57 protein-coding genes and 2 pseudogenes (1 of these 59 cut by a window edge) are annotated in these 57,671 nt (G+C 33.5%); 46 read left to right on the top strand and 13 right to left on the bottom strand.

What is annotated here, in order from left to right:
- Positions 1–1,563, bottom strand: partial view of a ferrous iron transport protein B gene (feoB, locus tag MN581_RS09040; protein ID WP_241699628.1) — the 5' portion only. Its footprint begins 351 nt before the window's first position; 1,563 of the gene's 1,914 nt are visible here — the first part of the coding sequence; the start codon lies at positions 1,561–1,563; its stop codon lies beyond the left edge, outside the window.
- Positions 1,553–1,789 carry a FeoA family protein gene (locus MN581_RS09035; RefSeq protein WP_241699627.1) on the bottom strand — a complete coding sequence of 79 codons (237 nt, stop codon included), beginning with the start codon at positions 1,787–1,789 and terminating at the stop codon, positions 1,553–1,555. Before MN581_RS09035 ends, feoB begins: the two co-directional genes overlap by 11 nt.
- Before the next feature lie 162 nt (positions 1,790–1,951).
- Between MN581_RS09035 and MN581_RS09030 the strand changes: the two genes are divergently transcribed.
- Positions 1,952–3,127, top strand: a complete 1,176-nt coding sequence (locus tag MN581_RS09030) for a MalY/PatB family protein (RefSeq protein WP_117973993.1) — start codon at positions 1,952–1,954, stop codon at positions 3,125–3,127.
- A 100-nt stretch (positions 3,128–3,227) separates the two neighbouring features.
- Complete coding sequence (locus MN581_RS09025) at positions 3,228–4,175, top strand: LCP family protein (protein ID WP_241699626.1); 948 nt, start codon at positions 3,228–3,230, stop codon at positions 4,173–4,175.
- A 47-nt stretch (positions 4,176–4,222) separates the two neighbouring features.
- On the opposite strand, the gene MN581_RS09020 is transcribed toward MN581_RS09025, so the two are convergent.
- The gene (locus tag MN581_RS09020) at positions 4,223–5,557 is read right to left on the bottom strand and encodes a C1 family peptidase (protein ID WP_277756572.1); all 1,335 of its coding nucleotides are present in this window, start codon (positions 5,555–5,557) and stop codon (positions 4,223–4,225) included.
- 150 nt (positions 5,558–5,707) lie between these two features.
- Here MN581_RS09020 and uvrB point away from each other — a divergent pair, with 150 nt between their 5' ends.
- From uvrB to MN581_RS08935, 17 genes and pseudogenes are all read left to right on the top strand, one after another.
- On the top strand, positions 5,708–7,708 hold the full coding sequence (uvrB, locus tag MN581_RS09015) for an excinuclease ABC subunit UvrB (RefSeq protein ID WP_117973999.1): 2,001 nt from the start codon (positions 5,708–5,710) through the stop codon (positions 7,706–7,708).
- A gap of 12 nt (positions 7,709–7,720) precedes the next feature.
- Entirely contained in the window at positions 7,721–10,543 is a 2,823-nt protein-coding gene (uvrA, locus tag MN581_RS09010; protein ID WP_241699625.1) for an excinuclease ABC subunit UvrA, read from the top strand.
- Between the two features lie 227 nt (positions 10,544–10,770).
- On the top strand, positions 10,771–11,631 hold the full coding sequence (locus MN581_RS09005) for a phosphate ABC transporter substrate-binding protein PstS family protein (RefSeq protein ID WP_304466101.1): 861 nt from the start codon (positions 10,771–10,773) through the stop codon (positions 11,629–11,631).
- Between the two features lie 29 nt (positions 11,632–11,660).
- Positions 11,661–12,581: a phosphate ABC transporter permease subunit PstC gene (gene pstC / locus MN581_RS09000; RefSeq protein WP_117974003.1), complete on the top strand. Its 921-nt coding sequence runs from the start codon at positions 11,661–11,663 to the stop codon at positions 12,579–12,581.
- Entirely contained in the window at positions 12,581–13,465 is an 885-nt protein-coding gene (gene pstA / locus MN581_RS08995) for a phosphate ABC transporter permease PstA (protein WP_117974005.1), read from the top strand. Before pstC ends, pstA begins: the two co-directional genes overlap by 1 nt.
- Positions 13,466–13,478: 13 nt before the next feature.
- Positions 13,479–14,288: a phosphate ABC transporter ATP-binding protein PstB gene (gene pstB / locus MN581_RS08990; RefSeq protein WP_117974007.1), complete on the top strand. Its 810-nt coding sequence runs from the start codon at positions 13,479–13,481 to the stop codon at positions 14,286–14,288.
- An 11-nt stretch (positions 14,289–14,299) separates the two neighbouring features.
- Positions 14,300–15,052 carry a phosphate ABC transporter ATP-binding protein PstB gene (gene pstB, locus MN581_RS08985; RefSeq protein WP_117974009.1) on the top strand — a complete coding sequence of 251 codons (753 nt, stop codon included), beginning with the start codon at positions 14,300–14,302 and terminating at the stop codon, positions 15,050–15,052.
- A gap of 37 nt (positions 15,053–15,089) precedes the next feature.
- Positions 15,090–15,767 (top strand): phosphate signaling complex protein PhoU, encoded by a 678-nt coding sequence (phoU, locus tag MN581_RS08980; RefSeq protein WP_117974011.1) that lies wholly within the window; start codon positions 15,090–15,092, stop codon positions 15,765–15,767.
- 191 nt (positions 15,768–15,958) lie between these two features.
- Positions 15,959–16,517 (top strand): annotated as a pseudogene (locus MN581_RS08975) (argininosuccinate synthase domain-containing protein); the annotation flags it as partial.
- A gap of 17 nt (positions 16,518–16,534) precedes the next feature.
- Positions 16,535–16,948 (top strand): annotated as a pseudogene (locus MN581_RS08970) (argininosuccinate lyase); the annotation flags it as partial.
- Positions 16,949–17,084: 136 nt separating this feature from the next.
- The gene (locus MN581_RS08965; RefSeq protein ID WP_158559467.1) at positions 17,085–18,389 is read left to right on the top strand and encodes a peptidoglycan DD-metalloendopeptidase family protein; all 1,305 of its coding nucleotides are present in this window, start codon (positions 17,085–17,087) and stop codon (positions 18,387–18,389) included.
- A gap of 185 nt (positions 18,390–18,574) precedes the next feature.
- Positions 18,575–20,074: a daptomycin-sensing surface protein LiaX gene (gene liaX / locus MN581_RS08960; protein ID WP_117974015.1), complete on the top strand. Its 1,500-nt coding sequence runs from the start codon at positions 18,575–18,577 to the stop codon at positions 20,072–20,074.
- 18 nt (positions 20,075–20,092) lie between these two features.
- A complete protein-coding gene (locus MN581_RS08955; RefSeq protein WP_117974017.1) occupies positions 20,093–20,413 on the top strand; it encodes a PspC domain-containing protein in 321 nt (106 codons plus the stop codon).
- The gene (locus MN581_RS08950) at positions 20,413–20,766 is read left to right on the top strand and encodes a phage holin family protein (RefSeq protein ID WP_117974019.1); all 354 of its coding nucleotides are present in this window, start codon (positions 20,413–20,415) and stop codon (positions 20,764–20,766) included. The genes MN581_RS08955 and MN581_RS08950 overlap by 1 nt, the downstream gene beginning before the upstream one ends.
- A gap of 560 nt (positions 20,767–21,326) precedes the next feature.
- Positions 21,327–22,061 (top strand): potassium channel family protein, encoded by a 735-nt coding sequence (locus MN581_RS08945; RefSeq protein ID WP_158559468.1) that lies wholly within the window; start codon positions 21,327–21,329, stop codon positions 22,059–22,061.
- A gap of 819 nt (positions 22,062–22,880) precedes the next feature.
- Entirely contained in the window at positions 22,881–23,156 is a 276-nt protein-coding gene (gene rpsP, locus MN581_RS08940; RefSeq protein WP_117974025.1) for a 30S ribosomal protein S16, read from the top strand.
- A gap of 13 nt (positions 23,157–23,169) precedes the next feature.
- A complete protein-coding gene (locus MN581_RS08935; RefSeq protein WP_117974027.1) occupies positions 23,170–23,418 on the top strand; it encodes a KH domain-containing protein in 249 nt (82 codons plus the stop codon).
- Between the two features lie 39 nt (positions 23,419–23,457).
- On the opposite strand, the gene MN581_RS08930 is transcribed toward MN581_RS08935, so the two are convergent.
- Positions 23,458–24,315, bottom strand: coding sequence for a YitT family protein (locus tag MN581_RS08930; RefSeq protein ID WP_233519213.1), 858 nt, complete (start codon positions 24,313–24,315; stop codon positions 23,458–23,460).
- 175 nt (positions 24,316–24,490) lie between these two features.
- Between MN581_RS08930 and ppdK the strand changes: the two genes are divergently transcribed.
- The 3 genes from ppdK to MN581_RS08915 are packed head-to-tail and all read left to right on the top strand — an operon-like array spanning position 24,491 to position 28,590.
- Entirely contained in the window at positions 24,491–27,127 is a 2,637-nt protein-coding gene (ppdK, locus tag MN581_RS08925) for a pyruvate, phosphate dikinase (protein WP_117974029.1), read from the top strand.
- Positions 27,128–27,140: 13 nt separating this feature from the next.
- Positions 27,141–27,773 carry a helix-turn-helix transcriptional regulator gene (locus tag MN581_RS08920; RefSeq protein ID WP_079345118.1) on the top strand — a complete coding sequence of 211 codons (633 nt, stop codon included), beginning with the start codon at positions 27,141–27,143 and terminating at the stop codon, positions 27,771–27,773.
- Complete coding sequence (locus MN581_RS08915) at positions 27,760–28,590, top strand: pyruvate, water dikinase regulatory protein (protein WP_117974031.1); 831 nt, start codon at positions 27,760–27,762, stop codon at positions 28,588–28,590. The genes MN581_RS08920 and MN581_RS08915 overlap by 14 nt, the downstream gene beginning before the upstream one ends.
- A 35-nt stretch (positions 28,591–28,625) precedes the next feature.
- Here MN581_RS08915 and MN581_RS08910 read toward each other — a convergent pair whose 3' ends face one another.
- Together MN581_RS08910 and MN581_RS08905 are read right to left on the bottom strand one after the other, a co-directional pair.
- Positions 28,626–29,315, bottom strand: coding sequence for an alpha/beta hydrolase (locus tag MN581_RS08910; protein ID WP_117974034.1), 690 nt, complete (start codon positions 29,313–29,315; stop codon positions 28,626–28,628).
- Between the two features lie 22 nt (positions 29,316–29,337).
- Positions 29,338–30,150 (bottom strand): NUDIX domain-containing protein, encoded by an 813-nt coding sequence (locus MN581_RS08905; RefSeq protein ID WP_117974035.1) that lies wholly within the window; start codon positions 30,148–30,150, stop codon positions 29,338–29,340.
- Positions 30,151–30,334: 184 nt separating this feature from the next.
- Here MN581_RS08905 and MN581_RS08900 point away from each other — a divergent pair, with 184 nt between their 5' ends.
- The 9 genes from MN581_RS08900 (at position 30,335) to folP (ending at position 35,742) form a co-directional block, all read left to right on the top strand.
- Positions 30,335–30,646, top strand: coding sequence for a rhodanese-like domain-containing protein (locus MN581_RS08900; protein WP_117974037.1), 312 nt, complete (start codon positions 30,335–30,337; stop codon positions 30,644–30,646).
- Between the two features lies 1 nt (position 30,647).
- Positions 30,648–32,288, top strand: a complete 1,641-nt coding sequence (locus MN581_RS08895; protein WP_241699624.1) for an FAD-dependent oxidoreductase — start codon at positions 30,648–30,650, stop codon at positions 32,286–32,288.
- Between the two features lie 19 nt (positions 32,289–32,307).
- Positions 32,308–32,568: a metal-sensitive transcriptional regulator gene (locus tag MN581_RS08890; protein WP_071456657.1), complete on the top strand. Its 261-nt coding sequence runs from the start codon at positions 32,308–32,310 to the stop codon at positions 32,566–32,568.
- Between the two features lie 84 nt (positions 32,569–32,652).
- The gene (locus MN581_RS08885; RefSeq protein ID WP_147340788.1) at positions 32,653–32,844 is read left to right on the top strand and encodes a hypothetical protein; all 192 of its coding nucleotides are present in this window, start codon (positions 32,653–32,655) and stop codon (positions 32,842–32,844) included.
- Between the two features lie 133 nt (positions 32,845–32,977).
- On the top strand, positions 32,978–33,340 hold the full coding sequence (folB, locus tag MN581_RS08880; protein ID WP_117974041.1) for a dihydroneopterin aldolase: 363 nt from the start codon (positions 32,978–32,980) through the stop codon (positions 33,338–33,340).
- 1 nt (position 33,341) lies between these two features.
- Positions 33,342–33,830 (top strand): 2-amino-4-hydroxy-6-hydroxymethyldihydropteridine diphosphokinase, encoded by a 489-nt coding sequence (folK, locus tag MN581_RS08875; protein WP_117974043.1) that lies wholly within the window; start codon positions 33,342–33,344, stop codon positions 33,828–33,830.
- 1 nt (position 33,831) lies between these two features.
- A complete protein-coding gene (folE, locus tag MN581_RS08870; protein WP_117974091.1) occupies positions 33,832–34,395 on the top strand; it encodes a GTP cyclohydrolase I FolE in 564 nt (187 codons plus the stop codon).
- A 2-nt stretch (positions 34,396–34,397) separates the two neighbouring features.
- Positions 34,398–34,964 (top strand): non-canonical purine NTP pyrophosphatase, encoded by a 567-nt coding sequence (locus tag MN581_RS08865; protein WP_117974045.1) that lies wholly within the window; start codon positions 34,398–34,400, stop codon positions 34,962–34,964.
- 1 nt (position 34,965) lies between these two features.
- Positions 34,966–35,742, top strand: a complete 777-nt coding sequence (folP, locus tag MN581_RS08860) for a dihydropteroate synthase (protein WP_233519214.1) — start codon at positions 34,966–34,968, stop codon at positions 35,740–35,742.
- A 39-nt stretch (positions 35,743–35,781) separates the two neighbouring features.
- On the opposite strand, the gene MN581_RS08855 is transcribed toward folP, so the two are convergent.
- Together MN581_RS08855 and MN581_RS08850 are read right to left on the bottom strand one after the other, a co-directional pair.
- Entirely contained in the window at positions 35,782–36,789 is a 1,008-nt protein-coding gene (locus tag MN581_RS08855) for a WYL domain-containing protein (RefSeq protein ID WP_117974047.1), read from the bottom strand.
- 13 nt (positions 36,790–36,802) lie between these two features.
- Entirely contained in the window at positions 36,803–37,375 is a 573-nt protein-coding gene (locus MN581_RS08850) for a hypothetical protein (protein WP_117974049.1), read from the bottom strand.
- A gap of 395 nt (positions 37,376–37,770) precedes the next feature.
- Here MN581_RS08850 and MN581_RS08845 point away from each other — a divergent pair, with 395 nt between their 5' ends.
- Entirely contained in the window at positions 37,771–38,796 is a 1,026-nt protein-coding gene (locus MN581_RS08845; protein WP_117974051.1) for an aminotransferase class I/II-fold pyridoxal phosphate-dependent enzyme, read from the top strand.
- Positions 38,797–38,967: 171 nt separating this feature from the next.
- Here MN581_RS08845 and MN581_RS08840 read toward each other — a convergent pair whose 3' ends face one another.
- Positions 38,968–39,228 carry an AraC family transcriptional regulator gene (locus MN581_RS08840; RefSeq protein WP_117974053.1) on the bottom strand — a complete coding sequence of 87 codons (261 nt, stop codon included), beginning with the start codon at positions 39,226–39,228 and terminating at the stop codon, positions 38,968–38,970.
- 354 nt (positions 39,229–39,582) lie between these two features.
- Positions 39,583–39,780: a hypothetical protein gene (locus tag MN581_RS08835; RefSeq protein ID WP_117974055.1), complete on the bottom strand. Its 198-nt coding sequence runs from the start codon at positions 39,778–39,780 to the stop codon at positions 39,583–39,585.
- A 101-nt stretch (positions 39,781–39,881) separates the two neighbouring features.
- Between MN581_RS08835 and MN581_RS08830 the strand changes: the two genes are divergently transcribed.
- From MN581_RS08830 to MN581_RS08795, 9 genes are all read left to right on the top strand, one after another.
- Positions 39,882–40,874, top strand: coding sequence for a LacI family DNA-binding transcriptional regulator (locus MN581_RS08830; protein ID WP_241699623.1), 993 nt, complete (start codon positions 39,882–39,884; stop codon positions 40,872–40,874).
- A gap of 93 nt (positions 40,875–40,967) precedes the next feature.
- Positions 40,968–41,882, top strand: coding sequence for a ribokinase (gene rbsK / locus MN581_RS08825; RefSeq protein ID WP_241699622.1), 915 nt, complete (start codon positions 40,968–40,970; stop codon positions 41,880–41,882).
- The gene (rbsD, locus tag MN581_RS08820; protein WP_117974061.1) at positions 41,882–42,277 is read left to right on the top strand and encodes a D-ribose pyranase; all 396 of its coding nucleotides are present in this window, start codon (positions 41,882–41,884) and stop codon (positions 42,275–42,277) included. Before rbsK ends, rbsD begins: the two co-directional genes overlap by 1 nt.
- Before the next feature lie 31 nt (positions 42,278–42,308).
- Positions 42,309–43,187 carry a GRP family sugar transporter gene (locus MN581_RS08815; protein WP_241699621.1) on the top strand — a complete coding sequence of 293 codons (879 nt, stop codon included), beginning with the start codon at positions 42,309–42,311 and terminating at the stop codon, positions 43,185–43,187.
- A 132-nt stretch (positions 43,188–43,319) separates the two neighbouring features.
- On the top strand, positions 43,320–43,592 hold the full coding sequence (locus MN581_RS10130) for a VanZ family protein (RefSeq protein WP_277756570.1): 273 nt from the start codon (positions 43,320–43,322) through the stop codon (positions 43,590–43,592).
- A complete protein-coding gene (locus MN581_RS10125) occupies positions 43,592–43,777 on the top strand; it encodes a VanZ family protein (RefSeq protein WP_277756569.1) in 186 nt (61 codons plus the stop codon). The genes MN581_RS10130 and MN581_RS10125 overlap by 1 nt, the downstream gene beginning before the upstream one ends.
- Positions 43,778–43,877: 100 nt before the next feature.
- Positions 43,878–44,096 (top strand): hypothetical protein, encoded by a 219-nt coding sequence (locus MN581_RS08805; protein WP_241699620.1) that lies wholly within the window; start codon positions 43,878–43,880, stop codon positions 44,094–44,096.
- Between the two features lie 769 nt (positions 44,097–44,865).
- Positions 44,866–45,309, top strand: a complete 444-nt coding sequence (locus tag MN581_RS08800; RefSeq protein ID WP_241699619.1) for a hypothetical protein — start codon at positions 44,866–44,868, stop codon at positions 45,307–45,309.
- Between the two features lie 402 nt (positions 45,310–45,711).
- A complete protein-coding gene (locus tag MN581_RS08795) occupies positions 45,712–46,431 on the top strand; it encodes an epoxyqueuosine reductase QueH (protein WP_241699618.1) in 720 nt (239 codons plus the stop codon).
- A gap of 37 nt (positions 46,432–46,468) precedes the next feature.
- Here the strand turns inward: MN581_RS08795 and MN581_RS08790 are convergent, their stop codons facing one another.
- Positions 46,469–47,653, bottom strand: coding sequence for an iron-containing alcohol dehydrogenase (locus tag MN581_RS08790; protein ID WP_117974071.1), 1,185 nt, complete (start codon positions 47,651–47,653; stop codon positions 46,469–46,471).
- Between the two features lie 720 nt (positions 47,654–48,373).
- Here MN581_RS08790 and MN581_RS08785 point away from each other — a divergent pair.
- From MN581_RS08785 to MN581_RS08775, 3 genes are read left to right on the top strand one after another with little or no spacing between them, the layout of a single operon-like run.
- Positions 48,374–49,132 (top strand): (Fe-S)-binding protein, encoded by a 759-nt coding sequence (locus MN581_RS08785; protein WP_117974075.1) that lies wholly within the window; start codon positions 48,374–48,376, stop codon positions 49,130–49,132.
- Positions 49,132–50,604, top strand: coding sequence for a LutB/LldF family L-lactate oxidation iron-sulfur protein (locus MN581_RS08780; protein WP_241699617.1), 1,473 nt, complete (start codon positions 49,132–49,134; stop codon positions 50,602–50,604). Before MN581_RS08785 ends, MN581_RS08780 begins: the two co-directional genes overlap by 1 nt.
- The gene (locus MN581_RS08775; RefSeq protein WP_241699616.1) at positions 50,597–51,307 is read left to right on the top strand and encodes a lactate utilization protein C; all 711 of its coding nucleotides are present in this window, start codon (positions 50,597–50,599) and stop codon (positions 51,305–51,307) included. The genes MN581_RS08780 and MN581_RS08775 overlap by 8 nt, the downstream gene beginning before the upstream one ends.
- 40 nt (positions 51,308–51,347) lie before the next feature.
- Here the strand turns inward: MN581_RS08775 and MN581_RS08770 are convergent, their stop codons facing one another.
- Positions 51,348–52,331, bottom strand: a complete 984-nt coding sequence (locus tag MN581_RS08770; RefSeq protein ID WP_241699615.1) for a LacI family DNA-binding transcriptional regulator — start codon at positions 52,329–52,331, stop codon at positions 51,348–51,350.
- 16 nt (positions 52,332–52,347) lie between these two features.
- Entirely contained in the window at positions 52,348–53,832 is a 1,485-nt protein-coding gene (locus tag MN581_RS08765) for a sucrose-6-phosphate hydrolase (RefSeq protein ID WP_117974083.1), read from the bottom strand.
- 223 nt (positions 53,833–54,055) lie between these two features.
- On the opposite strand from MN581_RS08765, the gene MN581_RS08760 reads away from it, so the two are divergent.
- On the top strand, positions 54,056–56,020 hold the full coding sequence (locus MN581_RS08760) for a sucrose-specific PTS transporter subunit IIBC (protein ID WP_241699614.1): 1,965 nt from the start codon (positions 54,056–54,058) through the stop codon (positions 56,018–56,020).
- 174 nt (positions 56,021–56,194) lie between these two features.
- A partial coding sequence (locus MN581_RS08755) for a leucine-rich repeat domain-containing protein (RefSeq protein ID WP_241699613.1) occupies positions 56,195–57,671 on the top strand: 1,477 nt, incomplete at its 3' end.

The raw sequence follows: 57,671 nt of genomic DNA, 5'->3' as shown, positions 1-57,671 counted from the left end.
AAGTCGAGCAAATGGATCGATAAATCCGGTCACACTCTGTAAAATGGATTGATCACCAATTGAAACATTAGCTAATACCCAAATCACTAGCCCTGCTGGGGCAGCTACAATAATGGCGCGCCATAAAACAAATAAGGTTCTGTCAAAAATTGAGCGAACAATCACTTGCCCCACTTGTGGTTTTCGATAAGGTGGTAATTCTAAGGTGAAAGAAGATGGTATCCCTTTTAAGACAGTTTTTGATAATAAACGAGAAACCATGATCGTAGTAAATACGCCGAGTAAGATGACGCCTGTTAAAAAGATCGCTGATTGGATAGAGCCTAAAAGTCCAATTGCTCCTCCAGTAAAGAAGACGGTGATAACTGTAATCAAAATAGGAAATCGACCATTACATGGTACAAAATTATTTGTCATAATGGCAATAAGTCTTTCTCTAGGAGAATCAATGATTCTAGCCCCAACAACCCCAGCTGCGTTACAACCAAATCCCATACACATGGTTAATGCTTGTTTCCCACAGGCTCCGGCTTTTTGAAAATGTTTATCTAAGTTAAATGCAACACGAGGTAAGTAACCAAAATCTTCTAATAACGTGAACAATGGAAAGAAAATAGCCATAGGTGGCAACATTACTGCAACAACGGTTGATAGAACTTTATACACGCCATTAATCAACACATCTCGAATAATATGTGGGACACCCCAATTCGTTGTAATAGCCATAAGCCAATTGCCAACTTTGTCAAAATTATCGGCTAGAAAATCTGAAGGACCATCCGCTCCTTCAATCGTAAACCAAAAGATAAGCATTAATAATAAAATCATAATAGGAATACCAGTACTTTTTTGTGTGAGAAGTTTATCTAATTTTTGGTCTTTTAGATCGAAATTTTTATCTTCAAATATTGTGACTTCTTTTGCAATAACACTTGCTCTATCCATAATGACTAGTGTTTCAGTTTCTTTATCAACATGGATTTGTCGCAAAGCTTCCATCATAAATGGATTTGATGTAATGTCTCCATTGATCACACCTTTTGTTTTTTCCATTAAGGTATCAAGACCTTGTTTTTTTACAGCAGATGTTCCCACGACTGGTACACCAAGTAATTCTTGTAATTTTTCTAAATTAATATGGATTTTTTTCTTTTTGGCTTCATCTAGTAAATTGACACACACAATAACGTTTGGTGTCAGTTGCATGATTTGCAATACTAGATTTAGATTTCGCTCTAGACTTGTTGCATCACAGACGACGATAGTAGCCTGAGACTCATTTGATTGAATGAAATCTCGTGCGACTTCTTCTTCTACTGAGTGAGCTGATAGGGAATAGGTACCAGGTAAATCGACTAATATGAATCCTTGTCCCTCAAATTCAGTTCGTCCTTGGGCTAAATCAACCGTTTTTCCAGGCCAATTACCAGTGTGTTGTCTTAGTCCAGTTAGTTCGTTAAAAACTGAGCTCTTACCCACGTTAGGGTTTCCAGCTAATGTAATCACAACATCCGATTCTTTTTTACGTTCAATAACAAAGGTCTCTTTTTCTTCAGTTGTCATCGTTAGACACCTCCACATATTGTGCATCAGAATTTCTTAATGCAATAGTTGTTCCTCTCAAGCGGTAAGCAATTGGATCACTTTTTGGACTGATAAGTGTTTTTTTGACAGTTGTTCCAGGATAGAAACCTAAGTCATATAGTCGTTGTTTCATATCTGCATCTGGGTGAGAGATGTGAGAGATAGTAGCTTGGTCATTAAGGTTTAAATTTAATAAAGTTTTCATCATTTCGCTTCCTTTTTTAGGTTTGCCTAATTTATCTTTATTTTAAACCTAATTTATAGTTTAATCAACCCTTTCTGTCATTGTGTAAAAATAACCCCTTTTTTACTAATTGTCATATATGATAGAATGAGATATTAATTAAAAAAGGAGTGCAAAAAAGACATGACAAATTTTTATGATAAGTATTATGTGGATCGTCATCAAACAGACTCATTAAAATGGGACGGGGTTACAGAACACTTTGGAAGTGAAGGATTACTTCCTTTGTGGGTAGCAGATATGGATTTTAAAATTCCTGAAGAGGTTCAAAATAAAATGATTGAAAGAATCAATCATGGTGTTTTTGGTTATTCTGTAGTACCTGATTCATATTACCAAGCAGTGAAATCTTGGCAAAAAAACCAACACAATGTTGAAGTTAAAAAAGAGTGGTTACGTTTTACGACAGGTGTCGTGAATTCACTGCATTACTTAATTCAATGTTTTACAAAAGAACAAGAAGCTGTCATGATTTGTTCACCAGTATATTACCCGTTTTATGATGTGGTAAAGGATAATAAACGCAAGTTAGTTGTATCTGACTTAGTGATTAATCAGGGTAGATATGAGATTAATTATGAAGAGATGGAAGAAAAGATAAAAAAAGAAAACGTCAAAGCACTGATTTTTTGTTCGCCGCATAATCCTGTTGGGCGTGTGTGGACACTTGAGGAATTAAAGAAAATATCTGATATTTGTCAAAAATATGAAGTCTTATTGATTTCTGATGAGATTCATCAAGATTTTGTAGCAAAAGGTCATACATTTATTAGTTATTTAGGGGTAGAGGGTGTCGATTTTGATAAATTAATTGTGGTGAATGCTGCATCAAAATCATTTAACTTAGCAAGTTTACTTCATTCGCATATTTTTATTCCATCACCTGATTTAAGAGTAAGATATGATGAATTTATCAAGACGAGAATCAGTAATCCAACTAGTTTGATGGGGGTTATTGCTACGCAAGCAAGTTATGATTTTGGAGAACAGTGGCTAGATGAATTGAATCAAACCATAGATGATAATTTTGATTTAATGACTCAATTATTTAAGAAATTATTACCAGAAGCGATTGTATATGAAAAACAGGGGACATATTTATCATGGGTTGATTTATCTTGTTATGTTACACAAGATAAAATGAAAGAAATTGTCCAAGATAAAGCTAAATTAGCGATAGATTACGGTGAATGGTTTGGTAAACACAGTGGGACGTTTATTCGTATCAATTTAGCCACACATCCTAAAAATATTGAGTTAGCTATAAAAAATCTAGAAAAAGTAATAAAAAATTCATAGACTTTAAAAATTATTTAAGGTTAACCTAAAAAAATGATAGGATTAATAATCATTATGGTAAAATTAGTGCTATAAAATTGGTTTTTTTAGGAGATGTGTGATGGGTAATCAACAAAGTAGACGTAAAAAAAATGTTAAAAAGAAGTCAAGTAAATTAAAAAAATCCATAATAGTATTGGTGACAATTTTGTTATTAGTTATAGTAGGATCAGGAGTTTTATTGGCCAAAACCTATTTTGATATAAAAGGCGTGGCGAATAAGGTAAGCGAACCAGTTGAAGGAAGATCCGATGATAAAAATATTCAAGAGGGAGAGCCTTTTTCTGTTTTATTATTAGGACTAGATACTGGTGATTTTGGACGAAATGATGTGGGACGTTCAGATACGATGCTTGTCGCAACAGTAAATCCTAAAGAAAAGAAAACAACTTTAATTAGTATTCCACGAGATACACGGGCTGAAATTGTTGGACATAATTCAGTAGAAAAAATAGCTCATGCTTATGCTTATGGACAAGCTAAAATGGCGATGGATACTGTCGACCATTTATTAGATATGCACTTAAATCATTATGTTTGGATTAACATGATGGGATTTGAAGAATTGGTCAATGCAGTTGATGGAGTAGAGGTAACAAACAAATTTGAATTTGAACAAGATGGTATGACCTTTAAAAAAGGACCAATCAAATTAAATGGTAAAGAAGCACTCGCTTATACACGGATGAGATATGAGGATCCAAATGGAGATTATGGTAGACAAGTGCGACAACAACAGGTTATTGAAGCTATTGCTGACAAGGCATTAGGTTTTACAGGTGTAAAACGTTATAAGGAAATATTAACGGCAATAGAAAATAATATGAAAACAGATTTAGAACCGGATGAAATGTTTGAGATTGCGATGACATATCGTGATAGTTTTAAACACATCGAAAGTGATACCTTGCAAGGTGAGGGAGTGATGATTGATGGGATTTCTTATCAGGAAATTCCTGAAACAGAACTGGCTCGTGTACAAAATTTAATTAAATCACAACTACAATAATAAAAAAAGAGTTAGCCGCTTAAAAGTGGTCAACTCTTTTTTCTATTTTATGCAAGAGCTCCCATTGGATCCCAAGGAGCTAAAACAGTGACATCATCTTTTTCAATGACTTCTTTTAAGTCATCAGAAAGGTATTTTTTGTTTACAACGACTTGATAAGTGTATTCACTCATCCAATCATCACTCATGACAAAATAACCTTTTGTTCCAACTTTATCCCCCCAACTATTTTCAACTTTCCATTTAGTTGGTTTATCATTGATTAAGTTTACGCCTGTTAAGACCATTGCGTGAGTCATTAAACTTTCACCATAATCTAAACGTTCTGCTTTACTCATATCATAATTAATATCTAATGTATCTTGTACACTATAAATATCAGTTGCCATAATACCAGTATCTCTTGTTGACGATTGGCCAACATCACAACCAAACCACACACTTTCGCCATCTTTTAATTGCGCGATAGCTAAGTTTTTGAATGTTTCAATATCAACGTTTAAGTGACGAACTTCTTTACCACCAACGACGTTTCCTAACATATCAACTGTATAAACTTGATTGTAAGGTTTGTCTTTTGTTGGGGCATTGATAATGCTGACATAATCATTTAAATCAGTTCCAACGAATTTATCATAGAAAGAAGTTGGTGTTAAGCCTTGTTCTAAGTGATAGTTACCATCATTATCATAGTAAGAATAATCAAATTCAGTTGGTGGTGTACCTAGAGAGGTGCTTAGTAGATTGTAGATTTCTTGTAGCAACTCAACTTTGCGTGTTTCAACTTCTTCTTCGGATGTACCATTACCTATTAAGGTTCTAAGTGTTAAAGCATCTTTTCTTAATTTTTTGTTTAAGTAAGTGTTTAACTCACGGCTGCTTGAACTACTTGATGTTTCAGGCATGATTGTTTTTGGCACAATACCATATTTTTGGATAATCGCCACAAGCATATCCCATTGACCACCATCTTGTTGAGGGGTTGCAAGTAAGAACGCCACTTCACGACTTGTTAATTCTTGGTTGCTTGTTTTGATAATATTTTCATAGAAATAGTTTGCTTTTTCAAATTTATCCCAGAAAAATGTATAGTTTTGAGATAATTCAAAGTCTTTGATGTGATGATTGTTTAAGACATCATGTCTAAATGTATTAAGTGCTGCAAACATCCAACAACGACCACTTTGTTTTTGATTTGTCACGTTTCCTGTATCTAAGTCGATAGAGAAGACCGGATTATTTTCGACGATTGCCTTTTGATTTTCTGATGAAGCTAAAATTCCATTTTTCATCACTGCACGTTGGCTTAATAAATGTTCATGATTAGCCACATATGTTTGCTCCATTTGTTTGATTTGTTTATTTGAAATTGATTTAACCATGTCACCACACCTTTCTTTTGTTTCTATTCTACTCCAACATTCTTTAAAATAACACTAAATCGATTATTTTTTTATAAAGCGAACTGTTTTGCGAAAGTATGTTCGGTATGATAAAATTGAGGAAATAAGTAAATCTAAAGGAGTTTCAGCATGATTGATAGACAAATAAACAATACCTTTGATTTAGTGTCGAAATATGAGCCGGCTGGTGATCAACCGGAGGCGATTAAACAATTAGTCAAGAATATAGAAAATAATGAAAAAGCTCAAATATTAATGGGGGTAACAGGATCTGGTAAAACGTTCACCATGTCTAATGTAATACAGCAAGTTAATAAACCTACCCTGATTATTGCACACAACAAAACACTTGCTGGACAACTATACAGTGAGTTTAAAGAGTTTTTTCCAAATAATGCAGTGGAGTATTTTGTGAGCTATTATGATTACTACCAACCAGAAGCCTATGTTCCTTCAAGTGATACATATATTGAAAAAGACTCGAGTGTCAATGATGAGATAGATAAATTACGCCATTCAGCGACTAGTTCCCTATTAGAGCGAAATGACGTGATTGTTGTGGCATCTGTGTCTTGTATTTATGGCTTAGGTGATCCTAGAGAATATCAAAATCAAGTTTTGTCATTACGTGAAGGGATGGAAATGGAACGGGATCAACTTCTTAGACATTTAGTTGATATTCAGTTTGAACGAAATGACATTGACTTTCAGCGTGGACGTTTCCGTGTACGCGGTGATGTTGTGGAAATATTTCTAGCGTCAAAAGATGACTTTGCTTTAAGAATTGAATTTTTTGGTGATGAGATTGACCGCATTAGAGAGTTTAATGCCTTAACAGGTGAAATTATTGGAGATAGAGAGCATGTGGCGATTTTCCCCGCGACTCACTTTGTGACGAATGAAGAGCATTTAGAAGAAGCCATCGCTAAAATTCAAAAAGAATTAGATTGGCGCTTAAAAGAACTTAGAAGTGAAGAAAAATTATTAGAAGCCCAACGATTAGAACAGCGAACTAATTATGATATTGAAATGATGCGTGAGATGGGGTATTGCTCAGGGATTGAAAATTACTCTCGGCATATGGATGGAAGACGAGAAGGAGAAGCACCTTACACTTTACTCGATTTTTTTCCTGATGATTTTTTGATAATGGTAGATGAATCCCATGTTACGATGCCTCAAATTAGGGGCATGTATAATGGGGACAGAGCAAGAAAACAAATGTTAGTGGATTATGGTTTCAGATTACCTAGTGCGTTAGATAACCGACCACTTAGATTGGAAGAATTTGAAGAAAAAGTGGACCAAATTATGTATGTGTCTGCTACTCCTGGACCGTATGAAATGGAACAAACAGATGACATTGTGGAACAAATTATTAGACCAACTGGTTTACTCGATCCAGTAATTGAAGTAAGACCAATCATGGGGCAAATTGATGATTTAGTCGGTGAAATATATGAACGTGTTGAACGAAATGAGCGTGTCTTTATTACGACGTTAACGAAAAAAATGTCAGAGGACTTAACGGATTACTTTAAAGAATTAGGAATTAAAGTAAAATATTTACATAGTGACATAAAAACACTTGAGAGAACAGAAATTATTCGCGATTTACGATTAGGTGAGTTTGATGTTTTAATAGGGATTAACTTATTGCGTGAGGGATTAGATGTTCCTGAAGTGTCACTTGTTGCCATACTTGATGCTGATAAAGAAGGGTTCTTACGTAGTGAACGCTCACTTATCCAAACCATCGGACGAGCGGCAAGAAACGCCGACGGTAAAGTTATTATGTATGCTGATAAGATTACTGACTCAATGGAGCGAGCGATGTCAGAAACAAGTCGTCGTCGGACTATTCAGGAAGAATATAATGCCGAACATGGTATTGTACCGAAAACAATTAAGAAAGATATTCGTGATTTGATTCGCATTACAAAAGAAAGCGAAGATGAATCAGCTGATTCAGTGTCTATTAAAGAACAATACAATGCAATGGATAGAGATGGAAAAGAAGCTGTTTTACATGATATTGAGTTACAAATGAAAGATGCTGCCAAGGCACTTGATTTTGAAAAAGCTGCCACATTGAGAGATACGTTGCTAGAACTAAAAGCAAGTAAATAGGAGATAAGGTATATGGCAAATGATAAAATAGTGATTCGTGGTGCAAGAGCACATAATTTAAAAAATATAGATGTAACTATTCCAAGAGATAAACTCGTCGTGGTTACAGGACTTTCTGGTTCAGGAAAAAGTTCCTTAGCATTTGATACGTTATACGCTGAAGGGCAACGTCGTTATGTCGAAAGTTTGTCGTCATACGCACGACAATTTTTAGGGCAAATGGATAAGCCAGATGTTGATAGTATTGATGGGCTGAGTCCAGCCATTTCAATTGACCAAAAGACAACCAGTAAAAATCCTCGTTCAACAGTTGGGACCGTCACGGAGATAAATGACTATTTAAGGCTATTATTCGCTCGAGTAGGTGAGCCTATTTGTCCAAATGATGGTACGAAAATTAGTAGTCAGTCTCCAGAGCAGATGACAGATAAATTGTTAGAGTTAGAAGAAAGAACGAGAATTCAGATTCTAGCACCACTCATTCGTGGGAAAAAAGGACAACATAAAAAAGTATTTGAAAAAATCAAAAAAGATGGGTTTGTCCGAGTGAGAGTTGATGGGGGAACCTATGATATTTCTGAAGTGCCAGAGTTAGAAAAAAATAAAAAGCATGATGTTGAAATTATCGTTGACCGTATTGTGATAAAAGATGGCGTTCGCTCAAGATTGTTTGACTCACTTGAATTGGCATTACGTCTAGCTGACGGCTATGTATTGGTTGATGTTATTGGACAAGAGGAAATCTTGTTTAGCGAGCATTATGCTTGCCCTTACTGTGGATTTACAGTAGGCAATATTGAACCTCGATTGTTTTCATTTAATACGCCATTTGGTGCGTGTCCAGAGTGTGATGGATTAAGTGTTAAGTTGGAAGTAGATGCAGACTTAGTTGTTCCAGATGAGATGAAAACGTTGCGTGAAGGAGCGATTGTACCGTGGAATCCAATCAGCTCAAATTACTACCCAAATATGTTAGAACAAGCCTGCGAACAATTTGGTATTGATTTTGATACACCATTTAAAGAATTAACAAAAGAACAAAAAGATTTATTGTTCAGAGGGTCTGGAGAAAAGACGTTCCATTTCCACTATAAAAATGAGTTTGGTGGCGTGCGTGATGTTGATATTCCTTTTGAAGGGATTTTAACAAATATTAATCGTCGTTATCACGAAACAAATAGTGATTATACAAGAGAACAAATGAAGCTATACATGACAGAATTAACATGTGAAACGTGTCATGGTTATCGACTAAACAAAGAAGCCTTATCGGTAAAAATTGATGGGAAACATATTGGAGAAATCAGTGATTTATCAGTAAATAAATCATTAAATTATATGTCCAAGTTAACGTTTGGTGAACAAGATACCATAATTTCACAGCCAATTTTAAAAGAAATAAAAGATAGATTAAGTTTCTTAGAAAATGTCGGTTTGGGGTATTTAACGCTAAGCCGTTCTGCTGGAACATTATCGGGTGGAGAAGCACAACGTATTCGTCTCGCTACTCAAATTGGGTCAAATCTATCAGGTGTACTATACATTTTAGATGAGCCATCTATTGGATTGCATCAGCGAGACAATAATCGCTTAATTGATTCGCTTAAAAAGATGCGTGATTTAGGTAATACACTAGTTGTTGTGGAACATGATGAAGATACAATGCGAGCGGCAGATTATCTAATCGATATTGGTCCAGGTGCTGGTGAACAAGGTGGAGAAATTATATCAGCTGGAATGCCAGAAGAAGTGGAAAAAGATCCACATTCATTAACTGGTCAATATTTATCTGGTAAAAGGAAAATCGATGTCCCTACAGAACGACGTGAAGGCAATGGTGAATGTGTTAAAATTACTGGTGCCAAAGAAAATAACTTGAAAAATCTATCAGTTGAATTTCCGATGGGGAAATTTGTTGCGGTTACTGGTGTCTCTGGTTCTGGTAAAAGTACATTGGTTAATACGATTTTAAAAAAAGCACTTGCTCAAAAAATCAATCGTAACTCAGCTAAACCTGGTAAATTTGATAAAATTACAGGATATGAATCAATTGAAAAAATTATTGACATTGATCAAAGTCCGATTGGTCGAACACCAAGAAGTAATCCAGCAACTTATACGAGTGTTTTTGATGATATACGTGATTTGTTTGCTAAAACCAATGAAGCCAAAACACGTGGTTATAAAAAGGGGCGTTTTAGTTTTAATGTGAAAGGTGGCCGATGTGAAGCATGTCGTGGTGACGGTATCATCAAAATCGAGATGCACTTTTTACCAGATGTGTATGTTCCTTGTGAAGTGTGTCATGGTCAACGATATAATTCTGAAACATTAGAAGTGAGATATAAAGGAAAAAATATTGCAGAAATATTAGAGATGACAGTGGAAGAATCTGTTGACTTTTTCCAAGCGATTCCTAAAATACATCGTAAGCTTCAAACGATTGTGGATGTCGGACTTGGTTACGTGAAGTTAGGTCAATCAGCAACTACCTTATCTGGTGGGGAAGCACAACGTATGAAGTTAGCCAGTGAATTACATAAACGTTCATCAGGTAAAAATTTCTACATATTAGATGAACCAACAACAGGTCTTCATACAGAAGATATTAGTCGACTTCTAGAAGTATTGAATCGTTTAGTAGATAGTGGCAATACAGTCCTTGTTATTGAACATAATCTAGACGTCATAAAAACAGCAGACTACGTCATTGATTTAGGACCAGAAGGTGGAGATGGTGGTGGAACCATTATCGCAACTGGAACACCAGAAGACATTATTAAAGTAGAAGAAAGTTATACAGGCTATTATTTAAAAGAAGTGATGGAACGTTAAAATGAGGTCTATATTATGATGAAAACGACAGATTAATTTTTGTCGTTTTTTGTTATTTTAAGTAAAGAAATTGTATAAATTTATTAGATTTTTTGTAAAGCGGTTACATTGTAAATTAAATGTAAAAAGACTTGCAATTTATGTTACTAAATTATATGTTTATCATGAGATAAGTCAGAAACTATTTCAATATGTAAATTTTTTGTAAAAATTTAGGGGGGACATTCGTGAAAAGAGTGTTAAAAATGATCGCATCAGTAGGGTTTTTATTGACTGTTACAGGATGTGGCGCAGTTGACAATGGAGAATCTATTAATGCTGTTGGGTCATCTGCCATGCAACCACTTGTTGAGGCAGCTGGTGAACAATATAGTAGTAATCATTTAGGTAAATTTATTAATGTACAAGGTGGAGGTAGTGGAACTGGTTTAAGTCAAGTTCAATCCGGTGCCGTACAGATAGGTGATTCCGATTTGTTTGCAGAAGAAAAAGAAGGAATTGACAGTAAACTATTAGTTGATCATAAAGTAGCTGTTGTTGGATTGACACCAATCATTAATAAAGAAGTTGGTGTGTCAAACATCACAATGGAAAATTTAAGGAAAATATTTACAGGTGAAATTACCAATTGGAAAGAAGTTGGCGGAAAAGATCAAGATGTCGTTTTGATTAATCGAGCTACAGGAAGTGGTAGTCGTCACACGTTTGAACAATGGGTATTGGATGGACAAAAAGCAAAAGGGTCACAAGAACAAGACTCTACTGGGATGGTTAGACAAATCGTTAGTACCACACCTGGCGCAATCAGTTACGTAGCTTTCTCTTATGTTACAAAAGATGTGGCAACATTAAGTATTGATGGTGTAAAACCTACAGAAAATAACGTTAAAAATAATAAATGGGTTATTTGGTCATATGAACATATGTATACAAAAGGAGAACCAAAAGGATTAACAAAAGAGTTCTTAGAATATATGTTGACTGATGAAGTACAAGAAGATATTGTTCCTCAACTTGGTTATATACCAGTATCACAAATGCAAGTTGAGCGTGATGTTGAAGGTAATATAAAAGAAATTTCCAAATAAAAATTGTTGTTTCAATAGGAGGATATATTTTGGAAGATATTCAAAGCAAATTGCTAAAAAAGTCAAAAAAAGCAAAATTAGAACAATTTGGTAAGACTATTAGTTTTATTGCCATTTTATTTATTGTTGTCGTTGTCGTTGCCATCTTTTATTTTGTAGCGAGTAAAGGTTTAGCTACCTTCTTTAAAGATAAAGTAAATCTATTCGATTTTCTTTTTGGAAAAGAATGGAACCCAGGATCTGTGAGTGACTCTGGAAAACCATTGGTTGGAGCATTGCCAATGATTACAGGCTCGTTTATTGTGACACTATTATCCGCCATTATTGCAACGCCTTTTGCGATTGGTGCAGCGGTTTTTATGACAGAGATTTCACCAAAATTAGGAACAAAAATATTACAACCAGTTATTGAATTATTGGTTGGTATTCCTTCAGTTGTTTATGGATTTATTGGGCTATCTGTTGTTGTTCCTGCTGTACGTAATGTATTTGGAGGGTCTGGATTTGGTATTTTGGCTGGAACTTTTGTTTTATTTGTTATGATTTTACCAACAGTAACATCAATGACAATTGATGCATTAAAATCTGTACCAAGACATTATCGTGAAGCATCATTAGCACTTGGGGCAACACGTTGGCAAACAATCTATAAGGTAGTGCTAAGGGCGGCAATTCCAGGTATTTTAACTGCTGTTGTATTTGGTATGGCAAGAGCCTTTGGGGAAGCTTTAGCCATTCAAATGGTTATTGGTAATGCTTCACTGATGCCACATAACTTAATTACACCAGCCTCAACTTTAACAAGTGTGTTAACTATGGGAATAGGAAATACTGTTATGGGAACACTTGAAAACAATGCACTTTGGTCATTAGCTTTACTATTGCTATTAATGTCTCTATTCTTTAATGTTGTGACACGATTAATTGGTAAAAAAGGAGAGCTGAAATAATGAATGCAAAAAAAGCGGATAAGATAGCAACAGGCGTATTATACGCCGTTGCAGGTATTATTACATTAATCCTGGCTAGTTTAATTTTGTATATTTTAGGTCGTGGATTACCTCATATCAGTTGGAGTTTCTTAACGACACCATCTAAGAGTTTTCAAGCTGGTGGAGGGATTGGTATTCAGTTGTTTAACTCATTTTACTTATTAATTATTACGATGCTAATTAGTATTCCAATTTCTTTAGGAGCTGGTATTTATTTATCAGAATATGCCAAGAAAAACTTTTTTACTAACGTTATTCGTACAGCGATTGAAGTATTAAGTTCACTTCCTTCAGTGGTTGTTGGTTTATTTGGATTCTTAGTGTTTGTTATTCAAGCTGGTTTAGGCTTTTCTATTATTTCTGGTGCATTAGCTTTAACGTTTTTCAACTTACCCCTCTTAACAAGAAATGTTGAAGAATCATTAAAAGCTGTGCATTATACACAACGTGAAGCAGGCTTAGCTCTTGGCTTATCAAGATGGGAAACTGTCACACGTGTTGTGGTTCCTGAAGCACTACCAGGTATTTTAACAGGCGTTATTTTAGGAGCAGGTCGTATTTTTGGTGAAGCCGCAGCATTAATTTATACTGCTGGACAAAGTGCTCCAGCACTTGATTTTACTAATTGGAACCCATTAAGCATTTCTAGTCCATTAAATATCTTTAGACAGGCAGAAACACTAGCTGTTCACATTTGGAAAATTAATAGTGAAGGTAACATGCCAGATGGCGCTCAAGTATCAGCAGGAGCTTCTGCTGTGTTGATCATTGCTGTATTACTATTTAACTTTTTAGCACGTTTCTTAGGTAAGAAACTCCATAAAAAAATTACATCAGCTTAGATTGGGGATTTAAATGAAAACTTATAATACCGATGATACGCATATCATAACAATGAATAAAGATGAACAGAATTTGGCGTTAGAAACAAAAGATATACATGTTTGGTATGGTGATAATGAGGCGATTAAAGGGGTATCACTAGAATTTGAAAAAAATAAAATTACGTCTCTTATTGGTCCGTCAGGATGTGGAAAATCAACTTATTTACGTTCTTTAAATCGAATGAATGATCAAATCGACGGGACAAAAGTGACAGGAGAAATTATTTATAAAAACATTGACATTAATTCGTCAAAAGTTGATGTTTATGAGATGAGAAAACATATTGGAATGGTATTTCAAAGACCTAATCCATTCAGTAAATCTATTTATGAAAACATTACATTTGCCTTAAAACGTCATGGACAAAAAGATAAACAAACTTTGGATGAAGCAGTCGAAACAAGTTTGAAACAGGCAGCTTTATGGGATCAAGTAAAAGACGATTTACATAAAAGTGCATTAGCATTATCAGGTGGACAACAACAACGACTTTGTATCGCTCGTGCTATTGCGATGAAACCAGATATTTTATTGCTGGATGAACCAGCTAGCGCACTAGATCCAATTTCTACTAGTAAGGTGGAAGAAACATTAATTAATTTAAAAGAAGATTACACGATTGTCATCGTAACACATAATATGCAACAAGCGTCTCGTATTAGTGATTATACTGCGTTCTTTTACATGGGTAAGGTGTTAGAATATGATCAAACGAAAAAAATCTTCACTCGTCCAAAAATACAAGCAACCGAAGATTATGTTTCAGGTCACTTTGGTTAAGGAGGAACGTTATGTCAATAATTGAATCAAACGACTTGCACTTATATTATGGTAATAATGAAGCCTTAAAGGGAATTACGATGGATTTTGATCAAGGTGGCATTACGGCTTTGATTGGCCCATCAGGATGTGGAAAGTCAACTTTTTTAAGAACGTTAAATCGAATGAATGATTTAATTCCATCTGTAACGATTACAGGGAAAGTGACGTATAAAAATAATGATATCTATAGTCCAAAAACAGATATTGTCACGCTACGTAAACAAATTGGAATGGTGTTCCAACAACCTAATCCTTTTCCATTTAGTATTTATGAAAATGTTATTTATGGTTTACGATTGGAAGGAAAGCATTCTAAAGAAGAACTAGATCGTATAGTGGAAGAAAGTCTAAAAGCTGCAGCGGTTTGGGATGATGTAAAAGATAAATTAAATAAAAGCGCACTTTCTTTGTCTGGTGGCCAACAACAGCGGGTATGTATCGCTCGAGTACTAGCTGTTCAACCTGAAGTTATCTTATTGGATGAACCAACTAGTGCTCTTGATCCAGTTTCTAGTGGTAAAATAGAAAATATGTTGTTAGAATTAAAGGATGACTATACAATGATTATGGTAACACATAATATGCAACAAGCCTCACGTATATCAGATAAAACAGCGTTTTTTCTAAATGGTGATTTAATTGAATATGATAAAACGAAAAAAATATTTTTAAATCCTGGACAAAAAGAAACGGAAGATTATATCACTGGTAAGTTTGGTTAACAAAAAAAGATAAGGCAAGATGAAGGAGATGAAGGACATGCTTAGAAGTCAATTTGAAGAAGATTTACAAAATCTACATGATAAATTTGAAAACATGGGTAATGATGTAAATACAGCGATTAGTAATTCTGTACGTGCATTTATTGACCATGATAAATCACTAGCAAAAAATGTGATTGAATCTGATAGCGAAATCAACGCACAGGAATTAGGTCTGGAAAAGAAGAGTTTTGAAATGATTGCTCTACAACAACCTGTTACAACAGATTTAAGACGCATTGTAACAATTATGAAAGCAAGTTCCGACTTAGAACGTATGGGAGATCATGCTGTTTCAATTGCAAAAGCAACGATTCGATTAAAAGGAAACAAACGTGTTTTATCGATTGAAGAGGAAATATCTGATATGGCGACACATGTAATGGGAATGGTTAGTTCTGTATTGGATGCTTATATTCATACAGATAGCGACAAAGCAATCAAAATCGCTCAAAGTGATAGAGTAACAAATGATTATTTTAAATCGATTTATCGTCATTCAATTAAAGCTATGGAACAAGATACTGAAACAGTTATTGTTGGAGCTGATTATTTACAGGTTGCTGGATATTTAGAACGTATCGGGGATTATGTCTGCAATATCTGTGAGTGGATTATCTACTTAAGAACAGGTAAAATATCCGAATTAGCAGCAACAATGCATGAAGATGAATAATCAATTAAAACACTTAGATTTATTATCTAAGTGTTTTTTATATATTTTAAAGATTTTATATTCACTTTAAATGGCCTTTTAAGAATAAATATTAATTTTTACGTTATTTTATGAATAAATATGTTGAGGAGGTACCTTGAAATAGATAATATTGAACATAATTTAATTTGTAGAAATTAGAGGAATATAATATGACAAAAGAAAAAGTAGGTTTAGCTTATTCAGATAGATTGGATACATCAGTAGCAATTAGTTGGTTAAAAAAGAGTATGATGTGGTTGCTGTTTACTTGGATGTAGGTGAAGGGAAAGATTTAGATTTATTAAAGAAAAAGCCTTGACAGTTGGCGCTATTGAATCTTATGTGATTGATGTTCGTGAAGAGTTTGTGACTGATGTTGTCTTACCAGCCTTACCAACACATGCTTACTATGAGCAAAAATACCCATTAGTATCGGCTTTAAGTCGTCTATTAATTTTAAAAAAATTAGTAGAATTAGCGCATCAAGTTGATGCAACAGTGATGGCATATGAGTGTCTAGGGGCGATGACACTCTTACCGGATCATAAAGAAAGTGAAGATTGAACACTCGTACGCGAAGTATCGCATTTTAAACCAATTTTAGAAAACACATTGTCTAATTTAATAGACAATGCATTATGATTTAATCCAGCGATACAAGCGATTTTAGCATACATTAAAGAAACACAAAAAGTAGTTAATGGAACCGCAAAAGTGAAATTATACAAGAGGAGAGCCACTGTTAAGAAGACAAAGAAGGCATGTTTGATACTATTGAGACAATGGGTGTGTCAATGGTTATTTTGACAGATATGTTGGAAACCATGACACTCAATAAAGAAAAAATGCTTTATTTAGCTGAAAAAGATTGTTCTCATGCAACCGCATTGGCAGATTATTTAGCTTCTAAGTGAGTACCATCTAGACAAGCTCATGAAATCTTAGGGTTACTTGTTCTAGAATGTGCTACTGCTGGTTGTTATTTACAAGATGTTCCTCTAACTCGTTACCAAGAATTATCTCTTTTAATAGATAAGGATATATATGACGTGTTACAGTCCCAAACGGCTGTGAAACGAAGGAATAGTCTTGGTGGAACTGGCTTTGAACAAGTAAAGAATCAAATTTCTCTGGCAAAATCAACGCTATCAAGTGAGTAAAGCGTTCATATAATAGTTGGCGGGTGAAGACAATATGATTAAAAATGTCATTTTTTTGTAACCTTTTTATGATGAATTTATGTTATAGTTTACAATGAAAATAATAAATAGAAATAGAATTGGAGTTAGACTATACATGAGATTTAAAAAAATGATTGCCTTTACTTTATTAACAACAACTCTATCTGGATTTGTTTGTCCGGCTGTTATTCATGCTGAGAGTGTTGATAAAAAAATAGAGGACTCTCAAAAAAAAATAGATGAGTTAAATGCAAAGAAACAGGCATCAGATAAAACGCTATCTGATTTAGATTCAACTATTGCTAAATTGGATAAAGATATCAATAAGGTGTTAGAAGAAAAGGCATCATTAGAAAAAGAAATTAATTCATTAACAAAAGAAATAGATGATTTAACAATCATTATTAATAAGCGGAACAAACAAATAGAAAGTCAAGCTCGTTCTATGCAGTTAAATAGGGAAGATCAAGATTTGGTCAATGTTATCTTAGAGTCAGAATCAATATCTGATGCACTTAGTCGAACAGTAGCCTATTCTAAATTAGTCTCAGCTAATAAAGATATTATGGATGAACAAAAAAAAGATCAAGCTACCTTAGCTAAGAAAAAAGAAACATTAAATAAAAAAGTTGTTGATGTTAACAAGACTGCTAAAGAGTTAAAAACAAAACAAGAAAAATTAGAAAAAAGTAAAGCAGAGCAAGTTGCTTTGGCAGATAAAATTTTAAAAGAGTTATCAAAAGAAACAGATAATAAATCTGCATATGAATCACAAAAAGCAGAAGCTAAACGTATTTCTGAAGAAAATAAAAAACGTTTGAAAGAATTATCGGATAAACAAGCAGCAGCTAAAAAAGCGTTACAAGAACAACGTGAAAAAGAACAAAAAGAAGCAGAAGCTAAACAATTAGAAGCTCAATCGAGCCTTTCCATTTCTAAGCAATCTAGTGCGATTGGAAAGAGTAATAATAATACCAAAACAGATGAAGACAAAAATGAAACAATCTCACTACCAAGTCAAGATGGCTTCTCATTGCCACTTTCTGGAGGGTATACGATAACGAGTGGGTTTGGTTCCAGAACGGATCCAACTGGTTACTCAGGAGATCATCATGATGGAATTGATTTAGCTACTGGAGCAGGAACGCCAATATTGGCATCTAGAGCTGGTCAAGTAGTGGAAGCAAGTTATCATCCAAGTGCTGGTAATCACGTGATTATTTTACATGACAATGGATTGTATACATACTATATGCATATGACAAATATCGGTACAAGTGTTGGCTCAGTAGTTGACGCAGGAGACACAATTGGGACAGTCGGATCAACAGGAAATTCAACAGGAGCCCATTTACATTTTGGTATTAGTTCTAGTTTATGGAGTGGATTTATTAATCCAACGTCTATCTTATCCTTTTAGTCAGTAAGCTATAAAAACCTTAAAATTTATTTTAAGGTTTTTATTTTTTAGAATGATAAACGAATAAGTCTTGGTATACAGGAATAAATCCAACTCAAGTCCTATGACATTTCTTTAAAAATAAGACATAATATGAGTGTAGGTTAGTAATGTGATAGATAAAGAAGTTAAGAGGAGGATATATAATGAACGAACGTGAACGAATTTTAGACTTAGTTAAAAAAGGTATTTTAACAACTGATGAGGCATTAGTATTATTAGAAAATATTGCCACAGAAAAAGATGAAAAATTAATTGATAATGAAGCCAAGCAAGTAAATTATAAATCAGCAGAAAGCCAATCCAAAACAGGATACAATGATAGTAAAGTATTAGAAAGAGTGTTAGAAAAATTAGCAGAAGAAGAAAATAGAAAATCTGTAGAATATGATGAATTAACAGTTGAAATTCAAGGATTAAGACAAGATATTCGAGAAATTGAAGAACAACTGACAGTCTTTGATACAATGGAAGATTTAGATACATTGACTCCTGAAAAAGAAGCTGAGCGAGAGCAACTAAAAAAAGATTTAGCTTATTTAAAAGAAACAGATATTCAATTATCTAATGACAAAGCAGAATTAAATGAAGAATTAAAATCGATAAAAAAAGAGCGTCGTGATGCACAAGAAACAGAAAAAATATTAGGGTTTGATATTCCAAAAGATTGGAAAGAACAAACCAATCAAAAAATAAACCATGCGTCTGGTAAAGTAGAAGAAGCAGGTAAATACTTTGGTGATTTTTTGAAAAAAACAGTGGATGCGGTTAGTTCTACCGTTTCTGATAATGTGGAATGGAAAGACGTGAATATCAAAGTACCTGGTGTAAGTTCTCATAGTTTTACACATGAATTTCTTTATCCAAATAGTACAGCTACGTTGATTGATGTCAAAGTAGCAAATGGTAAAGTTAAATTTAAAACATGGAACCAACCAGATGTTAAGATCGTTGCAAACATTAAGTTTTATGGTAAATTAAACAATAACACACCATTTGAAGCATTCATTGAGCGTAGTGAAATTGTTGTAGATGAAGAAAACATTTCATTTCAAGTACCAAACAAACGACTAAGTTGTGAATTAGATTTTTATTTACCACAACATTTATTTGATCATGTGTCAGTGAAAATGTTAAATGGCGATATTAAAGTTGAAGATATGTTACTGGGTGATATTTTCCTCAAATCAACAAATGGTAAAATGAAGGTAAAAAATATTAAAGCAACTATGCTTGAAGTTGAAGGTGTTAATGGTGATATTCAAGTAGAAGATAGTGACATTGTAGATTTTATTGGTCAAACTGTTAACGGTGAATTAATCAGTAAATCCGTTATTGAGCATACTAATGTATCATTAATTAATGGCGCAGTAAAAGTTACTTCAAATGATTTAAAAACAAAAAAAATTAAAGCAACTGTGGTAAATGGAGACATCAAAGTTTCCCTTGCAAAACAAGCAGGTATTCAAGCAGATTGCCAAACGAATTTTGGCTCAATTAAAAATCGTTTTAGTAACATTGATATTTTAAAAGAAAAGAAAGAGCGAATGAATCAAATGGTTGAATTTGTTCGACAAGATGATAATATGGTTCAATTATCTTTAAATACGACAACAGGAAGTATTTACTTGAAAGATAATGACTAATAGATGGAGTGAAAAAAAATGGGAAGAAAACTAACAAAATCAAGTAATAATATTGTTTTAACAGGAACATTAGCAGGTATTGCAGAATATTTTAATATCGATCCAACCTTGGTAAGAATCATTTATGTGATTTTATCAATGTTTACACTAGGTTCACCAATTATTTTATATATTTTGCTAGCCTTAATTGTTCCAGGTTCAAATAAACAAAGTAGACCACGTTCTCCATATGAAGGATATGGCGGTTATAATTATGAAGAATCATCTAAACAATATAAAGCAAAACGACCAAGAAAAGAAGCACAAAAAGTAGAAGAAGATGACTGGAGTGACTTTTAGTGACATACTTTCAACGTCTAATTATTAATACGTTGGCGTTCATCTCATTATCTGTATTATTTCCTTCCATGTTTTATGTTAATAGTTTTATGATAGCCATTGTGGCAAGTGTTGTTTTATCGGCATTAAATGTATTAGTAAAACCCATATTACATATCTTGTCACTACCTATTACACTCATAACATTTGGTTTGTTTAGTTTCGTAATAAATGGGATGATGTTAAAATTCACATCTGTGATTGTCGGTGAACAAAACTTTGCTTTCTCTAGTTTAGGAGCAGCAGTATTTATTTCGCTACTTCTTTCATTGATTAATTCCATTGTGATTAATAGACATGTCGATAGATATTAAAATTGTATGATAGTGAAGCATATAGTGTGTTAACACTGTATGCTTTTTTGTTTATTTATATGATTATCCGTTAGTTTATCTCTTTGCTAGATTTTTTATGTCTTTTGATTTAAACTGGTATTTATGAAAAAAATTTGAAAATGAACTATAAGAACAGATAAAGAAAGTCAGATGGAAACTCTTTTAAAAACTGATGGTAATGGTGTTAATGGGTTGGCAAAAAACATACCATTTACCCAATCGCTTCCAGATGTGGGGTATTTGCTAAAATAGATGTGCAATCATCGATTGAATCGTATTCGATTGATGTTAGCAACCGCTAAGAAAAATATGTAACCAACTGTTAAATTTTATAGATAATCTAAAGTAAAAACAAAACTTGATTTTTACTATAAAGTTATTTTATTATTTTTCTATCAGTGTATATGAGATAGGCTAGAACTATTGTAAATAGAGGAGAGTATGAACCTGTTTAATTTATCAGTAGATGAGATGATCATCCTTTTCAATTTCTAAGAACAGTTGTTTAATGTTAAAGATTAATCATGTGGGAGAGAGTAATGAACCAACAAAAATTAAAAAAAATTTATTTACTCATGATGTTTCTATTGATTATTATTTCAATAGTTATCAATGTTATTAATTTTCAATACAAAGAAATAATAGATATCATAATATTGCTTATTTTTGCTTTAGATAGTTTTTATACATTATGGAAAACCGATAATAAAAGGGATTATTTAAAACATCATTTTTTAGATTTTATTGCGATTATCCCATTTCATCATGCATTTCGTTTGGTAAAATTTTTTCCGCTTATCATGCAGAGTATACAAATCACTTCGCTTGGACAACGGTATTTATTACCTGTATTTTTGAAATTAAGAGAAACAGGTACAGGAAAACTTTTTAATACTTTTTTGATTATTTTTATTTTTTTACCGTTACCGTTACTATGGATCGAGCCTAATATTACAAATTATGAGGATTTGATTTGGTGGGAGATGCAGACTGTCACAACTGTTGGTTATGGGGATATTATGATTCAAACTGGGTTAGGAAGACTTGTCGGTGGGATATTAATGGTCTTAGGTGTTGGAATTATTTCAACTTTTACTAGTAACTTAACGCGGATTATTAGTCATTCTAAGAAGCCCAATCATAAAAAAGCAGATGATGTCATTGAAGAATTACTAAAACAAAAATCGTTTAATAAGGAAGATTTAGAAATCATTGAAGCTTGGTTAACATTAGAAAAAAAGAAACAACAAAAAATAGATAATACTAAAACATGATAAACAAACAGTCTCGATTTTTTATACGAGGCTGTTTTATTTTATATTATGATATAATTAAATAATGAAATATGACAAAATTGAAGCAAATTAAACTTTATAAAAAAATAAAGATGTTAGACCGGCAAGGTTTTTATAATCATAAAATTGATTTAGAGCATTTAATGATGTATAAAAAGATTGGGAAATTAAATATATCCATTAAAGAGTTAATTAATGAATTGAATATGTCATATTATATTAATGATTTAATAGGTAATTAGTCACTTGATATGAGACAACGATTATGTCGATGGATGAGGTGATGGATGGACTAGATCCAACAAACGTGACACTTATTTCAATCATTATGATAAAAAAAGAGATGAAAGAAAACTGATTATAATCACTTCCCATTTGTTGGATAACTTGGAGTAGTATGCAGATCGTATTTTCTTCCTATCAAATGGTCAATTAGAATTATTTTTTGACCGAAAGACTGGAACGAAAGATCAAACAAGGTATCTAAAAATAAATCAAGCGGATTGTCGTTTTTTATCAGAAGAGATCATAGAAAGAGGTCAATTATTAGCGGAAGGATTATTTTTACTACCATTAGATAATGGTGATGAGAAAGAATTATTCCTTAATCTACCTTTAGAAGAAATGAGTAGTGTGACGGTTTCAAGGCTCTCTTTAAAGGAAGCCTACGACATAAAATTTGGGTTAAATAAAAAAGATTAACCTGTAAAGAAAAAACACTTTACAAGAGTAATTAAAACTGTTAAACTATGCTTTGTGATTAAAACAAATCAAAAAATTTTTGGAGGTGCCTTAATAATGGCAGTTAAAATTCGTTTAAAACGTATGGGTTCTAAAAAGAAACCTTTTTATCGTATGGTAGTAGCAGATTCTCGTTCACCTCGTGATGGACGTTACATCGAAGTAGTGGGAACTTACAACCCATTAACAGATCCAGCTCAAGTAAAAGTTGAAGAAGACTTAATCTTAGACTGGTTATCAAAAGGAGCTCAACCTTCTGATACAGTACGTAACATTTTATCTCGTGAAGGAATCATGAAAAAACATCACGAAGCTAAATATACTAAAAAATAAGGTGGGCTTATGAATGACTGATGTAAAAGATTTGGTATTAACCATTGTCCGTCCGTTAGTTAGTCAACCCGATTTAGTTCACCTAGATGTAGAAGAATCTGAGGAATTTATGGAGTACAATTTAACAGTAGCTTCAGAAGATATCGGTCGTATCATTGGAAAACAAGGTCGTGTGGCGAAAGCAATTCGTACAATTGTTTACAGTGTTCGTACGGATCATTCTAAGAGAATTCGTTTAAACATTCTAGATGACAACAATTAAAAAGCAAGTGTTAGAGTTAATCTAACGCTTGCTTTTTTGTCATCTATAAGCAGTAAATCCTTTACCAACAACCTCATGAGCACTTGTAACCACGACAAAGGCTTCATCGTCGATATCTAGTATTGCTTGTTTTAGTGCGATAAATTGATCTTCCTGAATAACGACCATAATCATTTTCTTCTCTTCAAGATTTAAGCCACCTTCAATAGGAATAAGAGTAGCCCCTAAATCTAAATCAGAAATAATTTGTTCTCGAATTTTTTTATAGTCATTAGAAATAATCATGACATTTTTAGATGATTCAGGACCAACTTGGACGGTGTCAACCATACGACTAGTTAAATATAATGCAATAAGAGCAAACAAAACCGCCTGCACATCAAACACAAAAAGAGCACTTAAAATAACTAAACCATCACAAATTCCTAAAATAATTCCTAATTTAATTGGAATATATTTTTGGACAATCAATGCAATTAAGGCAGTTCCTCCAGTTGAGCCTTTTCCTAAAAAGACCAAACCAACACCAAGACCAACTGTAATCCCACCAAAAATAGCAGCTAAAATAGGCTCAATATGACTTAGAGCCACACCGTGTAGTAATGACACAAATAATGGCACAAGAAAACTGCCTAAAATACTTTTGAAAAAAATTTCTTTCCCTAATAAAAAGAAAGATAGTGTCAGCAACACAAAGTTAACTGAAAATAACACAATACTGGGTGTTAAATGAAGTGTCTCGTATAAAATAATGGTTAATCCATTGATTCCTCCAGACACAATTCGATTGGGCAATAAAAAAGCATTGAAACCAAATGCAACAAAAAGTGTTCCAATGACAATAAATAAGGTATCACTAAAGCGTGTCCCCATCTTTTTTTGTAAAGTTTGTACCATATTGACTCCTCCTTGAAAATATATCGTAACTTATTTCAGAAATTTTTTAAAGTAGTTTTACATTAATTTGTGAATGAACATTCTAATAAAACCTATTAATTATCTATTGATTTTATATATGACGTACTATATACTAAATAATAGGTATTAATAAAAGTTAATTGGAGGTATTAGTGTGTTAAAACAAGTATATCAGTTTGATGAAGGCAATGCAGATATGAAAGACCTATTAGGTGGTAAGGGAGCAAACTTGGCTGAAATGACACGCTTAGGCTTACCAGTCCCACCAGGGTTTACTATTACGACTGAAGCATGTATGTCATTTTTAAATACAACAAAAGAATTATCAGATGAATTAAAAAAAGAAATAGATGAGCATTTGAGTTTGTTAGAAAAGAAAACCAATAAATCATTTGAAGGCGATAACGATTTATTACTTGTTTCTGTTCGCAGTGGAGCAAAATTCTCAATGCCGGGTATGATGGATACGATTTTAAACTTGGGGTTAAATGATGAAACAGTAGAACAACTTGCTTCATTAACAGAGGACGAAGCATTTGCCTACGATTGTTATCGACGTTTGTTACAAATGTTTGGAAACGTTGTCTTTGGGATTGATATGCAGTATTTTGAAAACTATTTAACATTTTACAAACAAAAACACGGGGTAAAATTAGATAGTGAGTTGACTGGTGATGATTTAAAGAGCATTGTAACTGAATTTAAACGTATTATTTTGGAAATTAAAAAGAAACCGTTTCCGCAATCTGCGAAAGAACAATTACATTTAGCGATTGAAGCAGTCTTTCATTCTTGGAACAATGAGAGAGCTCATATTTATCGCGAGTTAAACCATATTCCAGACGATATTGGAACAGCTGTTAATATTCAATTAATGGTCTTTGGAAATAGTGGAGATACCAGTGGAACAGGTGTTGCCTTTACAAGAAATCCAGCGACTGGTGAAAATAAATTATTTGGTGAGTACTTAATCAATGCACAAGGTGAAGATGTTGTAGCAGGTATTCGTACGCCAGAACAAATCGAAAAATTAAAAAATGATCTACCTAAAGTTTATGAGGAATTTGCTCGTCTAGCTCATTTGTTAGAACAACATTATCGTGACATGCAAGATATCGAGTTTACTGTGGAAAAAGGGAAATTGTATATTTTACAAACACGAAATGGAAAACGGACTGCACAAGCCAGTGTGAAAATTGCCGTTGATTTGGTCGAAGAAGGATTAATTCAAGAAGAAGATGCTTTACTGACATTAAATCCTGATATGATTAGTCATTTACTTCATCCAGAGTTTTCAAAAGTAGCCTTAGAAGAAGCAGTAAAGGTATCTGACGTTGGGTTACCAGCTAGTCCTGGATCGGCTGTTGGGAAAGTTTGTTTTGATGCAGCAACAGCAAAAGAATGGGCAGCACAAGGTGAGAAGGTCATTCTAATGCGTCAAGAAACGTCTCCTGAGGATATCGAAGGAATGGTAGCAAGTGAGGCCATTGTCACAAGTCGTGGTGGTATGACATCTCACGCAGCAGTTGTTGCTCGTGGAATGGGAACATGTTGTGTCGCTGGATGTAGCGAGTTAGAAATTGATGACTTTTTAAAACGTGTGGTGTATCCGGGAGGTCAATTAAACGAAGGTGACGTGATTTCAGTCGATGGCTCTAATGGTGTTATCTACCTTGGAGAATTAGAAGTGGAAGTAACAGGGACCTCTCATTATTTTGATACGATTATGGCTTGGGCGAAAAAACATGCTCGTCTTGATGTAAGAATGAATGCTGAAACAGTCAGTGATATCAAAACAGGACTGTACTTTGGTGCAGATGGTATCGGATTAATTCGTACAGAACATATGTTTTTCGGTGCAGAACGTTTGATTCAAATGAGACGTTTCATTTTATCAAATAGCTATATTGAACGCGAAAAAGCATTAAAAGTTATTTTAGATTATCAAATGGAAGATTTTAAAGAAATCTTTTCAACGTTAAATGAGTTGCCAGGTGTGATTCGTTTACTAGACCCACCATTGCACGAGTTTATGCCAACGAAAGAAGAAGATATTGTTCTTTTAGCTCAAGAGATGAATGTGAGTAAAAATGAAATTGAACGTCGTTTGAAAGAATTACATGAAGTGAACCCAATGCTTGGACACCGTGGCTGTCGTTTAGGTATGACGTATCCCGAACTTTACATTATGCAAAGTGAAGCGATTATTCGAAGTGCCATTGCGATGAAACGTGAAACTGGTTTAGACGTAACACCTGAAATTATGATACCATTAGTAGGAACAACAAAAGAGTTAAGTGAACTAAAAGAAAAAATTGAATTGTATCTAGATGCTTTGATGGAAGAAGAAGATATCAATGTCTTTTACCGTATAGGGACAATGATTGAACTACCTAGAGCCTGTTTAATTGCTGATCAACTTGCTACAACTGCGGATTTCTTTAGTTTTGGAACAAATGACTTAACGCAAATGACGTTTGGTTTTTCAAGAGATGATGCAGCAAAATATATTAACGAATATGTTTCAAAAGGCGTGTTACCAGTTGATCCATTCCAAACAATTGATAAAGGTGGGGTGGGAGAATTAATTAAGACAGCCGTTGAAAAAGGTCGTTCAACAACACCAAATATAAAAATTGGTGTTTGTGGGGAATTAGGTGGTGACCCAACGTCAATCGAATTCTTTGATGACATTAACTTAGATTATGTGTCATGTTCACCATACAGAATTCCGATTGCTTATATTGCAGCAGCTCAAAGTACCATCCGCCGTGCGTCTAATAACGAATAAAAGAGGTGTCTTTGTGGAACTAAGTGAGCGACAAAAAAAGATTATCGAGATTGTCAAAACGAATGAGCCGATTAGTGGAGATAAAATCGCAGAACAATTAGGATTAACTAAACCAACATTAAGAAGTGATTTAGCTGTGTTAACGATGACAGGAATTCTTGATGCCAGACCAAAAGTAGGCTATATCTATTCAGGATTACCATTTGATCCATTATTACAAGAACATTTATTTGATGTCCAAGTGGATGAGGTCATGTCAAATCCTGTCATTATCTATCCTCATACAACAATTAAAGATGCTACCACATCCCTATTTATGTATGATTGTGGGTCACTTTATGTCATTGATGAAGAATCAAAGGACTTAATCGGTTTGGTATCACGAAAAGATTTATTACGAAGCTTGTTAAATAATCAAGATTTAGATTTAGCGATTGCGATTATTATGACTCGTATGCCTAATCTCGTGGTTACTTACCCAGATATGACCATTTTAGAGGCAGGTAGTTTATTGAGCGCCCATGAAATTGATTCACTACCCGTATTAAGCCGAGAAACCAATCAAGTCGTTGGTAAATTATCAAAAACAAAAGTGGTACAGCACTTTATTAAGTTAGGGAGAGAACTAAAACATGAACAACTTTAGAGAGAGTAAATTTAAGCAATTACAACTATTTGTTATATCAGATTCAATTGGAGAAACAGCCCAACGCATTATAAATGCCGTATTAGCACAGTTTCCAAAACTTGAAAACTATGATATTAAAAAATTTCCCTTTGTGGATTCAAAAGAAGTATTAATGCAAATATTAGCTGATGCTTTAAATGAAAAAGCGATTGTGGTGACAACACTAGTTGATAGTGAATTAAATAAAGTTTGTGCCGATTTTGCTAAAAGTACGGGTCTTGAATATGTTGATTACATGACAGAATTAATGACAAAAGTATCACATAGAACACATATGGAACCAAGTCATGAAAGTGGCTCACTTTATTTAATGGATCAGGAGTATTTTAAACGAATTGAAGCGATTGAATTTGCTGTGAGATATGATGATGGGAAAGATCCAAAAGGGTTTAGAAAAGCAGATTTAGTGATTTTAGGGATTTCACGTACATCTAAAACACCACTAAGCATGTATTTAGCTAATCGTTCGGTCAAAGTCGCAAACTTACCATTGATACCAGAAGTCCCAATTCCAAAAGAATTATTCCAATTGAACAAGGTGCCAGTCATAGGCTTAACAGCTAGTCCAGAGTATATTATGCGTGTGAGACAATCACGTTTAGATTCACTTGGACTAAATGGTAGCTCATCTTATGTGGCACTTGATAGAATCAAAGAAGAGTTAAATTTTGCACACGAATTGTACGAATCATTAGGTGCCATAATCATAAATGTTGAAAATCGATCAATTGAAGAATCTGCTCAGTTAATCGAAGAAGCATATAAAAGTCAATAAAAAGAAGCGATACGTGTCAATGCGTATCGCTTTTTCTATATAAAAGATTCAATTTCTTTGTTAACTATTAGGGGACGAGTTCTTAAAATCGAGTGGCCGGTTTTATTTAATACGATTAACTTCGCTTGTTTTAAGGAATCAATAAAAGGGCTGACCTTTTTTAGATCAATGATGTCCCGATCACCAAAAATAAATAAAATGGGCATCTTTAACTTCTCACGATAATTTGAGGTGAGAGGTAGGTTTTTCATGGCTAGACGTAATACCCTAGACTCTTTTTTTAATCTTAGTAAGTATTCACTAACGACTCGCAGTGATTTATAGAGCAGTTGCTTGCTTTTTTTTAGTTGGTCAAAACGAATATTAGGGGAAATTAATACCATTTTTGATACACGTTCTGGGTAATAATTGGCAAATGAGAGGGCAATGTTTGCACCATCGCTAAATCCTACCATAATGGTTTGTTCAATTTGCTCATTTTCCAAGATAGATAGTATATCATCAAAAATGGCTTGAAAATCAAGTTGTTCACTTTGATTTGTTGAGTGGCCATGATCTCTTGTATCCATCAAAACAAGTAGATGGTTTTTTTGAAAGACGTCGATTTGTTTTTGAAAAGCTTGATGTGAGCCGCTATTTCCATGAATGAAGAACATGGGTGTCCCTTGTCCTAATACTTTGTAAAAAATATGACTTCCATCAGTTGATGAGACGATTTTTTCCATAAGATTTCCCCCCAGTAATGACTTAGAATTTTAGTTCATATATTTTTGATGGTCGGCCAACACCAGTTGCACGTTCTCCAATTTCAGTAAAGTAAGGTAACATTGCTTTTTTAAAGTTTGAATGATCAATATCTTTAAAGTTGACACCTAAAAATTTAGCATAGACTTTTCTTGCCTCACTAATTGTAAAATCTTTTCCTAAAACACGCAAAACTTGAGGCTCGTGATACATTTTATTGCACACACGGTTAAAGGCTTTAATAATAATTTTGGCATGGTCAAAGGCTAGTGAATTCTCTCCAATTGATTCACCAGTATCTAAATTAACACAGATGTTTGCATCAAGATGATTGGTAAGGTATAACAAATTTCCCTCACGTGTTAAATCGAACCAAGATGCTTTTGCCGCTTCATCTCCTGCAACAAGAGGTTCTTCTCCAATAAAAGCTAAATAACTGACTGTAATCACCCATCCACGTGGATCGCGTCCAGGAGTACTAAAGGTGTGAAGTTGTTCTACGTGTTCACGGGTAATCGTGACGTTGGTTTCTTCTTTTGTTTCTCTAATGCAACTGTCTGCCGTTGCTTCTCCAGGAATAACAAATCCTCCAGGAAGAGCCCATGAGTTTTTGAAAGGGTGAGTACTACGTTTTATAAGCAGTACTTTTAAGGCATCTTGTTCTTTATTGTAACAAAATATGACATTATCAACTGTGACAGATGGCATATCTTGTGTCGGGAAATGCTGCTGTTTATACCAATGTAAATATTCTTTTTCACTAACTTGTGTTTCATAGTAGTGCTGTTCTGTTGTTTTTTTGTCGAAAGTCGACATAATCTAATTACCTCTCTTTATATACTTACTAATCTGTTTCTATTTTATCAGATTCAAATCAATTTGAAAGCTATTTACATTGAAATAGGTAAAAAATACATTAAAAAAGTGAGCAGATTACTTTTCTTTTTATAGGGTAGGGGGTATATTAGTTGTGTAAGACGCAAATATCTAGGAGGAATATATGTTTTTATTTAAGAAAGTGCCAAGTATTTCAGCACAAGAATTACAAGAAAAGTTGAAAAAACCGATTGAATTAATAGATGTGAGAAGTCCAGAAGAATTTGCTCAAGGGCATATACCTAAAGCAAAAAATGTTCCATTGGATACGCTTCAACAATATAAACCAAAAGGAAAAACGGTTTATGTGGTTTGTGCATCAGGTCCTAGAAGTAAACGTGCCACACAATACCTAGTTAGTCAAAAATATGATGCCTACAATATTGAAGGTGGCATGATGATGTGGAATGGAACATTGAAAGGGGGATATAAGTAATATGAGAACAATTATTGTCGGTGGCGTTGCAGGAGGAATGTCCGCAGCAACAAGATTAAGACGTTTAGATGAAGAGATGGACATTGTGATTATTGAAAAAGGACCTTATGTATCATTTGCTAATTGTGGATTGCCATACTATGTTTCTGGTGAAATTAGCAATCGTAAGGATTTATTAGTTCAAACTCCTGAAACATTAAAAGCTAGATTTAATTTGGATGTCAAAGTTAAAACAGAAGTGATTTCAGTTGATGCAGATAAAAAAGAAGTGACACTGTTACATAATGGTCAAGAGGAAGTAATGAGCTATGATAAATTAGTTCTCTCACCAGGAGCTAAACCATTTATCCCACCATTAGACGGCATTAATGACGCAACAAACTTATTTACATTAAGAAATGTCCCTGACGTTGATCAAGTAATGACTTATTTAAACAATCATAAACCTACAAAGGCTGTGGTTATTGGAGCGGGATTTATCGGCTTAGAGATGGCAGAAAATTTAGTTCATCGTGGATTAGACGTGACCATTATTGAGATGGCACCACACGTTTTACCAACAGTTGATGCTGAAATGGCTTCGTTTATTACGAACGAGTTGCGTGATAAAGGGGTGAAAGTTCTAACTAGCCAAGGTGTTGTAGCAATGGAAAATAACGGACAAACGCTTGTATTAAATACTGGTGAAAAAATAGGCACTGATTTAGTCTTGATGTCAGTTGGCGTTCGCCCTGAAAATGGATTAGCTGAATCTGCTGGTATTGAGTTGGGTATGCGTGGGGGTATCTTAGTTAATGATTCTTATGAAACAAATGTTAAAGATATTTATGCAGTAGGTGATGCGATTATCGTTAAAAATCAAATTAATGATGAAGACGCCATGATTGCACTAGCTTCACCTGCCAATCGTCAAGGTCGTCAAGTGGCAGATGTGATTGCTGGTATGCCACGTAAAAATAGAGGCAGTATTGGAACAGCCATTGTTCGAGTATTTGAGCAAACAATAGCGTCAACTGGTTTAACAGAAAAACAAGTAAAAGATTTAGGTTATGAGTATCATGTGGTTCATGTTGATGGAAAAAACCACGCAGGATATTACCCTGGTGCTAGTATGATTTTCTTAAAGTTGATATTTAATCCAACAACAGGTAAAATTTATGGTGCACAGGCTGTTGGAAAAGATGGAGCCGATAAACGTATTGACGTTTTAGCAACAGCTATTAAAGGTGGTTTGACTGTTGAAGATTTACCAGAATTAGAATTAACTTACGCGCCACCATTTGGTTCGGCAAAAGATATTGTGAATATGGTTGGGTATGCCGCATTAAACATTATTGAACATTTAGCCGAAAATATTCAATTAACTGAATTAGAACAAGTGAAAGCATCAGGAGCAATGTTAGTCGATGTCAGAACACCAGAAGAGTTTGCGCAAGGAACGATTGATGGGTTTATTAATATTCCGCTTAATGATATTCGTCAACGTGCAAACGAATTACCAAAAGACAAAGAAATTATTTTAAGCTGTCAAAGTGGACAAAGAAGTTACATCGCACAACGTATGCTTGCACAAATGGGTTATGACGTGAAAAACTTAGATGGATCATATCTGCTGTATAAGGCGATTAATGGAATTTCATAAATAATAAGGAGTGGTCACAATGGAAGACACAAAAAGAAAAGTTAGTAATCGTTTGAAACGTTCGGAAGGACAAATTAGGGGAGTTCTTAAAATGTTAGATGAGGACAAGAGTTGTCGTGACATTGTGGTTCAGCTATCGGCTATCCGCTCAAGTATCGATCGTGCTATTGGTGTAGTTGTAGCAGAAAATTTAATTGATTGCATAGAGGAAGAATCAATCACTCAAGAAGACCGTGATGAAAAAATCAAAGAAGCCATTGATTTAGTGATAAAAAAATAAAAGTTTGAACCAGCTATTTGTCTTGACGGATAGTTGGTTTTTTACTACTTGTTGGATACCTGATAACGTTAGCTGAGAGTTGATGTGGTACATAAAATAAGTTGGATGCCAATGTATACAGTCAGCAATGATATTGCCTTAGTGAAAGATAAAAAACAACCCTATTTTATTACTATCATGACAAGTGGATATGATAATTCATATAGCGAGCAATCCGTTTCAGATTTAGCTGAAATTATTGATAATTATATGTTGCAATTAGATTTATCGAAATAATAGAAAACACATTAAGGTGAGTGGTGTCTTGATGTGTTTTTTTATGTTTATTTAATAAAAATGACTCTTTTTTGACAGTTTTATGTATAATAGCACTAAGGATAGACGATACTATATTTTTAAGGAGATAGTGATGGGAAAAGTAAGAATTAATAACATGCTAGTTTATACTTATAACGGTGTGATGGGAGAAGAAAAAGTACTAGGACAAAAACTAGAATTAGATATAGAATTGACATTACCATTAGAAAAAGCAGGTAAAACAGATGATTTACATCAAACAATTAGTTATGCTGATGTGTACACGGATGTAAAAACAGCTTTGGAATCTAAATCATTTGATTTGATTGAAGCTGTTACTTATTATGTGCTAGATATATTAGGTGAAAAATATGGTGATATGCTTGAACATGCTCTAGTTAGAACGAGAAAATATCATGTCCCAATTGCCGGTTTTTTTGATAATGTCGAAATAGAAATGGAAAGAGATTATTAATATGGAAACCTATTTGGCACTTGGAAGTAATATGGGGGATTCACGTCATTATCTAAAACAAGCAGTGGAACAGTTGAATCAACATAGTGAGATTAGTGTTTTAAGTAAGTCAGATATATATGAAACAGATCCGTATGGTGATGTGCCACAGGATGATTATTTAAATGCTGTCATAAAAATTGAGACAACATTGTCTCCGAATGAGTTATTAAAAACGGTGAATGACATCGAAGCCAATTTAGATAGAGAACGTTTGGTGAGATGGGGACCAAGAACGATAGATATTGACATTGTGTTAATGGGAGAGTTAGAAATTGAAACACCTGATTTAATCATTCCACATAAAGAAATCACGAAACGCTCTTTTGTGTTGATTCCTTTAAAAGATGTTTACACTAAAGAAATGCTTAAAGGAAAATCACTTGATGAATGGATAGAGTTATCAGGAAATGCTGGTGAGGTCAGACAGACAAATGAAAGTTGGGATTAGGATGGAACAAGACAAACAATGGCAGATTGAAGAAGCAGTGAAGACGATTTTGACAGCGATTGGAGAAGACGTTGATCGCGATGGATTGAAAGAAACACCAAAACGTGTAGCAAAAATGTATGCAGAAGTCTTTTCTTCCGTACGAGAAAAGGAATTTACTAATTACAAAGTCTTTCCAAGTTTGAATGAAGATGACATGGTCTTGGTTAAAGATATTGAGTTTTATTCAATGTGTGAGCACCATTTACTTCCCTTTTTTGGAAAAGCACACGTTGCCTATATTCCAAGTGATCATAAAGTATTGGGTCTAAGTAAAGTGGCTCGAATGGTTGAATTTTGTGCGAAACGACCAAATGTTCAAGAAGATTTAACAATCCAAATTGCCAATTTAATCAATGAAAAAGTTAGAACAAAAGGCGTTGCCGTATCGATTGAAGCAGAACACATGTGTATGGCAATGCGTGGCGTAAAAGCTCGCGGTAGTGTGACGAAAACATTCCATTATCAAGGTGTTTTTAAAGAAGATAAGGATGTTAAAGACGATTTTTTACGAGCGTTAGATTAGTCATGCAGTTAATTTTAGCTAGTAATAATAAAAATAAAATACGCGAATTACAACTGGCATTTCCAAGTGAAACGATAGAATCCTATACAACATATAGTGAACCAATCGATATCGTGGAAAACGGTAAAACCTATGTAGAAAATGCGTTGATTAAAGCTAAGGAAATTGCGATGATTATTCAAAAACCGGTCATAGGAGATGATGGGGGATTAGAATTGTGTGCGTTTCCTGATAAGTTGGGGATTCATACAGCACGTTTTTTTGAAAAGGGATTAACAGACAGGCAAATGAATGAGCAATTATTGAATTTATTAGAATACGAGAGTGACAGACGATTTAAATTGCACGCTTGTTTAGTTTTATATAACCTTGAAGATAAACCAATCATTGTCGAAAAAGTATTAACAGGACGGGTATCAGAGACCATCTGTGAAGGTGGCGGATATGGGTTTGATTCGATTTTAATTCCAACTGGATATACTCAGACTCTTTCGTTACTCAATATGGAGCAACGTGATGAACTTAGCCCAAGAAATCAGGCGTTTAATGAATTAATACGGAGGCGTTAACATGTTTAAAGATAAACCAATTATGGGCATATTAAATGTGACACCAGATTCTTTTTCAGATGGTGGTGACTATACAGATGCTGAAATAGCCGTGGAACATGCAAAAGAGATGATTGCTGAGGGTGTTGATATTATCGACATTGGTGGACAATCGACTCGACCAGGTTATATGGAGATTGGTTTTGATGAAGAGATGAAACGTGTGATACCTGTCATTCAGGCTATTCGCACGTTTAGCGACGTTCCAATCTCAATTGATACCTATTTCCCAGAAGTAGCAAAAGCAGCAATCGAAGCTGGAGCAAATATTGTCAATGATATTAAAGGGATGGATATGGATGGTATGGCAGAAGTAGTGGTGTCCTATAATGTACCAGTCATTATCATGCATTCACGCCCTAGACAAGAAGGGGTATCCATTTTTGATGACTTAGCTCAGTTTTATCAAGAAAAAATGGAACAATGCCAATCATATAATATTCCAAAAGAAAACATTTGTTTTGATCCAGGGATTGGATTTCATAAATCAATGGAAGATAATGAACTCATTTTATCTTACCCAGAAAAATGTCGTTATGAGGATTATCCATTACTTTACGGGGTATCCAGAAAACGGACAATCGCCCATTTAATTAATGAAGATAAACCAAAAGAACGAGATTTTGGAACAGTAGCAGCTTCTCTTTTCTCATTGGAAAAAGGAGTAGAGGTGGTTAGAGTCCATAATGTCAAAGGAATGAGTGATGCGTTAACGGTTTGGAATAAATTAAAACGATAAACAAAAAAGACAAATCTATGATAATGATAGATTTGTCTTTTATTTAGTGGTTGAAATATCATAATAAGAAAGTGTTTGCTTCATGTTATCAATTAAATATTTTTGGATATATTTTGGTGAAATTACTTTAACATGGGCACCTTGTTCTAATAACCACATTTTAACACCATAACCATTATTAGCAGGTATTTCAATACGGTGACTCCCATCTTTATTGACTTGTTTTATGACAGAATGGGGGAATCTATCTAGAACATAAGCAGGCTCGTAATAAAAGTCGATAATTAACGTAATTGGATCACCAAAAAAAGGAAGGGCGGTTTGATTTCTTAAAATACCTCCTTGAAAACGATTTGCGTATTCAACTGGTTTATGCTCATTTAGAACGTTTATTTGTTTCATATTATTAATACGAAATTTATTTAATGCTTCAAAATCAGTATCATCTTTTGCGGTATGTTTAGCAGAAACCATGAAAAAATAAAGATCAGAAAAGTAAATATCCATAGGTACTCGTGTGAAAATTTTTGTTTCACCATTTTTAGTATAAGAAAATTTGACTTTTTGTTGATTTAACATGGCTTTTAATAATAAGGTTAGGGATGGATAAATAGTTGATTCTGGAACGCCTTCATAATAAAATCGTTCATTAGCCAATAATTTATCCATGGTGTGCTTATTTTCAACGTTATTAAATAATTTATAGTAGATCGTTTTTAAGTCATTTTCGTGAAACCCCCTGCTAGCAAATAATACTTTAAAAACCATAAACAGTTCTTGATCCGTCATATAAGATCTCTCTTTAAAAGCAGTTAGTTGATAGAAGCCACGTTTTTTACGATCTAATTCTCCAATTTGTCTAAAAGGTGACAATTTCGATGCTGGTAAACTAGTATTTATTGTATGTAATAACTCATCTATGATGGCCATATCTCGTTGAATAGTGCTCCCATTTTTTTGAAATTCTGCCATCAAATCAGCTTTAGATAGCCTATTTCCTTGTAGGAGTCGAATAAAAATTATTAAGATTCTTTCCTGACTAGACATATAACTCTTCACCTCACCAGTTAATTTTTCTTATATATTTTTTTAACGGAGCTAGGTTGATTAAATATGTAATGAGTAAACATGAAATGACTTTATCACCAACTAAATCAATAAAAGTACTAAAGTACACAGATGAAAAATAAGTAAAACCTGAGTGATTAAACATGATAAAAAATAAATCACTAACAGATTTTTGCATTCCTTTAAATCCACCATACAAAAGAATTCGAATAGGCGTGCTAAAAAGAGCACCCACAATAGCAATAATAATTCCAGCTAGGATAGCTTTTTTATAAGAATGAATAAATGATTTGAAACAGTGTGAAACGATTGCAATGGATAGACTAACTAACATAAAAGGTAAGGCCAGTGGTCCATGGATGACAGATAATAAACAGTGAGTACTAACAGCGGTGAGTAGACCATATTTTAATTTGAAATGTGTTGAAATAAAAATTGTTCCAATGGAATCTAGAAATAAAAAAGGAACCCCTGAAAAGGTGATAATAGAACCTAGTACCGTATTTGCAGCAATAGCTATTGTTAAGTAAGCTATTTGTTTTGTTGAACGTTGTGTGCTAATCATTTTCAATTCTCCTTTATTATGTCATTATATTATATAACATAATAATAAACATATAATGAACTATATATTTATTTATCATATATTGTTGGCGTTGTAAATACTAAACAGTTGTTTAAAACTCATAAAACATCATTTTTTATAAAAAAAGATAGTATAATGTGTCTATATCTAATATTTATCTTCTTTTTTTAGAATTGTTTTAGAAAATTATTTGACTTAATGTGTTAAATAACTTAATATACTATTAATATTTATTAGAATTTTTCTTATGTTTGTTTTTTTATAAATAAAAAAACAATAAAATAACTATTTTGATAAAAAATGGATAAAAAAACCGTATATTATTAAATATAAAAAATAAAAAAGTTTGATAAAAAACGACTGGAGGTATTTGGATGATATCATTTGCGAATGATTATCTTGAGGGAGCTCATGAAAAAGTATTACAACGTTTAATAGAAACAAATATGGAACAGGAATACGGTTATGGCTCTGACTCCTTCACAAAACAAGCAATTGAAAATATAAAAGAAGTGATAGAGTGTCAAGATGCCTCCGTTCATTTTTTAGTTGGTGGAACACAGACAAACCAAATAGTGATTGATGCATTGTTGAATAAGTTTGAGGGTGTTATAGCACCTGAGACTGGTCATATTAATGTAAGAGAAGCTGGTGCCATTGAATATAGTGGTCATAAGGTATTGACGTTACCATCAGTAAATGGAAAGATATCTGCTCATTCTGTTAAAGAGTATCTAGAAGTCTTTAATGCAGATGAGACTAAAGAACATATGGTTTTACCTGGTATGGTCTATATTTCTTTTCCAACAGAATATGGGACTCTTTATACATATGAAGAGTTAGAAGATTTATCAAGAGTTTGTCATGACAACCAGTTGCCATTATTCATTGATGGGGCACGACTAGGATATGGTTTGGTTAGTGAAGAATCAGAGGTAACAATTCAAGATATCGCTCGATTTTCGGATGTGTTTTATATCGGTGGAACAAAAATTGGTGCGTTATGTGGTGAAGCAGTTGTGTTTACTAAAAATAATGAACCAAAACACTTTATTTCTACTGTAAAACAACATGGTGCACTGCTTGCAAAAGGACGATTATTAGGGGTTCAGTTTTTGGAACTATTTACAAATAATTTATATTTTGATATTAGTCAACATGCTGTTGCTATGTCTTTAAAAATAAAGCAAGCTTTTTTAGACAGAGGTTACGAGTTATTTTTTGATTCTCCTACGAATCAACAATTTATTATTATGACAAATGATCAAGTAGACAAATTAAAACAGCATGTGTCTTTTGCAATATGGGAAAAATATGATAATGATCGTATGGTTGTTAGATTTGCAACAAGTTGGGGCACATTAGAAAAAAATATAGATGAGTTAATAAGTTACTTATAAATAAAAATTGTGAGGTGATCAAAATCACCTCACAATTTTTATTTAACTGAAACTCCGTATATACAGCCTCTGTAAAAAAATACTTACTATTTATAAAATATGATATATTTATATTAAGTAGCTAAAGGAAATTATAATCTATGAAATAATCGATGAGAAAAACTAATCAAATTATTCATGAAGTGAAAAAGTTGTTATAGGAAAAATATGATTGATAGGTAGATTGGTGTATTTTAAGAGCATAGAAGCTTGTATTAAACGTTGTTGTTGGATATAGTCATACAGAGATAGCCCTGTTTCTTTTTTAAATAACCGATGAAAACGATAACTTGAGTACCCAATGTAGTCAGAAATTATAGTAAGTGTTAAGTCTTCATTTAAGTGTTGTTGAATATAGGAAATCGCTCGTTTGATGTAGTGGGAGTAATGCATTAAGATGACCTCCTTTTCTAGTAAAAGTGTATCATGGGTAAATGAAAAAATTTTGATCAATCTTGCTAAAAGTGTGATGGGAGTGAAGTATATGGAAAAATCACAAAATAGCCTTTGAATATTTGAAGTGAAAAGTTGTTTATGCTACACATCATAAGGATAATAGTAGCTCAGGGAAAGTTACGCAAAAAATTGGGATGAAACCATGGGGAAAAGATTATTATTTTCACTTTAAAGAAGAACCTTTAGTGGAGAGTGTCAAATACGGGATGACGTATGAAGAATATATTAACATGAGTCATCCTAAAAAATAGTTTGACAAAAAAGCATTTACTAATGAGTAAATGCTACTATCTACTGTTTAACTTTACATGTAGTTGTTCTATTTAAAACATACATAATAATAAACCATATGATACCAATGATTTGGATCATACCACCAATTTTAAAAACCATTTGACTGTATGACGTATTATTAAATAATGTCATAATGATTAGTGAAGTAGCAATTAATATTTTTGATGGTAAACTTTTTTTACAATGACATCCCATTAAAAAATCTCCTTAAATTTATATACTACAAAGGGTATCATATTTTAAGGTATAATAACAATTATATTGATTAATTAGCTTAAAGATAAAGGAAGAATAGTATGACCAAAAAGAAGATTACAATAAAAGATGTAGCAAAACAATCAGGAGTATCCATCACGACAGTGTCTCAAATTTTAAATGGAAAGTATCGTCAATTTCATCCTGATACGGTGAAAAAAGTTTTTAAAGCAAGAGATGATCTGGGGTATGCGCCAGATTATTTTGCTAGACGAATGGTGATGAAAAAAAGCCAGACAATTGGAATTATTGTACCAGATATCACCAATCCTTTTTTCGCTACTTTAGTAAAAGGAATAGAAGAGGTGTTATTTAAATCTGATTTTATGACTATTCTATGTAATGTCGATACAGATGATGAGAAGGGCATTAAAGCATTGGAAGCGTTAAACAACCGAGGAGTAGATGGTCTGATTGTCGCAAGTTCTGGGGTATCTATGGGTGAACTAGTTAAACAAGAAGCTTTAAAAAATATCCCAGTTATTGAGCTAGATAGGCAATCAACGAGTCAGATAAAAGATTCTATAAAGACAGATGATTATTTAGGTGGGAAATTGGTAGCTAATCTTTTAAATGATTTGGAGCACCGTATTGTTGCTGTACTATTTCCAGAATCATCTAGCCAAAATATTTTAAAACGATTAGAAGGATTTTCAGCTAATTTTTTGGGCGATGTTATTTATTTTGCGACGGATTTAACAAAATCAAGTGGAAAAAAACGAGTATCAGATATTTTACTTACGGAGGCAACGGCTATTTTTGCGGCAAATGATGAAATAGCCTTTGGTGTCTATGCGGGATTAAGTGATTGTGGCAAAAAAATACCAGATGATTATAGCGTAGTAGGTTATGATGATATAGAAATGAGTTCGTATATTTCTCCGTCATTGACAACAGTGTCACAGCCTATTTTTGAACTTGGTCAAAAGACAGCTAATACATTAATTCAACGTATAGAGCATCCTGAAATGGATGAGACTGAAATAGTTTTACCCGTTCAGTTAATTCAAAGATTATCGGTAGCACACACTTGAAAACTATTTCAAAGTGTGCTATATTTTTTTCGAAGACAAAATTAAAACGTTTTACTAAAACGTTTTAATAAGAAAAAATAGGAGGAACTTATAATGAATCATGTTACTGTTATTGGAAGTATTAATCTAGATACAACGTTAAGAGTTAAAGAAATGCCTAAACCTGGTGAAACCATTCATGCGATTGAACATTTTACTGCAGGTGGTGGTAAAGGAGCCAATCAAGGAGTAGCTAGTAAACGATCTGGAGCTAACACTAGTTTTATTGGTGCCATTGGTAATGATGCAGCAGGCAAAGTCATGTTTGAATTGCTTGAAGGTGAAGAAATAAATGTATCAGGTATTAAAACAATTGATAATGAATCAACAGGTCAAGCATTTATAACGGTTGACGAATCTGGCGAAAATAGTATTATGATTTATGCAGGTGCAAATAATCATGTTACTGAAAATTTAGTGGAAGATTACAAACAAGTAATTGAGACAAGCGATTTTTTAATTGCACAGTTTGAAAGTGCTATCAGTGGGACATTCAGAGCTTTTCAACTGGCAAAAGAAGCAGGAGTTAAAACGATTTTAAATCCAGCACCAGCAGTCAAAAATATTTCTGACGAACTTCTTAAGTTAATAGATATCATTATTCCAAATGAAACAGAAACAGAATTAATTACTGGAATCTCTTTAGATGATGACCAATCAATTGAATTAGCTGCAAAAAAATTACAAGAACTAGGTGTTGAGTTAGTAATTATCACGTTAGGAAGTCGTGGTGCCTACTATAATTTTGGCGATCAATCAGGTTTTGTGTCAGCTTATAAGGTAAAAGCAGTTGATACAACAGCAGCAGGGGATACTTTTATAGGAGCTTTTGCTAGTCGATTAGAAAAAGATTTTTCTAATATTGAAGAAGCCATTGATTATGGAAATAAAGCATCATCCCTAACCGTGCAACGCTATGGAGCACAGCCATCAATACCTTTTGAAAATGAAATAAAGGAGATAAAATAATGAAAAAGTCAGCGGTTATTAATAGTGATATATCAAGAGTTATTTCGAAAATGGGTCATTTCGATTTATTAAGTATTGGAGATGCTGGTATGCCAGTCCCATTTGGAACAGAAAAAATTGATTTAGCTGTTACAAATGGTATCCCTAGTTTTCTTGACGTTTTGGATAATGTATTAGAAGAATTAGAAGTTCAAAAGATTTATTTGGCAGAGGAGATAAAAGAGGCTAATCCAAGTATTTTAAAACGTATTGAAGAACGTTTTACTGACACGCCGATTGAATTTATCCCACATAGTAACATGAAACAAAAATTGAACGAGACACATGCGTTTATTCGAACTGGTGAAATGACACCTTATGCGAATATCTTACTTGAAAGTGGCGTAACATTTTAATTAGAAATTTTACCAGGAGGATTTTGTAAATATGACAGCTTTACTAATAGGGTTAGGACCATTACTAGGTTGGGGATTATACCCAACTATTGCATCAAAAATTGGTGGCAAACCAGTTAATCAAATTGTTGGATCAACGCTTGGAACATTAATTTTTGCCATCATTTTATTTTTTGCTAATGATTTAACATTGCCAACTGGCATCGATTTAACATTAGGTATCATATCAGGGATTGGTTGGGCAAGTGCACAAATTTTAACATTTAAATCATTTGAATTAGTTGGTTCATCAAGAGCGATGCCTATCACAACAGCATTTCAATTAATTGTTGCTTCTTTATGGGGAGTGGTTCATTTAGGAAACTGGCCAACAATAACGGATAAATTGATAGGTGCTTTAGCTCTTGTATTAATTATCATTGGTGCAAGGTTTACAGTGTGGTCTGAAAAAAAAGACAGTGCTAATTCTAGTAACATTAAGAAAGCTGTGATTATTTTAGCAGTTGGTGAAATTGGTTATTGGTTATACTCAGCAGCACCGCAAGAAACAAGCATTACAGGAATGAATGCATTTTTACCACAAGCCATTGGAATGGTGATTGTGGCGGTTGTTTATAGTTTGGTTATCGCTATAAAAGAAAAAGAAAATGCATTGACTCAAGTAGTATCTTATAAACAAATTATTTCAGGATTTTTCTTTGCTTTTGCAGCTTTAACATATTTAATATCAGCTCAGCCTAATATGAATGGATTAGCAACAGGATTCATATTATCCCAAACATCTGTTGTATTAGCGACTTTAACAGGTATTTGGTTCTTAGGACAAAAGAAAACACCAAAAGAAATGAAAATAACAATTGTTGGGCTTATCCTCATTTTATTAGCTGCAACATTAACAGTTATTGTATAATTAGTTTTAAGGCCTTCTTCGTGAAGGTCTTTTTTCATGTTTATCAGTTAATATTAATTATGACTTTGGAATGATACTCTTTCTATTAATGACCTTTATAATAAGTTTAGATAGATGATTAGGAGTGGAAATATGAGAGATAGTAAAAAGAAAACAGTTTTATTTATAGGATATATTGTTAGTTTAATTTGGATATTATTATTTAAGTTTTCGTTATCATTTGATGACTTGATTGTTCAATTCAATAATCAGCCACGAAGTATTAACTTGATTCCTTTTAAAGAACCAGTCATAGTTAACCAAAGAACAGATTTATCAGAAATCATTAACAATGTCATTATTTTCATGCCGTTTGGTGGACTGTTAGGAATTAATAATAAAAAAGATTCTTTTTTTAAAAAATAATGATTATTCTTTTATTTTCACTTGTAATAGAAGTGTTGCAATTTATTTTTGGTTTAGGAGCGACAGATATGACTGGCGTGATAACTAATACATTAGGAGGAATTGCTGGTTTTTTAATATATCAGTTATTAAAATTAGGATTTAAAGAAAATACATTAGGTAGAGTACTTTTTTTATTGGTATAGTCATTTTTATAGTATGTTTAGCAGGTCTTACTTTTTTGTTAGTTATTAATTAACTTTTTTATATAATAAAATGATATAATTAAATTAATGGGGGAATATTATGAATAGTAGTCATTTAGAAGTAATTAATTTAGTTCTTAAATTTGTCACATTTTTTAAACAATCAAAAAATATAATAGATATGGATGAAAAATGGAATTTATGGGAAAATGAATATAATTTTGCGGCTAGTCCTCCTACACATGAAGCACATCTTAGAGCTAAAAATGATTATAATCCCCTAAGCTTTAAAATTATTTACTTTGTTGTTTTTTTTTGAAAACAATCCCTTTGTCACTTTTGGTAGTTCAGGAACAATCTGTCTATGTTTACCAGTTGAGGGATATAATGATAAAAATGTTCAAATACTTCAACTTTATCACGAATTAACTCATATTCTACATTTAAAACCATTAAAGAAAGAGTTATCTTATGAAAGAAGTTTTTCCTTTTTGATATTACAAGAAGGGTTAGCTTTACAAATGAGCAAACAAATGGTTCCAGGATTTAAAGATGAAACATACATATCTAATCAAAAAGGTTGATATGAAGATGCACAAAATAAACACAATGTTATATTAACTGGTATAAAAAAGATCTTGTGGATAATCGTTTTGAGATTTTGTATAAATACACTATGGGATTAGGAAATACTGGAATTGAATGTGAGGCTTACTATTTAGGTTGAATTACCGTAGGAAAAGCCTTATAAGATGGTTATACATTTATTGATTTAATGACGTTACAAGAAGATGAAGTTAATGAATTAATCTCTTTATAAAGAAATTATTTATTGAAAGTCCAATAATGAACTATAAACATAAATGACGTTATAACTAGTAGAATAATATTTCACTTTAAAAAGCGATATTGTATTATTTGTTTGAAAAAATTAAGGTATAATGATATTTTTCTGAATAAAAACGACTGAATTGTATAATTTATGACATGTATAAATTCTTTTTGCTAAAATAAATTTTGTTGTTGGAATCGCATCTAGTGCTGTTAGTTGTGCTTTGTAGGTAAATACTTTTGAAGGAGTTTCAATTATGACTGATTTAGAATCACCTATGGAAATTGAAAATTTCATAAGAAGTAACGGAGATATACCACAGTCTAATTATTTTGTAGCTGAAAAAAGTTGGAAACCTTCTCTACAATTAAGGGGAAGTAATTCATACATATGGACCTACTTTAGCAGAAAACCATGTCTATTAATTTTTACTGAAAAGGAATTAATACTCCATAATTATTGGGGGAAATCGAATGATAAAAATAGGCATATTCCGTTGAGAGAGATTAAAAATTTTGATATTGAAATTTTAACACCATTTAATGAATACTGCCTTAGCTTTGAACATGAAAAAAAATTCTATTTTTATATTAAAAGTAAAGAAAATATTTTAGATAAAATTAGTGATAATGAAGAGTTTTCTCTTAAAAATTTCAACTCTCTTATTGAAAAAAATTTCTTTGGGCTTTTAAATAGTTAACCTAATAATTAGTTGTTTTATCATTAGGTAGACATAATTGGCGTTATGTCGAGCTGTAGACTTACCATGTATTACAGACGACAACATTGTGACTCTGAAAAGGTCTACCTCAAAATTAAAAAAGAAACCTTATTTGAAGGGTTTCTTTTTTATGAAGATAGTGAAATATTAAAAATAGTTTTAGTAGAAAAAGTTATTGAACCAACTCGTGTATAGAAGAAGGCTTTGAGCAAACTATTCTTATTTATAAAGATTAATGAATAGTTAGTTGTCAACTATCCGATAATGAGTTTTTTCTGACAAAAAGAATGGGTATGACTTTCAACACATCACTCATATAGCAACAAAACATGTAACTTTGCTATAATAAAATAAAATAGATACAATAGAGGAGTATTAGTGATGGATTCGATGGATATTATAAGTAACTTGAAAAATCAAACAATCAATTATGATAGTGTGTTGTTAAAGTTAATTCAAACATGGCAAAAAGAGGAAACACGTCCAACGATATTGCTACACAGTTGTTGTGCACCATGCAGTACCTACACATTAGAGTTTTTAACGGATTACGCAGATGTCACGATATACTTTGCCAACTCCAATATTTATCCTGAGAGTGAATATAAAAGGCGAGCGATGGTTCAACAGGAGTTTGTAGAAACATTTAATCGTGAGTATCATAAAGAAGTGGCGTTTATCGAAGCTGATTACGAACCAAATGAATTCATTAAAATAATGACTAAACAGGGATTAACATCTGAGCCAGAAGGTGGAAAAAGGTGTACGAGTTGTTTTCAGATGAGATTAGACCTAGTGGCTGAAGAAGCGCAAAAAAGAGGATTTGATTATTTCGGTAGTGCCTTAACGATTTCTCCAAAGAAAAATGCTCAACTGATTAATGAGATTGGATTAGACATTCAAAAGATTTATGACGTCAATTATTTGCCAAGTGATTTTAAAAAAAGAGGTGGCTATCAAAGATCAATTGAATTATGTAGAGAATACGATGTTTATCGTCAATGTTATTGTGGGTGTGTTTTTGCTGCTAAACAGCAAGGGATAGATTTAAAAAACATCAATAAAGAAGCAAAGCAGTATTTAAAAGAAGCTGAATTATAAAAAGCATTTCTCTTTTTCTCGAGAAATGCTTTTTTATTTAAAATGTCATAGGTGTTAATGAGTCAGTATAGATAGCTAATACATCATCAGCGCTAAGTGGTACATAGGCTTTTGTGCTGATATTTGAATGCTTCACTGATTGTTCAGCCATTTCATTTAAGAGCGAGTCATCTATACCGACTTCTGGCAAGGTCATTGGAACGCCCCACTTAACAAAAGTGTCATAAGTTTGTTTAATGGCTTCTTTTGCTATGATGTATAGGTCGTCATTTAGCTCTAAATCAAACACACGGTGTCCGTATAAAGCGAAACGTTCGACTGTGTCATCATTTAAGACGTGTTCCATCCATCTTGGTGTTAAGATAGCTAAACCAATGCCATGAGTAATATCATAATAAGCACTTAATTCATGTTCCATTGGATGACATGACCAAACGCCAGTTTTTCCATTTCCAGTTAAACCATTAAGTGCTAAAGAGCTTGCCCACATTAAATTAGCGCGAGCTTCATAGTTTGTTGGATCGGTTAAAGCTGTTGGCGTGTAATGCAACACTGTTCTCATTAAGCCTTCAGCAATGCCGTCTTGAACCATGGTATCTGGTGTTTGATTAAAATAATTTTCAATTAAATGACTAAAAATATCTGCTGAACCAGCCATTGTTTGATAGGTTGGAACAGAGAATGTGTAAGTGGGATCTAAAATTGATACTTTGGGTGTGACCAGGCGTGTATGGAAACCTAATTTTTCTTTTGTTTCTTCATTTGTGATAACTGCTCCCCCATTCATTTCTGAACCTGTTGCGGCGATCGTTAATATTGTCACAATGGGTAAAGCGTTTGTCAACTTAATCTCATTGTTAACAACGAAGTCCCAAGGGTTTCCATCGTAGAATACACCTGCAGCAATTGCTTTGGAGCAATCAATTGTTGAACCTCCTCCAACAGATAAAATAACATCAACATTATTTTCTTTACAAAGGTCAACACCTTTTATAACAGTACTAAGTCTAGGATTTGGCTCGATGCCACCTAATTCGATGATTTTAGTGTCCGTTCCAATTAAGCGGTAAATATCGTCGTATAATCCATTTCGCTTAATACTACCACCACCATAAGTCAATAATACAGTTTTTCCATATTGCTTTAATACAGTTGGTAATTGGTTAATTTGATTTTTTCCAAATAAAATGTTGGTTTGTGCGTGAAAATTAAAATTCTTCATCAATATTCCCCATTTCTATTATGATATTGTCTTATTTTTGGAAAGATTTGTCAATAATATACTCTTTTGGCTTATATTATGATTAAGTTTTTAACTATTATATAGGCATTAAAGTGTTTTATATAATGATGTATTAATTAGTTAAATTTATAAAAATAAAAAAGATGTATTTATTTAACTTTTTAATATGTTAAAGTTTAAATAGTTATATTATTTATTTTTTATCTTGTTTATTAGGTTATTTTTATTCTTTTATACCTATTATTAGGATAGTAGGTGTCTTTTATTTAGTTTTTGTGTATTCTAAATTGAAAATGGAAGGTATAACATGGATTTATTGAAACATTTTGTCGCTATTATTCCGATAGTATGGCTGATGTTATCATTGGGTGTTTTTCATATACGAGGAGATTTAGCTTGTATGATTGGATTTGTCGGCACGATTATTTTGAGCATAGTGGGTTTTGGGTTCTCTTTTGTGCATAGTATCACATATGGTCTGGGAGGCGTTATGAATTAGCCTTAAAAAAGCGATGTTTTATTGTCTTTTATACACAATCGTTTTATGCCTCGTTGTTGTTGGTATAGGAAAAATGATGAATTACTTATAAAAATAGTACAGAAACAGTAAAAAATTGTTTGTGAAAGTGTTTGAATTAGTCTGAAAGTAGTAAAATAAAGTTGTATTAAAAAAATAAGTTGTTGTTTGGAGGAATCAGAATGAGAGTAAGCATATTTACCAGCTGTGTCGTCGATTTAATGTTTCCAAATGTTGGAATAGCCATGGTAGAGGTACTAGAACGATTAGGATGTGAGGTCGATTTTCCAGAAAAACAAATTTGCTGTGGTCAACCAACGTTTAATAGTGGTTATGAAAAGAAGAGCAAAGCAACACTCATTAATCAATTAGAAGCATTTGAAAACTCAGATTACGTAGTAGGTGGAGCAGGGTCTTGCGTGGGGATGTTACGTGAGTATCCAGAGTTGTTGAAGGATGATGAGGTGTATTATCCTAAAGCAGTTGAATTAGCAGAGAAAACATACGAATTTAGTCAGTTTATTTACCGGGTATTAGGACTAACAGATGTAGGTGCGTGTTATGAAGGTAAAGCAACCTATCATCGTTCTTGTCACATGACACGTCTGTTAGGTGAAAGGGAAGCACCATTTGTATTATTGGATAATGTTGAAGGGTTAGAAATGATTCCATTAGGCCATATTGAAAATTGTTGTGGTTTTGGTGGAACTTTCTCCGTCAAGATGCCAGAGATATCTGAGCAAATGGTGACAGAAAAAATGAACGATGTCATTAACACAGGTGCTGATACTTTAATTAGTGCTGATATGGGATGCTTGATGAATATTGGTGGTAAGTTTAACCGAGATGGTAATCCGATTAAAATCATGCACATCGCAGAAATATTAAATTCAAATGTCGATACTAGTCGAATTCAATTATCTAGCGGGGTGGCAAACTAATGGGATTAACAACAAGTACAAAACCATTTAAAGAGCGATTAGAAGATAGTAAAAAAGATGTCTTCATGCAACAGGCCGTAGCTAAAGCTCAGGATGCTCAATGGGTAAAACGTGAAGGTGCTCGTGACAAATTAGGTAATTGGCAAGAGTGGCGCGAGTTAGGTGAGAGTATCAGACAACATACGATTGCTTATTTGCCAGACTATTTGGAGCAATTTAGTGATAATGTTGCCAAACAAGGTGGGCACGTTTATTTTGCTCAAACAGCAGAAGAAGCTAATGAGTACGTTAAACAAATCGTCTTAGATAAAAAAGCAAAAAAAATTGTTAAATCAAAATCAATGGTCACAACAGAAGTCGATGTTGATCCTATGCTGTTAACACTTGATGGCGTGAGTGTCATGGAAACTGACTTAGCAGAATTTATTTTACAAATGGATGATTGGGATGAACCATCACATATTGTGTTTCCAAGTATTCATAAAAATAGAGAACAAATTCGTGCAGTCTTTGAGAAAAAACTTGGCTACAAAGGGGATAATGATCCAGTAAATTTAGCTAGGTGTGCTCGTGAAGTCATGAGGAAATTTTTCCTTGAAGCAGAAGTTGGGATTACAGGTTGTAACTTTGCAATTGCTGATAGTGGTATGATTAATTTGGATACAAATGAAGGAAATGCTGATTTGACGATTAGTATTCCGAAAACACAAATTGTCTTAATGGGAATGGAACGAATTGTTCCAACGATGAAAGAAGCAGAAGTGTTGGATAACTTATTGGCTCGAAGTGCGGTTGGTCAAAGTTTAACGACTTATGTGACGTTTGCTGGACAAAAACGAGCAGATGAATCAGATGGACCAGAAGACTTCCACGTGATCATCGTGGATAATGGTCGTTCAAATGCGTTAGGAACAGCTTTTCAACCAGTCCTACAGTGTATCCGTTGCGGGTCATGTTTGAATGTGTGTCCTGTTTATCGTCATATCGGTGGACATGGTTATGGGTCTATTTATCCAGGTCCAATTGGTGCTGTCTTATCTCCAGTATTGGGTGGATACAAACAGTTTGGTGAATTACCTTATGCATCAAGTTTGTGTGGTGCTTGTACAGAAACCTGCCCTGTTAAGATTCCGTTACATGAATTATTAATTGAACACCGTAAAGTGATGACAGATGACTTGAAAATGAAACACGGATTTGAAGATTTCCAAATGAAAGTCATTGGTAGTGGCACTGCCTCACCATTTTTATTCAATTCAGCGATTCATATGGCACATGGTGGAATGGGGATATTAAGTAAAAAATCACCAACCTCCGTTACAAATATGTACCAGTTTGGTGGCTTTATCAATAAAGGTCCTGGACTTGTAAAAGGTTGGACAGATGTGAGAGATTTACCAAGACCACCAAAATACAAAGATAGCTTTAGAAAATGGTTTAAAGATCATAAGGCAGGTGCAGACAATGACTAATATTCATAATCGTGATAAATTTTTAGCTAACCTACATGAAAAACTCGGTACAACACCTTTAAATGTTGCAGATCATCCATACATTCCAATAAATGATTTGCCACAAACACACTTAGCAGATAAGAATGTAGACGAACTGCTTGGTATCTGTAAAGAAAAAGTCAAAGATATTCATACTGAGTTGTTAGATATTCCATCAAGTGAGTTACATAATACATTGAAAAAATTGATTGAACAATCAGGAAATGGCAATATTTTGTTACCGAGAGATGATCGTTTTTCTAAAGAGTTATTAGATTTTCTAGAAACAGAATATAGCTCTGATATTTCTTATTGGGATGAGGGAGAAGAGTTTCGTGATAGTAACATAAAAAAAGCAGAAGAAGCCAATGTCGTGATTGCTAATGCTGATTTTATGCTAGCGGAATCTGGCTCGATTGTGGTAGAAACAACACCAGGTCAAGGGCGTTCACTACACTTTTTACCAACACACTATATTTCACTGATTAAAAAAAGTAGCATTGTGGCTCGTTCAACACAAGCAGCCAACTACTTTGCTGAAAAAATTGAAAAAGGTGAATCTGTTGGTTCTGCCATTCATTTTATTTCAGGTCCATCAAACTCTGGTGACATTGAGATGCAATTAGTTGTCGGACTTCATGGCCCGTTAAAAATGTATTATGTTGTATTAAATGATTTATAGACAAGCAAAAAGCATGTAGAGATTTTTCTACATGCTTTTTTTAAACTGTTTGTCCCTGTACAAAAGTAACTGGTAAAAAATAATGGTCTTCTAATTTTTTCTCCACGTCATCAATTCGTTGCATTAACAAGTCAATTAAGATATCGGCATAATCAGTCAGTGGTTGCGCGAGAGTGGTTAGTTGAGGGAAGTAAGTTCTGACAAACTTTGTTCCATCGTAGCCAATCAATTTCATATCTTCAGGAATCGAAATACCTAGTTGTTGGCACTGGTTGTAAACTAAGATAGCTGTTAAATCATCCGTGCAAAACAACCCATCAATGTCTTCGTTTTCTAAAATTCGTTTGATTTCGATGTTTTTTAAGGCAGCTGATTGATAGCTTTGGTCAAACTTAAATACTTTAGGCGTTAATTGATGCTCTTCAATGAACGAAAGGTACCCATTCAGTCGTCTATTAGTTGGTGAGTTTGAGCGTTGGGAGCCAGTTAAAATAGCGATATTTCTTGCCCCTTTTAGAAACAGGGTCTCTGTTGCTAAATATCCCCCTTGAAAATTGTCACTACCAACAATTGGAATGCCATCTGCCAAATATCGATCAAATGAGACGATGGGTAAATCAATGTTCTCGTATTCTTTGATACCAAGATTGTGAGCCCCAGCGATAATCCCATCTACTTTATTTGCTGCTAGCATATTGATGTAGTTTCTTTCTTTTTCTTTATTATTCGCACTGTCGCAAATAATACATTTGTAACCTTTCTCGAATAATCGCGTTTCAATTTTATCAATTAATTCACCATAAAAAGGATTAGAAACAGTTGGAAAAATTAATCCGATTAATTGTGTTTGTTTACCTTGAAGGGATCTGGCTAAACTATTTGGTTGATAGTTTAGCTCCTTCATCGCTTGATTGACTTTATTAATTGTTTTTTGACTTAAAGAGCCATAGTTATTAATGACACGAGATACAGTTGTTGGCGATACGCCAGCTTTTTTTGCAACATCTGTTAATTTAATTGCCATTGATGCTTATCTTCCTTTATCTATTTGTTTGTCGTAGTTCGTAATAAGTGATAGAAGAAGGAACATTGGTATTAACAGTGATATATGTATGATTTGCTTCAGCTTCTGGAAAGACACGAGCAGTTGCTACTTGTTCACCATCATTAATAAAGACTTCCACTAATGATTCATCTACAAATATTTGGAGAGTTAATGGTTTTTGGCTAATAGAAAACTCTCTTGTTTCTCCGTATTCTCTTGCAAAACCATTCCCTATATGACTACGATCGATAATTATTTTACCACAAGTTGTATCAAAGGAGATACTTAATCCGTTCTCTCCATTTTCTTGAGTCATTAATTTAATTTGACCCTTTTCAGAGTCATGGCAATCAATCTCTAATTCATAACAATTTGTTTTTGCATCGTAATGTATTGTTTGGCTCTCAGGTAATTTTATGCTATTTAGACGCAAAGTTTTTGTTTCTTTTGCGGGTAGTTGATATAGTTTATCATCTTTAATAATTAGCTCTTTAATTATGCTTAAGCAATGAGCCCAACCATAGTCATCTGTCGGATAATTCACTTCAGGTAAACCAATCCAACTTACTGCTAAGACACGACCATCAGGACTATTAAATGCTTGTGTGGCATATACGTCAAACCCTTCATCTAAATTTTTTAATGCTGTTGGATTAGTAATGGCGTTAGTTTCTAAATCATAACTATCGCCAATAATATACATATTTGGATAGATATTATCATAATGACAAATGGATTTATCTAAACCTTGTGGACAGAAAATAAGCAACGCTTTGTCATTAGAAAAAACAAGGTTTGGGCATTCAACCATGTATCCCATTGGTTCATTAGTAAAATTTAACTCACCATTTAAAGTCCAATTTTGTAAGTCTTTACTAGTATAAGTTAGTGCTTTTCCTTTATTATCAGTTGTCTGAGCACCGATAATCAATAGATAGCCATCATTGAATGGAATAATTTGTGGGTCTCTAAAATCATGAGAAAAACCAACAGGTGGATGATCAATTAAGGGTTCATCGATTTTTGTAATATGATTAGTTGTATCCATCCATGCACCGAGTTGGTAAGAACGACGTTGCCAATTATCATCACGCACATTTCCAGTGTAAGCTAGTAATAATTTATCATTAACTGGTAAGGCTGATCCGGAATAAACCCCGTGACTATCAAAAAACGTATCAGGTTCTAATGCTAAACCCTCATACGTCCAATCGATTAAGTTATCAGAGGTTAAATGCGCCCACGATTTAACCCCATGAACAGGTCCGATTGGATAGGCTTGATAAAACAGTTGCCATTTTCCATTAAAGAAAGAAAAACCATTTGGGTCATTTAATAAACCTGTTTTAGGTTGGATATGATAACCTAATCGCCATGGCGAATGAGTAACAGTTGTAATCAATTCTTTTATATAGTCAGTGTCCCAATCATTATATTTTTTGTATCTATCAGGTGTTGTCCATTCTTTTTTTAAAACCATAATGTTCCTCCTAGTAAGCGTATTCGACACATAAATAGTAAGGTATTTGCTCTTTTTTGTCAAACGTATATCAATTTAAAAAGCACTTTATTTATAAGGTAATGTCATTAAAAAAAGATATAATGAATATTTTTGATAAACGTTTGACATTTATGGGAAAAGATGACATAATCTAAATCGAGAAAAGCGATTACATTATAAACATGTTGTAGGAGGAGAAACAATGGATTACAAAAAAGTCGCACAAGAGATAAACAATGCTTTAGGGCAAGATAACTTACAAGCAGCCGCTCATTGTGCCACCCGTTTAAGGTTAGTGTTAAAAGATTCTGGTAAAGTGAATCAAGCTGCTTTAGATAATATTGATGCAGTTAAAGGAACGTTTGAAGTAAATGGGCAATTTCAGATTATTATTGGGGCAGGTGAGGTGAATAAAGTCTATAAAGAATTAGTTGCTTTAACCAATGTTAAAGAAGTATCAACTTCAGAAGTTAAAGAAGAAGCAGCAACTGGAAAAAAACAAAATCCAATTATGGACTTTATTAAAGTATTATCTGATATTTTTGTTCCAATTGTTCCAGCGTTAGTTGCTGGTGGTTTGTTGATGGCGTTAAATAATGTCTTAACAGCTGAACAGTTATTTGGCCCTCAATCAGTGGTTCAAATGTACCCGGTGTTACAAGATTATGCAGGAATTATTAATTTATTAGCTTCAGCACCGTTTGCTTTTTTACCAATACTAGTTGGGTTTTCTGCAACCAAACGTTTTGGTGGTAACCCGTATCTAGGAGCGGCCATGGGGATGGCGATGGTTATGCCAGATTTAGTCAATGGGTATGGTGTAGCAAATGCTATCGCAGATGGTACAATGAATTATTGGCATATTTTTGGTATGGATGTTGCACAAGCTGGCTATCAAGGATCTGTTTTACCAGTTTTAGCCGTATCTTGGATTTTAGCAACATTAGAGAAGTTTTTCCATAAACGTATATCAAATGCTTTTGATTTTACGTTTACACCGATGCTAGCATTGATTATTACAGGTTTCTTAACCTTTATATTTGTTGGACCTGTCATGCGTGGTGTATCTGATGGATTGACTGATGGTTTAGTATGGTTATATGATACAACAGGAGCAATTGGGTTAGGAGTGTTTGGTTTATTCTATTCACCTATTGTGATTACTGGTTTACATCAAAGTTTCCCTGCAATTGAAACAACTCTTTTAGCAGAAGTAGCTAAAACAGGAGGCTCATTTATCTTCCCTGTGGCTTCTATGGCCAATGTGGCACAAGGTGGGGCAGCTTTAGCCGTGATGTTTTTAACAAAAAATGAAAAACAAAAAAGTTTAGCAACTTCAGCAAGTATCTCAGCCTTACTTGGTATTACAGAACCAGCCATTTTTGGGGTTAACTTAAAACTTAAGTTTCCATTTATCTGTGCAATGATAGCTTCAGCCGTTGCAACAACATTTATTGGATTCTTTCATGTTTTAGCTGTTGCAATGGGACCTGCTAGTGTGATTGGCTTCATTTCAATTGCACCAAAATCAATTCCTTATTACATGATAGGAATTGTCATTAGCATTGTTGTAGCGTTTATCACAACTTATTTATATGGTAAGAAAAATGGTCATCTGTTTGCAGAAGCTACTGTGTCTGGTGATTCAACTAATACAGCAGTAGAAATAAATGAAGATCCTGAGGAAAGTATTAAAACTGTACAAGATGATGTGTTAGAATCTCCAATTGCTGGTGAAGTCGTTCAATTGAAAGATGTCAATGATCCGGTATTTTCTCAAGAGATGATGGGAAAAGGGATTGCGATTTCTCCGACTGATGGCAACGTGTATGCCCCTGCTGATGGTGAATTAACTGTTGTGTATGATTCAAAACATGCGTACGGTATTATGACAGATAAAAAGGCTGAGGTATTGATTCATATCGGTATTGATACAGTGCAATTAAATGGTGAAGGATTTACAACTGAAAAAACAAGTGGTGACATAGTTAAAAAAGGTGATTTATTAGGAACAGTTGATTTAGACTTGTTAAAAGAAAAAGGCTATGATCCTACTGTGATGATGATTGTTACTAATACAAATGCTTTTAGTAATATTGAAGCATTAAATAAAAAAGAAGTAGCAGCTAAAGAAGATTTATTAGTTGTGACACAACCAACTGAATAATTTAAGAAATACTTGTTATTGGGCTTACTAAGGTTGCCTGATAACAAGTTTTTTTATTATATACAAGGGTTTATTTTAATATCCATCTTTAGGGACTTGACTTGATTCTTTCTAACGTTATAATTTAGATTAACAAAAATAAAAAATTAGGTATACCTAAAAAAGGAGAATAGAATGAAAAAAGTTTTATTATTGAGTACATTAATTTTGGTTGGATGTCATATAGATAGCAGTGTTGTAGAGGCATCAGATATAAGAGATGAAGTCGTTATGTTGGATACGGAACAGGCAACACTTTTTAAAGATAGTCAAGGAGTCATATACAAAATCATTAATGATAAAGAAAGTCAATTAGAAGTTCAGGTGGGGGATGGTGAACAGCCGATTCCTAATTTATCAACTAATGTCATCATTCCCTCATATGTTGAGTTTGATGGAAAAGAATATGCGGTGACTCGTGTAGGGAGTTTTGCGTTTACAACGTATGAGGATGAGGCAGGTCAGATTTCTGAAGCAGGTTCAAATGTTGAAACTCTCTCGTTGCCAAGTAGCATTAGAAAAATAGAAGAAAAAGCGTTTTATAGTGCTATTAATTTAATGTCTGTTTCAATTCCAAAAGAAAGCCAATTGGAGTCAATCGGAGATAATGCCTTTGCGTTTTCAGGGTTAAATCAATTTTCTTTACCAGACTCAGTAACAACTATTGGAAAGAATGCTTTTACATTTAATCACAGTTTATCTTCCTTTGATATTTCGAAAGCGTCTAAATTGACATCTATTGGTGAGGGAGCTTTTAGAACAAATAAAAAATTACGTTCATTCTATCTGCCGAAAAATGTGACCACTATTGGTGCATTTCCTTTTTCAGGTGCAATTGCTCTAGAAGATATTTCAGTTGATGATGAGAATCAAGTGTATTCATCAAATGAAGGCGTATTATTTAATAAAAATCAAACAGAATTAATCACGTATCCTGCTGATAAATATGCAAGGGAATACGTTGTTCCGGATACAGTGACGTTGATTAGTGAGAATGCATTTGAATACAATACTGGGTTAAAAAAGATTGCCTTAAATAATAACTTGGAAAAAATAGATAATTTGGCATTCAAAAACATGTTGAAATTAGAAGAAGTATCTCTGGGTAATAAAATCGAGCATATTGGTCGTTTAGCATTTTATAGTATTCCTAATTTGAAAAGCTTAACCATTCCTGATTCTGTTGTGTCATATGGAAAAAATCCTTTTTATGAATTAAGTGGATTAACCGACATTACATTTGGTAACCGAACACAAGAGATTCCTAATGGATTTATGGGTGGAGATTTTGCTAGTTTAGTATCAGTCGCATTTTCTGCACCAAATTTATCGGTTTCTGAAGAGGCATTAAATTTTTCGTCTTATACAGATATTAATAATATTCAATTTGTGGTAGCAACAGATAATGATAAAGTAAAATTAACGAATGCTTTGAAACTTGATGAGAATAATGTTTTAGTGGAAACACCAAGTGAAGTAGAAACACCAAGTGAAGTAGAAACACCAAGTGAAGTAGAAACACCAAGTGAAGTAGAAACACCAAGTGAAGTAGAAACACCAAGTGAAGTAGAAACACCAAGTGAAGTAGAAACACCAAGTGAAGTAGAAACAC

Source organism: Vagococcus sp. CY53-2 (genome assembly GCF_022604695.1).
In the GTDB taxonomy this organism is placed as follows: Bacteria; Bacillota; Bacilli; order Lactobacillales; family Vagococcaceae; genus Vagococcus.
This window is presented reverse-complemented; position numbering and strand designations above follow the sequence as displayed.

What these genes read in the sequence shown, in the direction of transcription:
- MN581_RS08895 (WP_241699624.1), top strand. Translation starts at nt 30,648, where the DNA reads ATGAGAACAATTATTGTCGGTGGCGTTGCAGGAGGAATGTCCGCAGCA.
- MN581_RS08765 (WP_117974083.1), bottom strand. Translation starts at nt 53,832, where the DNA reads ATGGTTTTAAAAAAAGAATGGACAACACCTGATAGATACAAAAAATAT.
- MN581_RS08790 (WP_117974071.1), bottom strand. Translation starts at nt 47,653, where the DNA reads ATGAAGAATTTTAATTTTCACGCACAAACCAACATTTTATTTGGAAAA.
- MN581_RS08775 (WP_241699616.1), top strand. Translation starts at nt 50,597, where the DNA reads ATGACTAATATTCATAATCGTGATAAATTTTTAGCTAACCTACATGAA.
- MN581_RS08915 (WP_117974031.1), top strand. Translation starts at nt 27,760, where the DNA reads ATGAACAACTTTAGAGAGAGTAAATTTAAGCAATTACAACTATTTGTT.
- MN581_RS08955 (WP_117974017.1), top strand. Translation starts at nt 20,093, where the DNA reads ATGGGAAGAAAACTAACAAAATCAAGTAATAATATTGTTTTAACAGGA.
- MN581_RS08850 (WP_117974049.1), bottom strand. Translation starts at nt 37,375, where the DNA reads ATGATTAGCACACAACGTTCAACAAAACAAATAGCTTACTTAACAATA.
- MN581_RS08840 (WP_117974053.1), bottom strand. Translation starts at nt 39,228, where the DNA reads ATGCATTACTCCCACTACATCAAACGAGCGATTTCCTATATTCAACAA.
- pstA (WP_117974005.1), top strand. Translation starts at nt 12,581, where the DNA reads ATGAATGCAAAAAAAGCGGATAAGATAGCAACAGGCGTATTATACGCC.
- uvrA (WP_241699625.1), top strand. Translation starts at nt 7,721, where the DNA reads ATGGCAAATGATAAAATAGTGATTCGTGGTGCAAGAGCACATAATTTA.
- MN581_RS08865 (WP_117974045.1), top strand. Translation starts at nt 34,398, where the DNA reads ATGCAGTTAATTTTAGCTAGTAATAATAAAAATAAAATACGCGAATTA.
- MN581_RS08845 (WP_117974051.1), top strand. Translation starts at nt 37,771, where the DNA reads ATGATATCATTTGCGAATGATTATCTTGAGGGAGCTCATGAAAAAGTA.
- rpsP (WP_117974025.1), top strand. Translation starts at nt 22,881, where the DNA reads ATGGCAGTTAAAATTCGTTTAAAACGTATGGGTTCTAAAAAGAAACCT.
- MN581_RS08760 (WP_241699614.1), top strand. Translation starts at nt 54,056, where the DNA reads ATGGATTACAAAAAAGTCGCACAAGAGATAAACAATGCTTTAGGGCAA.
- rbsK (WP_241699622.1), top strand. Translation starts at nt 40,968, where the DNA reads ATGAATCATGTTACTGTTATTGGAAGTATTAATCTAGATACAACGTTA.
- MN581_RS08935 (WP_117974027.1), top strand. Translation starts at nt 23,170, where the DNA reads ATGACTGATGTAAAAGATTTGGTATTAACCATTGTCCGTCCGTTAGTT.
- MN581_RS08805 (WP_241699620.1), top strand. Translation starts at nt 43,878, where the DNA reads ATGAATAGTAGTCATTTAGAAGTAATTAATTTAGTTCTTAAATTTGTC.
- folK (WP_117974043.1), top strand. Translation starts at nt 33,342, where the DNA reads ATGGAAACCTATTTGGCACTTGGAAGTAATATGGGGGATTCACGTCAT.
- pstB (WP_117974007.1), top strand. Translation starts at nt 13,479, where the DNA reads ATGAAAACTTATAATACCGATGATACGCATATCATAACAATGAATAAA.
- MN581_RS09035 (WP_241699627.1), bottom strand. Translation starts at nt 1,789, where the DNA reads ATGAAAACTTTATTAAATTTAAACCTTAATGACCAAGCTACTATCTCT.
- liaX (WP_117974015.1), top strand. Translation starts at nt 18,575, where the DNA reads ATGAACGAACGTGAACGAATTTTAGACTTAGTTAAAAAAGGTATTTTA.
- MN581_RS09030 (WP_117973993.1), top strand. Translation starts at nt 1,952, where the DNA reads ATGACAAATTTTTATGATAAGTATTATGTGGATCGTCATCAAACAGAC.
- MN581_RS09025 (WP_241699626.1), top strand. Translation starts at nt 3,228, where the DNA reads ATGGGTAATCAACAAAGTAGACGTAAAAAAAATGTTAAAAAGAAGTCA.
- MN581_RS08785 (WP_117974075.1), top strand. Translation starts at nt 48,374, where the DNA reads ATGAGAGTAAGCATATTTACCAGCTGTGTCGTCGATTTAATGTTTCCA.
- MN581_RS08855 (WP_117974047.1), bottom strand. Translation starts at nt 36,789, where the DNA reads ATGTCTAGTCAGGAAAGAATCTTAATAATTTTTATTCGACTCCTACAA.
- MN581_RS08945 (WP_158559468.1), top strand. Translation starts at nt 21,327, where the DNA reads ATGAACCAACAAAAATTAAAAAAAATTTATTTACTCATGATGTTTCTA.
- MN581_RS08905 (WP_117974035.1), bottom strand. Translation starts at nt 30,150, where the DNA reads ATGTCGACTTTCGACAAAAAAACAACAGAACAGCACTACTATGAAACA.
- rbsD (WP_117974061.1), top strand. Translation starts at nt 41,882, where the DNA reads ATGAAAAAGTCAGCGGTTATTAATAGTGATATATCAAGAGTTATTTCG.
- MN581_RS08910 (WP_117974034.1), bottom strand. Translation starts at nt 29,315, where the DNA reads ATGGAAAAAATCGTCTCATCAACTGATGGAAGTCATATTTTTTACAAA.
- MN581_RS08780 (WP_241699617.1), top strand. Translation starts at nt 49,132, where the DNA reads ATGGGATTAACAACAAGTACAAAACCATTTAAAGAGCGATTAGAAGAT.
- MN581_RS10125 (WP_277756569.1), top strand. Translation starts at nt 43,592, where the DNA reads ATGATTATTCTTTTATTTTCACTTGTAATAGAAGTGTTGCAATTTATT.
- MN581_RS10130 (WP_277756570.1), top strand. Translation starts at nt 43,320, where the DNA reads ATGAGAGATAGTAAAAAGAAAACAGTTTTATTTATAGGATATATTGTT.
- folB (WP_117974041.1), top strand. Translation starts at nt 32,978, where the DNA reads ATGGGAAAAGTAAGAATTAATAACATGCTAGTTTATACTTATAACGGT.
- MN581_RS08900 (WP_117974037.1), top strand. Translation starts at nt 30,335, where the DNA reads ATGTTTTTATTTAAGAAAGTGCCAAGTATTTCAGCACAAGAATTACAA.
- pstB (WP_117974009.1), top strand. Translation starts at nt 14,300, where the DNA reads ATGTCAATAATTGAATCAAACGACTTGCACTTATATTATGGTAATAAT.
- MN581_RS08835 (WP_117974055.1), bottom strand. Translation starts at nt 39,780, where the DNA reads ATGGGATGTCATTGTAAAAAAAGTTTACCATCAAAAATATTAATTGCT.
- folE (WP_117974091.1), top strand. Translation starts at nt 33,832, where the DNA reads ATGGAACAAGACAAACAATGGCAGATTGAAGAAGCAGTGAAGACGATT.
- MN581_RS08830 (WP_241699623.1), top strand. Translation starts at nt 39,882, where the DNA reads ATGACCAAAAAGAAGATTACAATAAAAGATGTAGCAAAACAATCAGGA.
- folP (WP_233519214.1), top strand. Translation starts at nt 34,966, where the DNA reads ATGTTTAAAGATAAACCAATTATGGGCATATTAAATGTGACACCAGAT.
- MN581_RS08800 (WP_241699619.1), top strand. Translation starts at nt 44,866, where the DNA reads ATGACTGATTTAGAATCACCTATGGAAATTGAAAATTTCATAAGAAGT.
- uvrB (WP_117973999.1), top strand. Translation starts at nt 5,708, where the DNA reads ATGATTGATAGACAAATAAACAATACCTTTGATTTAGTGTCGAAATAT.
- MN581_RS08795 (WP_241699618.1), top strand. Translation starts at nt 45,712, where the DNA reads ATGGATTCGATGGATATTATAAGTAACTTGAAAAATCAAACAATCAAT.
- MN581_RS08815 (WP_241699621.1), top strand. Translation starts at nt 42,309, where the DNA reads ATGACAGCTTTACTAATAGGGTTAGGACCATTACTAGGTTGGGGATTA.
- MN581_RS09020 (WP_277756572.1), bottom strand. Translation starts at nt 5,557, where the DNA reads ATGGTTAAATCAATTTCAAATAAACAAATCAAACAAATGGAGCAAACA.
- MN581_RS08965 (WP_158559467.1), top strand. Translation starts at nt 17,085, where the DNA reads ATGAGATTTAAAAAAATGATTGCCTTTACTTTATTAACAACAACTCTA.
- MN581_RS08770 (WP_241699615.1), bottom strand. Translation starts at nt 52,331, where the DNA reads ATGGCAATTAAATTAACAGATGTTGCAAAAAAAGCTGGCGTATCGCCA.
- MN581_RS08890 (WP_071456657.1), top strand. Translation starts at nt 32,308, where the DNA reads ATGGAAGACACAAAAAGAAAAGTTAGTAATCGTTTGAAACGTTCGGAA.
- phoU (WP_117974011.1), top strand. Translation starts at nt 15,090, where the DNA reads ATGCTTAGAAGTCAATTTGAAGAAGATTTACAAAATCTACATGATAAA.
- MN581_RS08930 (WP_233519213.1), bottom strand. Translation starts at nt 24,315, where the DNA reads ATGGTACAAACTTTACAAAAAAAGATGGGGACACGCTTTAGTGATACC.